Annotated in this window: 49 protein-coding genes, 4 pseudogenes and 1 riboswitch (2 of these 54 cut by a window edge); of the genes and pseudogenes, 20 read left to right on the top strand and 33 right to left on the bottom strand. The window is 68.0% G+C overall.

What is annotated here, in order from left to right:
- Window positions 1-392 carry the 3' portion of an EAL domain-containing protein gene (locus tag IPK27_09580; protein MBK8067860.1) on the top strand. 1141 nt of this gene lie to the left of the window's left edge, so 392 of the gene's 1533 nt are visible here — the last part of the coding sequence; its start codon lies beyond the left edge, outside the window; its stop codon occupies window positions 390-392.
- A 251-nt stretch (window positions 393-643) separates the two neighbouring features.
- Here the strand turns inward: IPK27_09580 and IPK27_09575 are convergent, their stop codons facing one another.
- The gene (locus tag IPK27_09575) at window positions 644-1351 is read right to left on the bottom strand and encodes an FKBP-type peptidyl-prolyl cis-trans isomerase (protein ID MBK8067859.1); all 708 of its coding nucleotides are present in this window, start codon (window positions 1349-1351) and stop codon (window positions 644-646) included.
- Between the two features lie 180 nt (window positions 1352-1531).
- Here IPK27_09575 and IPK27_09570 point away from each other — a divergent pair, with 180 nt between their 5' ends.
- The 6 genes from IPK27_09570 to IPK27_09545 all read left to right on the top strand — a co-directional run bounded on the left by IPK27_09570 (window position 1532) and on the right by IPK27_09545 (window position 11202).
- Window positions 1532-3427 carry an ATP-binding cassette domain-containing protein gene (locus IPK27_09570; GenBank protein MBK8067858.1) on the top strand — a complete coding sequence of 632 codons (1896 nt, stop codon included), beginning with the start codon at window positions 1532-1534 and terminating at the stop codon, window positions 3425-3427.
- A 424-nt stretch (window positions 3428-3851) separates the two neighbouring features.
- Window positions 3852-5318 carry an anthranilate synthase component I gene (locus IPK27_09565; protein ID MBK8067857.1) on the top strand — a complete coding sequence of 489 codons (1467 nt, stop codon included), beginning with the start codon at window positions 3852-3854 and terminating at the stop codon, window positions 5316-5318.
- A gap of 73 nt (window positions 5319-5391) precedes the next feature.
- Window positions 5392-8082, top strand: a complete 2691-nt coding sequence (locus IPK27_09560) for a CHAT domain-containing protein (protein MBK8067856.1) — start codon at window positions 5392-5394, stop codon at window positions 8080-8082.
- Between the two features lie 83 nt (window positions 8083-8165).
- Complete coding sequence (locus tag IPK27_09555) at window positions 8166-9131, top strand: endonuclease/exonuclease/phosphatase family protein (GenBank protein ID MBK8067855.1); 966 nt, start codon at window positions 8166-8168, stop codon at window positions 9129-9131.
- Window positions 9132-9391: 260 nt separating this feature from the next.
- Window positions 9392-10702, top strand: coding sequence for a SpoIIE family protein phosphatase (locus IPK27_09550; GenBank protein ID MBK8067854.1), 1311 nt, complete (start codon window positions 9392-9394; stop codon window positions 10700-10702).
- Window positions 10702-11202, top strand: coding sequence for an STAS domain-containing protein (locus IPK27_09545; protein MBK8067853.1), 501 nt, complete (start codon window positions 10702-10704; stop codon window positions 11200-11202). Before IPK27_09550 ends, IPK27_09545 begins: the two co-directional genes overlap by 1 nt.
- Here IPK27_09545 and IPK27_09540 read toward each other — a convergent pair whose 3' ends face one another.
- From IPK27_09540 to IPK27_09515, 6 genes and pseudogenes are all read right to left on the bottom strand, one after another.
- Window positions 11203-11865 carry a cytochrome b/b6 domain-containing protein gene (locus IPK27_09540; protein MBK8067852.1) on the bottom strand — a complete coding sequence of 221 codons (663 nt, stop codon included), beginning with the start codon at window positions 11863-11865 and terminating at the stop codon, window positions 11203-11205.
- Window positions 11862-13263: pseudogene (locus tag IPK27_09535) on the bottom strand (UDP-N-acetylmuramoyl-L-alanine--D-glutamate ligase). Before IPK27_09535 ends, IPK27_09540 begins: the two are co-directional and overlap by 4 nt.
- Window positions 13264-13574: 311 nt before the next feature.
- Entirely contained in the window at window positions 13575-14876 is a 1302-nt protein-coding gene (locus tag IPK27_09530) for a YeeE/YedE family protein (protein ID MBK8067851.1), read from the bottom strand.
- 289 nt (window positions 14877-15165) lie between these two features.
- On the bottom strand, window positions 15166-15705 hold the full coding sequence (locus IPK27_09525; protein ID MBK8067850.1) for a YeeE/YedE family protein: 540 nt from the start codon (window positions 15703-15705) through the stop codon (window positions 15166-15168).
- A 27-nt stretch (window positions 15706-15732) separates the two neighbouring features.
- The gene (locus tag IPK27_09520) at window positions 15733-18456 is read right to left on the bottom strand and encodes a cytochrome b/b6 domain-containing protein (protein MBK8067849.1); all 2724 of its coding nucleotides are present in this window, start codon (window positions 18454-18456) and stop codon (window positions 15733-15735) included.
- A complete protein-coding gene (locus IPK27_09515) occupies window positions 18453-19904 on the bottom strand; it encodes a tetrathionate reductase family octaheme c-type cytochrome (protein MBK8067848.1) in 1452 nt (483 codons plus the stop codon). Before IPK27_09515 ends, IPK27_09520 begins: the two co-directional genes overlap by 4 nt.
- A 193-nt stretch (window positions 19905-20097) precedes the next feature.
- Between IPK27_09515 and IPK27_09510 the strand changes: the two genes are divergently transcribed.
- On the top strand, window positions 20098-20541 hold the full coding sequence (locus IPK27_09510) for a DsrE family protein (GenBank protein ID MBK8067847.1): 444 nt from the start codon (window positions 20098-20100) through the stop codon (window positions 20539-20541).
- A gap of 90 nt (window positions 20542-20631) precedes the next feature.
- Here the strand turns inward: IPK27_09510 and IPK27_09505 are convergent.
- Window positions 20632-21955 (bottom strand): annotated as a pseudogene (locus IPK27_09505) (outer membrane protein transport protein).
- Window positions 21956-22267: 312 nt separating this feature from the next.
- Complete coding sequence (locus IPK27_09500) at window positions 22268-22681, bottom strand: YeeE/YedE family protein (GenBank protein MBK8067846.1); 414 nt, start codon at window positions 22679-22681, stop codon at window positions 22268-22270.
- A gap of 101 nt (window positions 22682-22782) precedes the next feature.
- Between IPK27_09500 and IPK27_09495 the strand changes: the two genes are divergently transcribed.
- Window positions 22783-23127, top strand: a complete 345-nt coding sequence (locus tag IPK27_09495) for a metal-sensitive transcriptional regulator (GenBank protein MBK8067845.1) — start codon at window positions 22783-22785, stop codon at window positions 23125-23127.
- A gap of 17 nt (window positions 23128-23144) precedes the next feature.
- Here the strand turns inward: IPK27_09495 and soxB are convergent.
- The 7 genes and pseudogenes from soxB to soxC all read right to left on the bottom strand — a co-directional run bounded on the left by soxB (window position 23145) and on the right by soxC (window position 29830).
- Window positions 23145-24861: pseudogene (soxB, locus tag IPK27_09490) on the bottom strand (thiosulfohydrolase SoxB).
- Between the two features lie 2 nt (window positions 24862-24863).
- Window positions 24864-25493 carry a sulfur oxidation c-type cytochrome SoxX gene (soxX, locus tag IPK27_09485; protein MBK8067844.1) on the bottom strand — a complete coding sequence of 210 codons (630 nt, stop codon included), beginning with the start codon at window positions 25491-25493 and terminating at the stop codon, window positions 24864-24866.
- Between the two features lie 8 nt (window positions 25494-25501).
- Window positions 25502-26300: pseudogene (gene soxA, locus IPK27_09480) on the bottom strand (sulfur oxidation c-type cytochrome SoxA).
- A 47-nt stretch (window positions 26301-26347) separates the two neighbouring features.
- Window positions 26348-26659, bottom strand: coding sequence for a thiosulfate oxidation carrier complex protein SoxZ (gene soxZ / locus IPK27_09475; GenBank protein MBK8067843.1), 312 nt, complete (start codon window positions 26657-26659; stop codon window positions 26348-26350).
- 186 nt (window positions 26660-26845) lie between these two features.
- The gene (gene soxY, locus IPK27_09470; GenBank protein ID MBK8067842.1) at window positions 26846-27307 is read right to left on the bottom strand and encodes a thiosulfate oxidation carrier protein SoxY; all 462 of its coding nucleotides are present in this window, start codon (window positions 27305-27307) and stop codon (window positions 26846-26848) included.
- Window positions 27308-27333: 26 nt separating this feature from the next.
- Window positions 27334-28398 carry a c-type cytochrome gene (locus tag IPK27_09465; protein MBK8067841.1) on the bottom strand — a complete coding sequence of 355 codons (1065 nt, stop codon included), beginning with the start codon at window positions 28396-28398 and terminating at the stop codon, window positions 27334-27336.
- 85 nt (window positions 28399-28483) lie between these two features.
- Window positions 28484-29830 carry a sulfite dehydrogenase gene (gene soxC, locus IPK27_09460; protein MBK8067840.1) on the bottom strand — a complete coding sequence of 449 codons (1347 nt, stop codon included), beginning with the start codon at window positions 29828-29830 and terminating at the stop codon, window positions 28484-28486.
- A 182-nt stretch (window positions 29831-30012) separates the two neighbouring features.
- Between soxC and IPK27_09455 the strand changes: the two genes are divergently transcribed.
- A complete protein-coding gene (locus IPK27_09455; GenBank protein MBK8067839.1) occupies window positions 30013-30990 on the top strand; it encodes an MBL fold metallo-hydrolase in 978 nt (325 codons plus the stop codon).
- Between the two features lie 33 nt (window positions 30991-31023).
- On the opposite strand, the gene IPK27_09450 is transcribed toward IPK27_09455, so the two are convergent.
- From IPK27_09450 to IPK27_09430, 5 genes are read right to left on the bottom strand one after another with little or no spacing between them, the layout of a single operon-like run.
- Window positions 31024-32001 carry a sulfurtransferase gene (locus IPK27_09450; protein ID MBK8067838.1) on the bottom strand — a complete coding sequence of 326 codons (978 nt, stop codon included), beginning with the start codon at window positions 31999-32001 and terminating at the stop codon, window positions 31024-31026.
- Entirely contained in the window at window positions 31998-32654 is a 657-nt protein-coding gene (locus IPK27_09445) for a hypothetical protein (protein MBK8067837.1), read from the bottom strand. Before IPK27_09445 ends, IPK27_09450 begins: the two co-directional genes overlap by 4 nt.
- 10 nt (window positions 32655-32664) lie before the next feature.
- Window positions 32665-32928 (bottom strand): hypothetical protein, encoded by a 264-nt coding sequence (locus IPK27_09440; protein ID MBK8067836.1) that lies wholly within the window; start codon window positions 32926-32928, stop codon window positions 32665-32667.
- 17 nt (window positions 32929-32945) lie between these two features.
- Window positions 32946-33506: a YeeE/YedE family protein gene (locus IPK27_09435; GenBank protein ID MBK8067835.1), complete on the bottom strand. Its 561-nt coding sequence runs from the start codon at window positions 33504-33506 to the stop codon at window positions 32946-32948.
- Window positions 33503-34015: a YeeE/YedE family protein gene (locus IPK27_09430; protein ID MBK8067834.1), complete on the bottom strand. Its 513-nt coding sequence runs from the start codon at window positions 34013-34015 to the stop codon at window positions 33503-33505. Before IPK27_09430 ends, IPK27_09435 begins: the two co-directional genes overlap by 4 nt.
- A 282-nt stretch (window positions 34016-34297) precedes the next feature.
- Between IPK27_09430 and IPK27_09425 the strand changes: the two genes are divergently transcribed.
- Entirely contained in the window at window positions 34298-35110 is an 813-nt protein-coding gene (locus IPK27_09425; GenBank protein ID MBK8067833.1) for a TlpA family protein disulfide reductase, read from the top strand.
- 10 nt (window positions 35111-35120) lie between these two features.
- On the opposite strand, the gene cysA is transcribed toward IPK27_09425, so the two are convergent.
- The 6 genes from cysA to IPK27_09395 form a co-directional block, all read right to left on the bottom strand.
- Window positions 35121-36170: a sulfate ABC transporter ATP-binding protein gene (gene cysA / locus IPK27_09420; protein MBK8067832.1), complete on the bottom strand. Its 1050-nt coding sequence runs from the start codon at window positions 36168-36170 to the stop codon at window positions 35121-35123.
- Window positions 36171-36180: 10 nt separating this feature from the next.
- On the bottom strand, window positions 36181-37170 hold the full coding sequence (gene cysW, locus IPK27_09415; GenBank protein MBK8067831.1) for a sulfate ABC transporter permease subunit CysW: 990 nt from the start codon (window positions 37168-37170) through the stop codon (window positions 36181-36183).
- 899 nt (window positions 37171-38069) lie between these two features.
- The gene (gene cysT, locus IPK27_09410; GenBank protein ID MBK8067830.1) at window positions 38070-38921 is read right to left on the bottom strand and encodes a sulfate ABC transporter permease subunit CysT; all 852 of its coding nucleotides are present in this window, start codon (window positions 38919-38921) and stop codon (window positions 38070-38072) included.
- Between the two features lie 16 nt (window positions 38922-38937).
- Entirely contained in the window at window positions 38938-39912 is a 975-nt protein-coding gene (locus tag IPK27_09405; GenBank protein MBK8067829.1) for a sulfate ABC transporter substrate-binding protein, read from the bottom strand.
- 184 nt (window positions 39913-40096) lie between these two features.
- Window positions 40097-40960 carry an MBL fold metallo-hydrolase gene (locus tag IPK27_09400; GenBank protein ID MBK8067828.1) on the bottom strand — a complete coding sequence of 288 codons (864 nt, stop codon included), beginning with the start codon at window positions 40958-40960 and terminating at the stop codon, window positions 40097-40099.
- A gap of 13 nt (window positions 40961-40973) precedes the next feature.
- Entirely contained in the window at window positions 40974-41735 is a 762-nt protein-coding gene (locus IPK27_09395) for a sulfite exporter TauE/SafE family protein (protein MBK8067827.1), read from the bottom strand.
- A gap of 265 nt (window positions 41736-42000) precedes the next feature.
- Here IPK27_09395 and IPK27_09390 point away from each other — a divergent pair, with 265 nt between their 5' ends.
- Together IPK27_09390 and IPK27_09385 are read left to right on the top strand one after the other, a co-directional pair.
- Window positions 42001-42474, top strand: a complete 474-nt coding sequence (locus tag IPK27_09390) for a hypothetical protein (GenBank protein MBK8067826.1) — start codon at window positions 42001-42003, stop codon at window positions 42472-42474.
- Entirely contained in the window at window positions 42408-42773 is a 366-nt protein-coding gene (locus tag IPK27_09385) for a rhodanese-like domain-containing protein (GenBank protein MBK8067825.1), read from the top strand. The genes IPK27_09390 and IPK27_09385 overlap by 67 nt, the downstream gene beginning before the upstream one ends.
- On the opposite strand, the gene IPK27_09380 is transcribed toward IPK27_09385, so the two are convergent.
- The 5 genes from IPK27_09380 to IPK27_09360 form a co-directional block, all read right to left on the bottom strand.
- Window positions 42774-43394, bottom strand: a complete 621-nt coding sequence (locus tag IPK27_09380) for a glutathione S-transferase family protein (GenBank protein ID MBK8067824.1) — start codon at window positions 43392-43394, stop codon at window positions 42774-42776. It lies immediately after the preceding gene.
- 58 nt (window positions 43395-43452) lie between these two features.
- On the bottom strand, window positions 43453-45333 hold the full coding sequence (gene thiC, locus IPK27_09375) for a phosphomethylpyrimidine synthase ThiC (protein MBK8067823.1): 1881 nt from the start codon (window positions 45331-45333) through the stop codon (window positions 43453-43455).
- Between the two features lie 50 nt (window positions 45334-45383).
- A riboswitch (TPP riboswitch) is annotated at window positions 45384-45481 on the bottom strand.
- Window positions 45482-45512: 31 nt separating this feature from the next.
- The gene (locus IPK27_09370) at window positions 45513-46706 is read right to left on the bottom strand and encodes an S-layer protein (protein MBK8067822.1); all 1194 of its coding nucleotides are present in this window, start codon (window positions 46704-46706) and stop codon (window positions 45513-45515) included.
- A 157-nt stretch (window positions 46707-46863) separates the two neighbouring features.
- The gene (locus tag IPK27_09365) at window positions 46864-47112 is read right to left on the bottom strand and encodes a hypothetical protein (GenBank protein MBK8067821.1); all 249 of its coding nucleotides are present in this window, start codon (window positions 47110-47112) and stop codon (window positions 46864-46866) included.
- A gap of 50 nt (window positions 47113-47162) precedes the next feature.
- Window positions 47163-49202 (bottom strand): S9 family peptidase, encoded by a 2040-nt coding sequence (locus IPK27_09360; GenBank protein ID MBK8067820.1) that lies wholly within the window; start codon window positions 49200-49202, stop codon window positions 47163-47165.
- 207 nt (window positions 49203-49409) lie between these two features.
- Between IPK27_09360 and IPK27_09355 the strand changes: the two genes are divergently transcribed.
- From IPK27_09355 to IPK27_09325, 7 genes are all read left to right on the top strand, one after another.
- Window positions 49410-50087, top strand: a complete 678-nt coding sequence (locus IPK27_09355) for a TetR/AcrR family transcriptional regulator (protein MBK8067819.1) — start codon at window positions 49410-49412, stop codon at window positions 50085-50087.
- Window positions 50084-51040: an HlyD family efflux transporter periplasmic adaptor subunit gene (locus IPK27_09350; protein MBK8067818.1), complete on the top strand. Its 957-nt coding sequence runs from the start codon at window positions 50084-50086 to the stop codon at window positions 51038-51040. Before IPK27_09355 ends, IPK27_09350 begins: the two co-directional genes overlap by 4 nt.
- 136 nt (window positions 51041-51176) lie before the next feature.
- Window positions 51177-52100: an ABC transporter ATP-binding protein gene (locus IPK27_09345; GenBank protein MBK8067817.1), complete on the top strand. Its 924-nt coding sequence runs from the start codon at window positions 51177-51179 to the stop codon at window positions 52098-52100.
- Complete coding sequence (locus IPK27_09340; protein ID MBK8067816.1) at window positions 52097-53230, top strand: ABC transporter permease; 1134 nt, start codon at window positions 52097-52099, stop codon at window positions 53228-53230. Before IPK27_09345 ends, IPK27_09340 begins: the two co-directional genes overlap by 4 nt.
- Window positions 53231-53574: 344 nt before the next feature.
- Window positions 53575-54237, top strand: coding sequence for a protein-L-isoaspartate O-methyltransferase (locus tag IPK27_09335; protein MBK8067815.1), 663 nt, complete (start codon window positions 53575-53577; stop codon window positions 54235-54237).
- Between the two features lie 218 nt (window positions 54238-54455).
- Complete coding sequence (locus tag IPK27_09330) at window positions 54456-55637, top strand: TolC family outer membrane protein (GenBank protein MBK8067814.1); 1182 nt, start codon at window positions 54456-54458, stop codon at window positions 55635-55637.
- Between the two features lie 113 nt (window positions 55638-55750).
- Window positions 55751-56245 carry a DUF1566 domain-containing protein gene (locus IPK27_09325; GenBank protein MBK8067813.1) on the top strand — a complete coding sequence of 165 codons (495 nt, stop codon included), beginning with the start codon at window positions 55751-55753 and terminating at the stop codon, window positions 56243-56245.
- On the opposite strand, the gene waaA is transcribed toward IPK27_09325, so the two are convergent.
- Window positions 56232-57040: the 3' portion of a lipid IV(A) 3-deoxy-D-manno-octulosonic acid transferase gene (waaA, locus tag IPK27_09320; protein MBK8067812.1), read on the bottom strand. It continues 490 nt past the right edge of the window; the window shows 809 of its 1299 coding nt (coding positions 491-1299); its start codon lies off the right edge, out of view; its stop codon occupies window positions 56232-56234. The genes IPK27_09325 and waaA overlap by 14 nt on opposite strands.

Here is a 57040-nt window from a genome sequence, read left to right as displayed (position 1 = left end):
TCACCGAAACCGTGCTGATGCACGATCACGACCAAGCGATCGACGTGATGCAGAGCCTGCGCACGCTCGGTATCGGCCTGACCGTCGACGACTTCGGCACCGGCTACTCGTCCCTCGCCTACCTCAAGCGATTCCCGGTGCAGAAGCTGAAGATCGACAAGTCCTTCGTCATCGGCGTCGCCCACGACAGCGAGTCCGCGACCATTTGCCGCTCGGTGATCGGCCTTGGCCACAACCTCGGGCTCAAGCTCGTCGCCGAAGGCGTCGAAGGCGAGGACGACCTCGACTTCGTGCGCGCCCAGGGCTGCGACTTCGTGCAGGGCTATCTGTTCGCGATGCCGATGCCGATGGCCAAGCTGCGGGAATGGATGACCGGGCGACGGCGCGCCTGAGGGGCCTTTTCGGGTTGTGGGTTGTGGGTTGTGGGCAGCAAAGGCCGAGGTGCCGGGACCCGGTGGGAGCGGCTTCAGCCGCGATCTCTTGCTGGCGGCAGGGAGAGATCGCCGACGGAGTCGGCGGTCCCACAGGCAGGCTTCGGCAAGAGCTTTTGCCGCCGAGAACCGCAACCACAACCGACAACCTGCGACCGCAAGAAGGCCGCCTCACGGCGGCCTTTTTCTCACCGAAACCATCGCCATCGCGATCAGTTCAGGATTTCCAGCAGCTCGACTTCGAAAATCAGCACTTCGTTCGGGCCGATGCCGCCCTGCGGCTGGCCCTGCTCGCCGTAGGCCAGGTTGCCGGGGATGAAGAACTTGTACTTGGAGCCGACGGTCATCAGCTGCAGGCCCTCGGTCCAGCCCGGGATCACGCCGTTCAGCGGGAAGGTGGCCGGCTGGCCGCGGTCGATGCTGGAGTCGAACTTGGTGCCGTTCAGCAGCGTGCCGACGTAGTGCACCTTGACCTGGTCAGTGGCCTTCGGCTTGTTGCCGCTGCCTTCCTTGATCACCGAATACTGCAGGCCGCTCTCGGTGGTCTTCACGCCCGCGGCGGTCTTGTTCTTGGCCAGGAACTCGTCGCCCTTGGTCTTGTTCTCGCTGGCCGCCTTGACCCGGGCCTCTTCACGCTTCTGCTGCACGATGGTGCGGAACTCGTTGCTGACCTGCTGCATTTCGGCTTCGGTCATCAGGGTCTTGCCGCCGGCCAGGGCCTCGGCCATGCCGCGCTTGATCATCTCGACGTCGACGTCGTCCTTGAAGTCCTTCAGCTGCATGCCGAAGGTCATGCCGATCATGTAGCTGTGCTTGTCCTTGTCGGTCTTGAGCGCAGGGTCCATCGCGTACACCGGGAGGGCGAACAGGGCCGAGCCCAGGGCGAGCGCAACGGCGCTCTTGGCGAGCAAAGATTTCATCAGAGGTTTCCTTTCAGAACGGAGGTCGGAACAGCGGCAGGCTTTCAGGACAGCGGCAGGCGCCGCGAGTTCCCCTGCGGCACATCCTTGTCGTCCCAAGCCCGCTATTCTGCGGTGCATGACTGAATTTCGGCAAACCACTGCGGCAATCGCCGCGTCATCCCCATCGGAGCGCCCGGCATGATCCGCGCCCAGGCCCTGACCCTGGCCCGCGGCAACCGCATGCTGATCCAGGGCGCCACCTTCGATATTCCACCCAGCGCGCGCGTGGGCGTGGTCGGTCGCAATGGCACCGGCAAGTCCTCGCTGTTCGCTGCGCTGTCGGGCGGCCTGGCGCCGGACGCCGGCACGCTCATCGTCCCCGGCCACTGGGTGCGCGCCGCAGTGGCCCAGCACATGCCGCAGAGCCAGGACAGCGCGCTTGGCTATGCGCTGGCGGGCGACGAGGAACTGGCCGTGCTGCGCCAGCGCTGGGCGCGCGCCGAGCAGATGCACGATGGCAACGAACTGGCGCGCCTGGGCGAGGCGCTGGACCACGCCGGCAACTGGGACGCCGAGGCCCGCACGGCGCAACTGCTGCGCGGCCTGGGGTTCGCCGACGGCGACCTGGCGCGCGCGGTGGACGAGTTTTCCGGAGGCTGGCGCATGCGCCTGGCGCTGGCGCGCACCCTGATGTGTCGCTCGGACCTGCTACTGCTGGACGAACCGACCAATCACCTCGACCTGGACACCGTGCTCTGGCTCGAAGGCTGGCTCAAGCGCTATCGCGGCACCCTGCTGGTGATCAGCCACGACCGCGATTTCCTCGACTCGGTGTGCACCCACACGCTGTACCTCGATGGCGAGAGTGCGCAGCTGTATGTCGGCGGCTTCTCGGCCTTCGCGCGCCAGCGCGCGGCGCACATCGAACAGGCGCGGCGCGAGGCCGCCCAGGTCGCCGCGCGGCGCGCGCAGTTGCAGCGCTTCGTCGACCGCTTCAAGGCCAAGGCGAGCAAGGCCAAGCAGGCGCAGAGCCGGGTCAAGGCACTCGAAAAGCTCACCGCGGCACCGGTGCCGGCGGAGGAATCCGAGGTCCATTGGGTGGTGCCGGCGCCCGCCAAGCTGCCGGACCCGCTGCTCAGCCTGCGCGGCGTCATCGCCGGCTATGGCGAGCGCCGCGTCCTGAACGGCGTGTCGCTGTTCCTCGAACCCGGCGACCGCGTCGGCCTGCTTGGGCGCAACGGTGCCGGCAAGTCGACCCTGATGAAACTGCTGGCCGGCGTGCTCGACCCCTTCGACGGCGAGCGCAAGCCGGCGCGCGACCTGGCGATCGGCTATTTCGCGCAGTCGCAGGTGGAGGAATTGCCAGCGGAAGCGACGCCACTCAAGCTGATGTTGGAGGGCACGAGGGCACGAGGGCACGAGGGCACGATGAGCCTGGGCTACTCGGAGCAACAGGCGCGCGATTACCTCGGCGGCTTCGGCTACGGCGGCGAAACGGCGACCATGCCGGTCGGCCCGCGCTCCGGCGGCGAGAAAGCGCGCCTCGCGCTGGCCCTGTTGCTGGTGCACAAGCCGAACCTGCTGCTGCTCGACGAACCCACCAACCACCTCGACATGGCCGCGCGCGCCGCGCTGGTCGAGGCGCTGCAGGATTATGCCGGCGCCGTGGTGCTGGTCAGCCATGACCGCGCCCTGCTGGAGAGCTGCTGCGAGCGCTACCTGCGCGTGCACGGCGGCGGCGTCAGCGACTTTGACGAAGACCTCGACAGCTACGCCCGCCTGCTGCGCGGCGAAGGCTCGCCCAGCGCCAGCGGTCCTGCTGCGCCCAGCGCGCCGGCGAAACCGACTGGCGGCATCGACCACAAGGAACGCCGCACCCTGGCCAACAAGCTCAAGCGCCTGGAGGAACAGGTCGAGAAACTCACCCAGGCCGAGCGCAAGGCCGAGCAGGCACTGGTCGACGCTGCCTCCCACCAGGGCAGCAACGCGCTGGAACTGGTCCGCCTGGAACAGGCTCGCAGCGAGGCCGCAGCGGCGCGCGAGCAGGCGGAGTTGGAGTGGCTGGACCTGGCCGAGAAGCTTGAGGCTGGCTAGCCGGGGACGCTTTCGCAGGTGGCGTGTTGGCTGGCTCCCCGAGTCCCGGTCGCGCCTGCCCGTGCGCTTGTTCGCGCATCGAACCGTGACTCTCGCAAGATCGCGGACTGTGTTCTTGGACGCAAGGGACGCAAAGAAGATCAAACGCAATACCGCGCGGGGATATTCCGGCACTTGCTGTCTTTGCGTCCCTTTTCGTCATTTGCGTGCTTCGCGTACTCCACAGGGCCGTCGTTCGGCACAGGCGAAAAGTGTTGTAAATTCAACACCTTGTCATATTTTCGCTGAGAGCGAGCAAGCGACAGCAGGCAGCGATCGCGCGGGCTTGCCCGAAACCCCGCGAGCGTTCGCGGATCGCAGCCACGCCCCGCGCCACACCACCCCGATCCGCGCACTATGATCAGGGCCATTGCCCCACCCATCGATCACCGACGTGACCCAGCCGACAACCCCCGAGTTCACCCGCCGCCCGGTCGTGCGCCATATCCGCGCCGACCTCGATACCCCGCTGTCGGCCTATCTCAAGCTGGTCGACGGCCCGGACGCCTATCTGCTGGAGTCGGTGGAGGGCAGCGAGACCTGGGGACGCTATTCGATCATCGGACTCCCGGCGCGCGAACGGATCGAGGTGCGCGGCAAGACCTGGCGCAGGTTGCTGGATGGCGTGGTTGCCGAGGAGCGCGAGGTGGCCGATCCGCTGGCCGAGGTGCAGGCGCTGATCCGCAGCGAGCGGGTGCCGACCGAGCCCGGGCTGCCGGCCTTCGCGGGCGGCTGGGTGGGCTATTTCGGCTTCGAGACGCTGGGCTACATCGAGCCCAAGCTGGCGCGCCCGGAGCGGGCGGACCAGATGGGAACGCCCGAGATCGTGCTGTTGCGCACCGAGGAACTGGCGGTGTTCGACAACCGCCGCGGGCGGCTGTCGTTGATCGTGCATGCCGCAGTGGATGAGCCGGGCGCGGTGCAGCGGGCGGAGCGGCGGCTGGACCAGCTGACGCACCGGCTGCGCGCGCCGGCGCCGGGGTACCCGGAGGTGCTCGATCCGAAGGCGCTGGACGAGGCGCACTTCGTCTCCGGTTTCACGCGCGAGGAATTCGAGGCCGCGGTGCGCCGCTGCCAAGAGTACATCCTGGCCGGCGACGCCTTCCAGATCGTGCTGTCGCAACGACTGTCGGTGCCCTTCCGCGCGCGGCCGATCGATGTCTACCGCGCGCTGCGCTCGCTCAATCCCTCGCCGTACATGTACTTCATGGACCTGGGCGATTTGCACGTGGTGGGTTCGTCGCCGGAGATCCTGGTGCGGCTCAAGGATGGCGAAGTGGTGGTGCGTCCGATTGCCGGCACGCTGCCGCGCGGCGCCAGCGCGGCGGAGGACGATGCGAACGCGCAGCGCCTGCTGGCGGACCCGAAGGAATGCGCCGAGCACCTGATGCTGATCGACCTCGGCCGCAACGACGTCGGCCGGGTGGCGCAGTCGGGCAGCGTGCGCCTGACCGACCAGATGGTGGTCGAGCGCTACTCGCATGTGATGCACATCGTCTCGCAGGTGGTCGGCAAGCTGCGCCCGGAACTCGACATCATCGACGTGCTGCGCGCGACCTTCCCGGCCGGCACCCTGTCTGGCGCACCGAAGATCCGCGCGGTCGAGATCATCCAGGAGTTGGAGCCGATCAAGCGCAACCTCTACGGCGGTGCGGTGGGCTACATCAACTGGCAGGGCGAGGCGGACCTGGCGATTGCCATCCGCACCGCGCTGATCAAGGACCACACCCTGCATGTGCAGGCCGGCGCCGGCATCGTTGCCGACTCCGACCCGGGCAAGGAGTGGGAGGAGACGATGAACAAGGGCCGCGCGGTGTTCCGCGCGGTGGCGGAGGCGGTGCGCGGGCTCTGATTGGCCCCGCCCGATACTCATCCCCGTGGATCCGCGCATTCAGGAGGCTCGGGTGCCGAGGCCAATGCGAAAGATGGATGCGAGGCTGCGCCGAGCGCGCGGCTGGATCGCTGCCTTGCTGCTCGCGCTGCCGTGGTCCGTGCTGGCGCAGGATGCGGCGGATCGCTGGTTGCAGGCGCAGCAGGCTGCCAATGCCGGGCGCACCGAGGAAGCGCTCGCGCTGATGCAGCAACTGGCGGATTCGCAGGAGCCGCTGGACCGCGCCCGCGGCCTGGTCGGGCTCACCGGTGTCGCGATCCGCACGGGCAAGGCGACCCAGCGCAAGCAGGAGATCGCCGAGGCGCTGGAACTGCTGCGCAAACTGCCGCAGGCGCGCGCGGACCTGGGGCTGGCGCTGATCTTCGCCGCCGAGGTGGCCGCCGCCAGCGACGACAACGCCGGGCGCCTGCGTCTGGGCGAGGAGGCCATCGCACTCTACGCGGGCACGCCGGGACGCGAGCGCGAGCTGATGGACGCGCTGCTGCGCACCTCGAATGCGGATGCGCGGCTTGGGCGCACGGCCGAGGGCGAGGCCAAGGTGACGCAGGCCGCGGAGATTGCGGAGCGGATCGGCGCCAGTCCCACGGAGCGCGTCCGCATCCTTGGCCGCCAGGCGGCCTTTGCCTATGGCCGCGGCGCGCTGGAGGAAGCGGCGCAGCGCTACGAGCAGATGCGCAGCCTGGCCGCCGCGCACATCCCTGAATCGCTGGAGCACGCCAGCGCGCTGGCGAATGGCGCGATGGTCGCCGCCGAACGCGGTCACCTGGCCGCCGCGCGGCGTGACTACGAGCGTGCCCTGGACCTGCGCCGCCGGGTGTCCGGCCGCTCGCAGATGATCGCGACCGACCTGATGACGCTGGCCGAGATCGAGAACCGCCTGGGCGACCTGGATGCCGCGCGCACCCATCTGGACGAAGCGCGCCAGCGCCTCGCGGAACTCGATTCGCGCTCCGAACTGCATGTGGGCGCGCTGGTGAAGCTGGCCCAGATCGACTACGACCGCGGCGACACCGAGGCCGCGCAAACGCTGTTTGAACAGGCCAGGGCGCTGGCCGAGGACCTGCCTTTCGAATGCGCGTGCAAGGCGCAGACGCTGATCTGGCTGTCCTGGTTCCAGTTGCGGGCGGGCCAGGCCGAGGCCGCGCTGGCGGGTTACCAGCGCGCCATCGACCGCTTCACCGCGGACGGCGGCGGCAATGTCAACCTGCCGCATGCGCAGGCTGGAAAGGCGGAGGCGCTGGTAGACCTCGGGCGCGCGGACGAGGCGCGCGCGGCACTGTCGGCAGCGATGCCCAAGCTGGTCGAGGCAGCGCCCGACTCGCCGGTCCACGCCCACCTGGAATGGCTGCAGGGGCGCGTCGCCGACGAACTGGGCGATGGCGCCGCCGCGCGCGAGCACTATTGCAGGGCGAGCCGGATCCTCGACCGTGCCAGCCTGGCCGGTGGTGGTGACGTCGGCCAGGCGCGTTTCCGCCGGCGCTACGTCGAGATTTATCGCGCCTGCATCGAAGCGGCGGCGCGCGACGAGGATGCGGCGGCGGTGTTCGACGGCCTGGAGCGCCTGCGGTTGCGGCGCGCTGCAGGTGAAGCAGCCACCGAGGCTCAAGTCGTGATCACGCTGGCCCAGGTGCAGCAGCGCATGCCGGCGCGTACCGCGCTGCTCGGGTTCCTGGCATCCGAAGATGCGCTGCGGGTTCTGGTGGTGGCATCCGGCCACCCGCCACGGCTGCTGCGGCTGCCGCTGCCGCGGGCGCGCCTCGCGGCGGAGGTCGCGGCCCTGCGTGCGCGCGTGCTGGCGCGCGTGGATGCCCGCGACCCAGCCCTGCAAAAGCAGGCACGCAAACTCTACGCAGCACTGCTGGCGCCCGTCGCCGAGGAACTGCGAGGTACGCGCCAGTTGCTGCTGGCGCCGGACGGACCACTGCATGAATTGCCCTGGGCAGCGCTGCACGATGGCCGCCGCTGGCTCATCGAGCGCCACGCGCTGGCGATCGTCGACACGCTCTCCGAAACCCCGCATGCCGCTGCGAAGGCTGGCGACCTGCTGCTCGGCGTGGCCGATGCGGGCGATGCCGCCCTGCCCGCAGCGGCGCTGCGCGCCGGTCCACTCGCCCCATTGCCCTACGCCCGGGTCGAGATCGCCGCCCTCGGGCGGGTCGAAGGCCGGCTAAGCACGCTGGTCGGCGAGGAAGCCACCGAAGCGGTGGTACGCGAGCGCCTGGCGCAGGCCGGCATCGCGCACTTCGCGGTGCACGCCTGGCTGAATGTCGAGCAGCCGCTGCAATCCGCCCTGATGCTGCGCCCTGGCGGCAGCGGCAGCGAAGATGGCCTGCTGCAGGCCTTCGAGATTGCCAGCCTGCGCACGCCTGCCCGCCTGGTGGTGCTGTCCGGTTGCGACACCGGGCGCGGCGCCGAGCTGGAGGGCGTCGGCCTGCTCGGCCTGGTGCGCGCCTTCCGCTCAGCCGGCGCGCAGCGCGTGATCGCCAGCCTGTGGCCGATCGGCGACCGCGGCACCGCGGAACTGTTCGAGCGCTACTACGCGGGCGGCGAAGCGGACCCGGCGCGCGCCTGGCAACAGGTGGCGCGGGACGCATTGCGCAGACCCGGATTCGATGCCGGCCAGGACCGCGAACGCGCGGTCGGCGGTGTGTCGCGCCAGGCGCCGGCCGACCGCCTGCTGCCCTACCACTGGGCCAGCCTGCAGGTGTACGGACAACCCTGGTGACAATGGTGACGGCAGGCGGCCGTGGGCTATGCGGCGCGCGAGTTGGATTGCGATGATCGTGCCCCCCGAACCGGGAGGTGCCGATGCTGCATCGATGGTTGCTCCTGCTGTTCATGCTGCTGCCGCCGGCACTGCCGGCGCAGGCGTCATGGCCGCGCGCGGAGGGCACCAGCCTGCGCGCCGTGGTGTGGAATGTCGGCCGCGAGCAGTTGTACACCGAGCTCGCCGGCTATTTCGCGGCACTGCGTGCGATCGATGCCGACCTGGTGATCCTCGATGAGATGAGCGGCACGCGCGACGCGCAGGACGTGATCGCGTTGCTGTCGCAGCTTGATGCGCCCGGCGACTCGCCCTGGCAGGTGGTCTATGGCACCAGCGGCGACAACCAGCGCGCGGTTTTCGCGCTGCGCGGCGAGGTGCACGCGATCCCGTCGTTCGCCCACCTGCCCTACCCGCCGCGCTTCCTGCGCTGGGCGCGCAAGCTGCGCATGAAGCCGGAGCAAAGGGCGCGGATGGACCAGAACCTCGCAGCCGGGATCGGCGCGGCGGCGGCTGAAGTGCGCATCGATGGACGCCGGCTGGTCGTGGTCGGGGTCGACCTGCAGTGTTGCGGCGACAGCGACGACTCCTGGGAGGAGCGCCGACGAATGATCGAAGTACGGGCGATCCGCTCCCTGCTCGCCCGCGAATGGTCCGAGCGCAAGCCCGACGCCGTGATCGTCGCCGGCGATTTCAACGCGGTCCGGGGCCTCAAGCCGGTGCGCGCGATGCAGGGCATCGTGGGCCATCCCACGCGCCGGCTGGCCATCGCCAATGCGGTGCATGCGAACGGCCAGGAACGCTGGACCTGGGACGGCCGCGGCACCCCTTTTCCGTCGCGCCCGATCGACTTCCTGCTGCACAGCCGCAAGCTCAGGCCGCTGCAGGCGCTGGTCTTCGACGCCGAAACCATGAGCCCCGATCAGCGCGCGTCGCTGGACCTCGGCCCGGACCACTTCCGCCGCTTGAGCGAACACCGTCCGGTGGTGGTGGATTTCGCGTGGCGCTGAGGGGCGCGCGGGACCGCTGGGCGCATTGACGTCCAGCGGCGGTGGTCAAACGTGAAACGTAAAACGTCAATGGGCCCAGCCCCCACGGACGGATTGACGTTTCACTTTTCACTTTTCACCGGCCTCAACTGCCCGTCGCGTTCACACGGCTTTCCCCGGCTCTTCAGTGGTATCCCGGACTTGATCTCCCGGCGCGGCGGGCGCAGGGTATGCATCAGGCCGGATCCACGTCGATCCACCGGAGTGTCGAGTAGCTTGCAATGAGCACCGCCGACGACGACAACGACGACAGCCCGCTGCTGCTGCTCGACGATGCGGACGAGGAACAGGCTCTCGTCTGGAAGATCCTGATCGTCGACGACGAGCCCGCGATCCACGAAGTCACCTCGCTGGTGCTCGGCGGCTTGCGCTTCCAGGACCGTCGCCTGGAGTTCCTGCACGCGCACAGCGGCCCCGAGGCGAAACGGGTGCTGGCCGCGCACGACGACATCGCGGTGGTGCTGCTCGATGTGGTCATGGAGAGCGACGACGCGGGCCTGCGGCTGGTGCACTACATCCGCGACGAGTTGCACAACGACCGCGTCCGCATCATCTTGCGCACCGGCCAGGCGGGCCAGGCGCCCGAACGCCAGGTGGTGCTGAACTACGACATCAACGACTACAAGGAAAAGACCGAGCTCACGGCGCAGAAGCTGTCCACCGCAGTGATCGCCGCGCTGCGCGGCTACACCGCGCTGCAGCAACTGGCTGACCTGAACCGCCAGCTCGAAGCCAAGGTGGCGCAGCGCACCGAGGAACTGCGCCGTGCGAATGCACGCTTGCAGCAGTCGCTGGCCTCGCTGGAACTGGGCGAGCGCGCCGGGCGCCGGGTGCAGTTCAAGCTGCTGCCGCCCTCGCCCTGGCGCCACGAGCGCCTGCAGTTCGCGCATGCGCTGATGCCCTCCGAGTTCATGAGCGGGGACTTCGTCGACTACTTCGCGATCGACGCCAACCGGGCGGGCTGCTACATCGCCGACGTTTCCGGCCACGGGGTCGCCTCGGCCTTCGTCACCGTGTGGCTCAAGCGCTTCATGGCGACGGCGCTGGAAGCCCAGCGCCTGGGCCAGCCCTCGGCCATCGGCAATCCGGCGCAACTGCTGGCGCTGCTCAACACCGAGTTGCTGCGCGAGCGCCTGGGCAAGCACATCGCGATCTGGTACGGCGTGTTCGACCTGGCGCGACAGACGCTGGTGTGCGCCAACGCCGGCGCGGTGCCTTATCCCGTGCTGGCGGATGCTTCGGGCACGCACTTCCTCGAAGCCAGGAGCACCCCGGCAGGTCTGTTCGACACCTCGGACTACTACAACCAGAGCGTGCCGCTGGCTGCGCAGTTCCGCCTGCTGTTGTGCTCGGATGGGGTTCTGGAGGTGATGCCGGAGATCGGCAGTGCCGAGCGCTACCGGCGGCTGCGCGAGTTGCTGACGCCGGACTGCGCCGGACTGGATGATCTGCTGGCCCGCCTGGGCATCCACGCCGACGATCCGCACCCGGACGACCTGACCCTGCTGCTGATTGGACGCGACGCGGCCTGATGGGCGAGCGCATCGGCTACGCCGTCGTCGACGGCATCGGCTACCTTAGGCTTGCGGGCGAGTTGCGCCATGACAACATCGGCGCGCTCGACGCGCTGCTGGAGCACTGGTTCGATGGCACGCGGCCTTCGCCGCAGGGCCTGGTGATCGACCTGAACGAGGTCAGCTTCATGGACAGCACGGCGATCGGCCTGCTCGCGGCCTTCGCGCGTGAGGCGCGCATGCACCAGTTGCCGCAGTCAACCCTGTTCGCCACCCACCCGGACATCCTCGACCTGCTGCGCAGCCTGCGCCTGGACGACGTCTATCGCGTGGCCGAGTGTGCAACCGACAGCCGTTGCAGCGCGCTGGCGCTGTCCGAGGTCGATCCCGGCGACAGCGCGGCGCACGCCTCGGCCACGGCGATCCTCAAGGCGCACGAGGCGCTGATCGAACTCAACGAGGCCAACCGCATCGCCTTCCAGCCGGTGGTCGACCTGCTGCGTGCGGACCTGCGCTGATCAGTAGGCTGCCGGCAGCGGCCCGTACACGGCCACGCCTGCCACCGCGCCGGCACACACCAGGAACAGCACCAGGGCCAGCCAGGGCGAGCGCCAGTGCGCATCGGCGCCCGCTTCAACCCGCTTGCGCCCGCTCAGCATCGGCGTCACCAGGTCCACCCGGCGCACCAGCTTGTAGCCGGCGATCGCCAGCAGGTGCACCACGACCAGCGCCAGCAGCAGCTTCTCCCCGAGGTGATGCCAGTCGGTCCAGTCGGCGCTGGCCGCCACCGAGATGCGCTCGGACAGCGGACCGAACCACTCGATCTCGTCGTTGCTGAACAGCCCGCTGACCGCCTGTGCCAGCAGCAGCGCCAGCATCGCCAGCACTGCCAGCGCCCCGAGCGGATTGTGGCCGAGGGTGCTTCCACCGCCCTGCAGGTAGGCCAGGATGGCGCGCGGCCCGCGCACGAAGTCGGCAAAACGCGCGTGCTCGCTGCCGACCAGGCCCCAGAGGATGCGGAACAGCACCAGCGCCAGCGCGCCGTAGCCGAACCAGAAATGCCACTGCATGGTCAGCCAGCCGAACTCGCCGGTGGCGTACAACCCGGCGACGCACAGCACCAGCGCCCAGTGCGTCAGGCGCACCGGCAGGTCCCACACGCGGATGCTGCGGGTACTCATAGGCCCAGACCCTCGATCTGCTGGTCGCGCACCGCGAAGCCGGCGGCGCGGGTGAACGCGCGGCCGCGCTCGGCGTAGTCGCGGAACTGGTCGAAACTGGGTGCGCCCGGCGACAGCAGCACCACCCCGCCGGGCTGCGCCCAGGCGCGCGCGGCAGCTGACCGCGTCATCCAGCGTCTCGACCAGCTTCAGCCGCGGCCGGCGATCCGGCGGCAGCGCGGCGACGGCTTCCTCGACCTGGGCGTGGATGCGCGGCCCGTTCTGGCCCATCGCAATCACCGCCGCCGGCGGCTCGGCGGCCACCTGGCGCGCGAATTCGCCCCAGTCCAGGCCGCGGTCGAAGCCGCCGACCAGCACCGCGGTCGGCCGCGGCGCGAGGCTGCGCAGCGCCGCCATGGTGGCCTCGGGCGTGGTCGCGATGCTGTCGTCGACATACACCGTGCCATCGCGTTCGCCGACGTGCGACAGCCGGTGCGGCAAAGGCTTGAACTCGCGCACCGCGCGCAGCACCGAGCGCGGATCGAGGCCGAAGGCTTCGACCATGGTGAAGGCCGCCGCCACATTGCTCGCATTGTGCGCGCCGGCGAGGTGGGTCTCGGCGAGGTCGATCACGTGCTCCTCGTCGTGCCAGACCTGGGCACCGCGCGCATGCCAGAAGCCGCGATGGTTGAACAGCGTCTTGCGCTCGATGCCCTCGGCATGCGCCATCAGACGCGCATCGGCGGCGTTGAGCACGGCCAAGTCCGCGGTGCCGCCGGTCACCACCTTGAGCTTGTCGCGATAGTAGGTTTCTTCGTCGCCATGCCAATCGAGGTGCTCGGGCGAGAGGTTGAGCACCGTGGCGATCGCCGGGTGGCCGCCGAAATCGGCCGCCTGATAGCTCGAGACCTCGATCACCCAGTATTCCGGCGCCGGATTCGGCTCCATCAGGTCCAGCAGCGGCACCCCGATATTGCCGGCCAGCGCGGTGCGCGCGCCGCTGGCGCGCAGCAGCGCGGCGGTGAGCGCACTGGTGGTGCTCTTGCCCTTGGTACCGGTGATGACGATCGTCTTGTCGTGGCGGTGCTGCGCGAACCACATCGAGGTGCCGGAAATGAAGCGCGTGCCGCGGAAATGCGCCCACTCCATGGCCCGCGTGTGGTGGTAAGGACTGATCCCCGGCGACTTGATCACGATCTGGTAGGGCCCGAAGGTGCCGGCCTGCACTTCCTCGGCCACCACCTCGATCTTCGGGTCGTGGCTGAAATCCCAGGACGCGGCCTCGGACGGCGTCAGGATCACGCCGATCTTCTTGTCCGGGAACAGGTTGCGCAAAAAGCGCAGCGCCGCCTGGCCTTCCTGGCCATATCCCCAGACCGCAACCTTGCGCAGGATGAAGGCTTCCAGGCTGATGTGCATGCGATGGCCGGCAGTGATGTCGACCGCCGATGATGCGGGCGGGCGCGTGAAGTTGCACTGGATGGTGGTTACGAGGGCACGAGGGCACGAGGGCACGAGGGCACGAGGGCACGAGGGCACGAAAAGGCTCGCGATCTCATGGTCCGTGGCAAGTAACTAACTGTGCGGCTTTTCCAATCACTCTCGCAGTGCAACGAGGCTGACTCTGGGATGAGGTCTTGGCGTGCTCTCGTGCCCTCGTGCCCTCGTGCGATCCAGCATCAACCCCATCAATCGAGGAGATCGCCGTGCACTCGACGAAGCCGCGCCCTTCAGCCGCAGCCGCCGCCCGACTTGTCGCGCTTGAGTTGCAGCACGATGCGCGCCGGGTATTCGAGCTTCTCGTGCTCGATCGGGCTCGGCGAGCAGGAGGCGTAGCGATTGCCGAGCGCGGCCGGGAAGGCATAGCGCAACTGGTCGTCGCCGGTGGTGGCGAGCGGCAGCAGCGTCGGATCGTCCTTGCCGAAATAGGCGATCCACCCGTTGATGCCACCGTCGAGGATGTAGACGTTCTGCACGCCCGAGGCGACCAGGGTCTTCCAGGCCTGGACCGCTGCGGTCTCGTCGTTGCTCATGGCGATGAACACGGTGTTGGCCGGCGGCTCCGCGAGCAGATCGGGGATCGCCTCGACCAGGCGCGCCAGCGGCAGATGGACGGCGTCGGCGATGTGGTAGAGGTTGAAGTCAGACTCCTGGCGCACATCGAGGTAGACCGGATTCATCGCCTGGTTGTAGCGCGCCTTGAAGGCCTCGGCGGGGGTCACGAACGCGAGGCGCTTTTCGAGCATCTGGTCGGCGCTGTAGGTGTGCGTGACCGTGACTGGCGCGGCATCCCCCTGTGCGACGGTCTCGGTGCGCTTGAAGCTGAGTTTCTGGTAGCGGTCTTCGAGCGAAGGACTGCCGATCGCCAGCACCGCGACGGCGCCCAGCAACAGGACACCGGCGCCTAGCTTGCGCAGGCGCGGCTCGCGGCTGAAGTCCTTGCGGCCGATAAGGCGCTCCAGTTGCTCGGCGCCCCAGAACATGAACAGCGCCATGCACACCACGCCGAGCACGACGACGCCAGCCGGCACACCGAACACCTGGTCCAGGGTCAGGCGGCCGTAGTAGCCGGCGTGGGTGTACCAGTCATCGAACTGGATCTGGGTCTCGCCGAACAGGAAGGCGCCCACGAAGCCGCCGAGCATGAAGAACATGCCATCGATCTTGCCGGTGGAGGCCGACGCCAGCGAAGTCGTCGGACAGAAGCCGCCGATGATGAAGCCGACGCCCATGATCAGGCCGCCGACCACGCCGGACGCGAGGTAGGTCGGGTTGACCCAGACCTGGCCAAAGTCCAGCACCCCCAGGCCCACCGCGCCGAAGGTCAGCACCAACGCCACCGCGATGGCGGTGAACATCACCTTGAGCACAGTCAGTTCGCGGAAATAGAACTGGCCGGCGAGCTTGGTCGAGTCTCCAAACCCGGCCGACTCCAGGGTGTATCCGAAGGCGAACCCGATCCCGCCGAACAGCAGGTAGGACCATGGATTGGCGGCACTGACCGCGGTGAAGGCTTCTAGCGGGAAGTTCATGAGCAATTCCTCTCAATGGGCTGTCGTTGCCATGGCCGGAAGCGATCGGCCATCACCCTCGGGCGCCCACCGCACTGACAAGCAGATCTTGTCCGCAAAGGACGCAAAGAACGCAAAGGAAAGCGATGCACGGACGATTCGGCGCCCAGACGGACGAACTGGAGGCAGGGACGCTTTGTTCCTGGCTCCCTTTGCGTCCTTTGCGTCCTTTGCGGACCAAAAAGCAATCGGCGAGATCGCGCGGAACCTGCTGCGCAGGCAAGCAAGGAAAGCGGGGCGCTGGGTACTTTCACAGCCACAACTTCCGCACGAAGTACGCCAGCGCATAGGCGCTGCCGAAGATCGCGAACATGATCACCCATGACCCGGCGGCCAGCGTGGCGCCACCGGACAGGGCCTGCCCGGAGGTGCAGCCGCGGGCGAGGCGCGCGCCGTAGAGGAAGATCACGCCGCCGGCGAAGGACATCAGCCAGCGCGTGCCGTTGCTGATGTTCGGGCCCTTGGTGGTGCGGAAACCGAGGCGCCCGTTGGCCGCGCCGGACGAGAAGCCGCCGAGCAGCGCGCCGAAGAACAACGGCACGATCCAGTCGTCGAGCGGGTTCTTGTCGCCACCAGCCATTTTCAGCAGGTAGGGCGTGTTGTCGACATGCGCCGGCGCGACGATGTCCACCAGCGCGGCGTCGATGCGGCTGGTCGCCCCGGAAGAGCCGAGGCCATTGCCGGTCAACAGGAAGGCCAGGAACAGCACCACGCCAAGGACGGTCCCTGCGAAATACGGGTGCAGGTACGGCTTTTCCGGGCGCTGGAAGATGGATCTGATGGCTTGCAGGAGCATGGACTCATCCCTCCGTAGTCGTCAGGCCTTGCGGTCCGGCGAATCGACTCTGGCTGCAGCGACGGGCGTATGCGCGTCGTGCGTCTCGACTTCCTCGTAGCCGGTGACCATGCCGCGGATCGCTTCCAGCGGCGTGGGACCGGTGGTGGTCAGGTAGACATGGCCGATGATGAAACTGGCGAACAGCCAGGCCACCAGCGCATGGACGCCGGCGAGGAACGGCAGGCCGCCGAGCGCCGCAGCGATTTCCGGCCAGCGCTGCGCACCCCAGATCAAGACGCCGCTCGCGATCTGCGCCGGCAGCAGCACGTTCAGGATGCCGAAGTAGGTCAGCTTCTGAATCGGGTTCATGCGGCTGTCCGGGCGCTTCTCGAAGGGATGCGGCTCGCCCTTGAAGATTCCCGAGATGTAGTACTTGGCCTGCAGGATCGAGTCGTCGAAGAAGCCGTAGAAGCGCGGCAGGTACTCGCGCATGCGTTCGGTGGCGACATGGTAGAAGAAGGACAGCGCCGCATTGACCACCAGGATCACGGCCAGGATGTTGTGCAGGGTCACCACGCCGCGGAAGGAGAACGCCGCGAACAGGTCCGGCCGGTGGATGATCAGTCCGGTCAGCAGCAGGGCGATGATCGAGGCCGCCTGCAGCCAGTGCCAGAAGCGGCGGTAGGCGTCGTACATGCGCACACGCCGGGTGGGCGCATTGCCGTGCGGACGCCGGCGCGAGGCGATGAAGCGCAGCGATCCGTGCCCGGCGACGCCGAACAGTGTGCCGGCCAGCGCGAACAGCCCGAGCTGGTCGATCCAGCCGACGCGACTGGAACCGAACACGTACATGCGGTCGTTGGTCGGCAGCGGCTGGTAGTCCAGCGCGCCATCGGCGGCGACGACCATCTGCCCGCTGCCGAGCACATTGTTGTCGGCGGCGAACACCGGCGTCACCGGCGCATGGTCGGCTAGGCGCAGCGCCTGGGTGATGCGCGAGGACTCGCTGTGGCAGGCGCGACAGTCGCTCAGCGCGTGCTCGCCGCGGGTCACGCCATGGTTGATGCTGTAGGGCTGCACCCGGCCCTCGATGCGCACCTCGGCCAGCCCGAGCGCGCCGAGGCGCTTGCGGACGACCTCTTCCTTTGCCTTCGTGTCGATCGAGAGTTCGCTGCGTTGGACGCGACCATCGGCGTTGGCGTCGAAGGCGGCGACGATCTCGGCGGCATGCCTGCCATCCTCGAAATAGGCAGCCTTGAGATCGGCCAGCCGCACCGGGCGCCGGTTGCCCGCGGCATCGCGGTAGACCCAATAGAAGGACGTGATCAGGTTATACGGCGCGAGGAGCAGCGCGCCATCGCTGTTGCGGCGGTTCAGCAGCACGGGTTCGAATCCGCTCACCAGCGAGCGGATGTCGCCGCGCGGTCCGTCGATGCCGCGACAGGTGTCGACCGGCAGGCCGCCGGCGTCGAGCACGCTCCAGTCGTAGCTCTGGATCGCCGGGGCGTGCATCTTCGGGATGTGGCAGCTCTCGCAGGCCACTGCGGCCATGTGCTGGTCGCTGTACGGCAACCAGTCGGCGTGGCTGATTTGCGCGTCATGGCAGTTCTCGCAACGGCGCATGCTGCCCTTGTACTCGGGCGCCAACTGATGTTGCGCGCTCTGGCCGCGGGCGAAGTTGTGGTCCGGGCGCTTGAGGTATTCGTTGATCTCGAGCGAGCGCGGGTCGTAGCGCAGGTGCGCCAGTTTCTTGTCCCTGGCCTCGCCGGCGTGCGCCGGGTTGTTCAGCGCGTAATGGCAGTCGGTGCACTGAAGCTGGCGCTCGGCGTGGATATCCCAGGACTGGGTCAGGTCGGCCTTGTTCGCGAGGTTCATGCCGGACTCGTTGACTCGCTGGCTGGCCACCACCTGGCCGGTGGTGGCGGTCTGCGGATAGTCGAGATCGCAGGCGCTGACCATCAGCGGCTCGTCGGTGGCCGGATGCACTTCGCCGTGGCAGGCCGCGCAGTTCGCATTGGTCGGGTCCTGGATGCCGACCACGCTGCTCTTCAGCTCGCCAGTGTCGGCAAAGGCCGCGCGATTCCAGGCCCACCCGCTGTCCGTACGCTCGACGATGCCGAGGCCCGTCAACGTCGCGGTGTTGGCATTGGCGAACTCCCCGGCACGGATCGCCGCGGCGCGCGCCGGCGCATTCGGCGATTCCAGGTGGCACAGGAAGCAATTCATCTCCAGGGTGCCGGAGGCTTGCCAGTCCCAGGCCGCCGGCGTGCCGTCCGCCGCCAGTGCCATGGTTTCCGGGTTGCCGGCCTCGGCTGCGAGTTCCGCCAGCGGCACGCCCGTTCGCGCGGTCACTGCCGGCCCGCCGCCGACCACGCGGGCTCCGACCAGTTTCAGCCAGTCCGCGGTACCGAGGTCGAAGCGCTCGTCGCCTGCCTGGGACAGGAAGCGGTAGCTCAGCGGGTCCCAGCGGCCGAACAGACCCGGGCTGGCGTCCCAGCCGTCCTTGCCAGGCTTGTAGTCGGACAATCCGAGGTCGGCATGAAAAGCGTGCGACGCGATGAAGCCGGTGTCGTGGCATTGGCCGCAGGTCCGCATCGTCGATACCGGCGCGCCGCTGTCGAGCACGTTCGCGCCGCTCGCATCGCGCAACACGAAATCAGGATGCAGCGGCGTGGCGCCATCGACCGGCGCCGCTGCCGGCGCGCCGGCAGCGAGCATGCACAGAGTCAGCGCCAGCAGCTTGAGCGAGGCCATGCGTTTCATCGCAGCTTCCTCCCGCCCCATTCGATCGGGTCGCCCGCATAGCCGAGCGCCTTCCAGTCCATGCGCCCGGGCTTGCCGGCCGCCGAGTGGCAGGCATCGCACTGCAGCGCGCGCGCAGCCGGCGCCACCATGTGCGTGCTCGCCCAGTACATGTGGGTCTCGGTGAAATCGTACTGGCCGCTGAAGGCCAGTCCGGTGATCGGCACCGCCATCTCGAACGAACGATTCCAGTCGAAGGTGGTCCAGAAGCCGCCTTCGCCCGAGGTCACCGGCTGCAACAAATGCCGGTGGACGGTGTCGTAGGGCTGGCGCGCGATGTGCACCTTGAACGGGAAGATCTTCGCCTTGGGATCCTGGATGTCGCCGGCCGGCTTGTTGATGTAGGTCGGCCCTTCGCTGGCGATCTTGTCGCCCAGCAAATAGCGATACTCGTTGTTGCCGTTGAACCAGGCGTAGGTGGGTGCGAAGTTCGCCTCGTAGGTGAACTCGCCCTTGATCTTCAGGTACTCGTAGTGGTCGTCCTCGCGACCGGCCTGGCCGGCCTTGGACCAGTCCCAGGTCAGCTTGGTTGGCTCCTCGCGGGCGATCGCCGGGATGTGGCAGGTCTGGCAGGCCACCGCCGCGAGGTGCGTCGCAATCCGCTGGTCGCTGTGGATCTTGCCCGTATGGCACTGCTCGCAAGAGACCTGCTCGGCCGGGTCGATGCGGTAGTTGTCGGCGAACAGGCGTCCCAGGATCTGGTGTTTGCGGGCGACGTGGCAGTCGCTGCACTGAAGGTTGTGCTTGCCGCCCATGTGCACGTCGAGCGCCTGGCGTGGGAAGTACAGGCTCTCGTCCAGGTCGCCGTGCTTGACGCCGTTGCCGCCGCCGCCATCGAAGTGGCACTTGCCGCAGTTCTCGCGGGTGGTGGCGCGCACGCTCCTGGCCGCCGCCAGCAGGTCGACCCCTTCCGCCGGATTGCCGTAGATACCCTTGCCGTACAGCCCGGGATCCGCGTGGCAGGCCAGGCAGTCCACGTTCTCCGGCTTGGCCTGCTGCGCTGCCCGCCCCTGCTCCCAGGCATAGCCGGCGTGGCAGGACATGCACTTGTTCTCGTTGCCCTGCGAACCGATGCAGAAGTTGTTGATCTGGTTGATCTTGCCGATGGTCACCGTGCCTTCGCGCCAGGGCACGTCGAAAGGCTTGGATTCCCAGGTCCAGTGGGTGGTCTGCATCAACTCAAAGGCCGCGTCCTTGTGGCATTCGAGGCAGGCGCGGGTGACGTCCTGACCGCTCTTGAATTCACCCTTGACGATGTCGGCGTGATCGACATGGACCGCCCGCTTCGGCAGCCCGGCGGATGGGTCGCTGTGCGCCTCGCGCTTCGGCTGCAGGTAGACGAACGGGACCACGATCAGCAAGGCAATGCCGATCAATCCGAGCACCCACGGCGGAAATCGAGGCTTCATCACGATGCTCCATTGCCGCGCGGCCACCGCGGCAAGCGCTACGATCCTCCATCCCGCGGCCCGGGCAGTTGATGTTGGTCAAACCCCCTGGGGTATTTTGACGCTCTCTGCATCCGCTTTCGTTGCCGCAACGCGCGGACCGGCCGGCGTAGTACAGTGGCATCCATACCCACGCCGGAGCGGAGACCTCGAGATGCCGATCACCCGAAGAATGGCGCTGCACGGCGCGCTGGCCTGCATCTGCCTGGCGGCGTTTCCGGCTGGCGCCGGACCCTCTGCTGCGGCGCGTGCCACGGTCATCTATCACATCGACGACCGCGAACGCGCAATCCCGATGATCCGCAGCATCGGCAACCATCGGCGCGCCGATGGCGACATCCGCATCATCGTGGTGGCGCTGGCTGGCGGGGTCGATTTCCTCGTCGATGGCGCGGCGGACGCGCGCGGCAACCGCTACGACGCACTGGTCGATCCGCTGATGCTGGAAGGGGTCGAGTTCCGCGTCTGCGGCAACACGCTGCAAGGCCGCGGCATCGATGCCGCGACCCTGCTGCCGGATGTGCAGGTGGTGCCGTCCGGGGTGGCCGAAATTGCACGGCTGCAGATCGAGGAAGGCGCGGCGTACATCAAGCCCTGAAACGGGGCACGGGGCACGGGGCACGAGGCACGGGAAACGTACCCCAACCGAGGGCAATCCCGATCCCCATGCGATGCGCGGCCTTACTGCCCGGAAGCGATAGCTGAACTCCAGATCGATCTGATCCATGCTGATTTCGATGGTCTGCGCCGGGTCCAGCGGGTTGATGCCGCGGACGCTTTCCGACGGGGCATACATCGCTGCCACAGTCCAGGCGTTGCCGCCCGCTGGTCTCGCGCGTGTAGCCCAGCGTGAAATGCTGTTCCACCACGCCCGGCGCGAGGATGTTGAACAGCACCTCGCTGGAATCGACCGGCTGGTCGCCGAAGCTGTAACCGAAGTGCCAGGTGCTCGTGGCATCGGCCTTCCACGCCGCGCCGAACTTGTAGACGGTCATGTCGTTCCAGCCGAAACCAGCGCCGTTGCCGGCACCCAGCGGCGCCTGCATCAGGTTGGGGAACATCGGGTTGGCGATCGAATCCACGCCGCCGTAGCCGATCCACTGCACGTCGAAGGCCAGCGTCAGCGTGTCGCTGGCGTCCAGCGCGATACCCACCGTGGCGGAAGCCGGGATGTCGAAATCGCCCTGGCCGGCGAACAGCCCGGCGTAATCGTCGAATTCGCCCATCGACATCTTGGTCTGGTACGACGCACCAAAGCGAGCGCGCTCGCCCAGCGGCGCCTGCACCCCGAGCTTAAGGCCGAAGCCGTAGGAGTTGTCGTGGCCGTTGTTGCTCAGCCGGGTTGGATCCGAGGAGAACGGCGCGAAGTTGCCGAGTCCACGGGCCTCGAACAGTTGCATCGCAAAGATCGCGGAAACGCCGATGCTGGCGCCGTTGTCGAAGCGCCTGGCCCAGGTCGGGGCGACAAATAGCTGCATCAGGTCGACCCCAGCGGTGCCGTCGCCGAAGGTCCCCGGCAGGGTGACACGCGTACCTGGCGGCACGCTGCCCATCGGCGCGCCGAAGGTCGCCGAGCCGCCGACATAGCGCGTGTTCATGCCGCCGTTGCCATAGACCGCCACGCCGATGGTGCTGTCATCGCCGAGCTTGCGCGCGATGCCGAAGTGCGGGATGACGAAGAAGTCCTTGTCGCTGCGGCGCGAATCCGGCCCCACGCCGAAGGTACACTGCTGCGGCGACAGGCAAGCGCCGGTCGCGGCGCCGGTGACCTCGTAGCCGCGATCGGGCGAGAACCAACTGGCGCCGACATCGATCTGTTCGTCAACCCCGGCCAGACCTGCGGGATTGGTTGCCGGCGCCAGCGTGTCCAGCGACTGCGCCACACCGGTGCCGGCCATCGCCTTGCTGCGGGTGCCATAGCCGTGCGCAAAGTAGCCGTTGGTGGCGGCCGCGGGGAAAGCCAGCGTGAGCGCGATGGCTCCCGCGAGCAGGCGCCGAGCCGAGACCGGCAATCGCCGGGCCAGGACACCAGCCACCGATGCCCCAACCGATGCCGAACAGGCCAGCGCCGAGCAGCAGGTCGCGGTCGATGCGGGTGCGTTCGGGAAGGAAGAACTGCTGGTCCAGCATGGGCCGCGGATGCCGGCGCAGCCACTGGAAAGCCGGCAGGGCCACGCCGAGCGCGCCGGCCATCACCAGCAGCAGTGCCGGATCCCAGTCGCCCAGCACGTCGAGGAATCCCAGCACGCGGGCAGGATCGGTCATGCCCGACAGTGCCAGGCCGCCGCCGAACAGGGTTCCGCAAACCAGCGCAACCAGCGGCTTCACGGCCACCACCCCGAATGGCGCACCAGCGCGGTGGTCAGCATGCCGGCGAAGATGAACACCAGCGTGGCGACGATCGAGCGGGGCGATAGCCTTGCAGTTCCGCAGATGCCGTGTCCGGAGGTGCAACCGCAGCCCATGCGCGTGCCGTAGCCAACCAGCAGCCCGGCGAGGGCGGCGCCCGCCCAGCCCACTTGCGACTGCACCGAGGTGTGCTCCGGGTGCAGTGCGCGGACGATCAGGTAGCCCAGGACGATGCCGCCGATGAACGCGCCGCGCCACCAGGCCTGGCCTGGCGTGCGGTCTAGGAAGAGATCACCGAAGATGCCGCTGACGCCGGCGATGCGCCCATTGAGCGCGAAGAAGAGCACGGCCGCGAGGCCGATCAGCACGCCACCGAGCAAGGCCGGCATCAGCGTGCTCACTCGCGCCACCCGCGGCGGGTTTGCCGTGGATCAAGGACACTGCTGGGTGTATGTTGGACCATGCAACCCCGGACTCCGGTGACATTCCCATGCCTCGCACAACCTCCAGCAGCAATAGCGCGAAGCGCCCAGCCTCCCGCTGCGCCGTCGCCGGCGACGCCGCCGCCGAACGCCGCCAGGAGCACCAGCGTGGCGTGGTGTTGCGGCTCAAGCGCGCCGAAGGCCAGATCCGCGGCGTGCTGCGGATGATCTCCGAGGGCGAGCCCTGCGACGACATTGCGCAGCAGCTCGCCGCCGCGCGCAACGCGCTGGACCGCGCCTTCTTCGAAATGATGGCGTGTACCCTGGAGTCGGAAATCGTCGGTGTGCCGGAGAGCGCGCAGCGCCAGGAGCGCGTCACCGAGGTGCTGCGCATCCTCAGCAAGTACGCCTGAGGCGACGCGATCGCGGTTCACGCGGCGATCCCGTCGTTGGCGCTGACGCCGATCAACCGCGGCTGCTGCACCGGGCGCGCCGATATTCGTTTCTGGTCGCGCAGCCAACTCGCCACCACATCCCAGATCGGCTCTCCCTGCGCGCCTGCGGCTACCGGCGCCCAGCCGGCCACCTTGTAGGTCTTCTCCGCGTCGATCGGCTTGCCAGCCAGTGTCATGTCGCGGATCCGATCGCCGGCGGGCGCGGCCGGATCGATGGCGTAGTCCATGCCGCCGACGCGCACCATGTCGCCGCCCTGCTGGTAGTAGGGATCGGCGTTGAACAGGTTGTCGGCGACGTCTTCGAGGATGGTCTTGACCATCGACCCCTTCATCTCCGTCAGCGTGCTGTGCGGATAGGTGATCGCGGTCTGGTCCATCAGCTGTTCCATGCGGATGGTGTCGCCCGGCAGCAGGCTGGTGCCCCAGCGGAAGCCCGGCGAGAACGCGATCTCGGCGTCCTTGACCGCCAGCAGCGCATCCAGGATCAGCTGGTCGAAGCTGCCGTTGAAGTTGCCGCGGCGATACAGCAGCTCGTCGGTGACGGCGAGCGGTTCGTCGAGTTGCGCCAGATAGGGCTTGCGCACGCGCTCGATCAGCGCGGCCATCTCAGCGTCCGGCGCCAGCGCATCGGCGAACACCGGCAGCAAACGATACTGGTGGCCGACCACCTTGCCACCGCGCACGTCGAAATCCAGCACGCCGAGGAATTTCCCATTGCTGCCGGCGTTGGTGACCAGCGTGCTGCCGCCGGCGTTCGCCACGGTGACCGGCGTCGGCACGCCGTCGTGGGTGTGGCCGCCGAGGATCGCGTCGAGCCCGCGCACGCGCGAGGCGAGCTTGAGGTCCACGTCCATGCCGTTGTGCGACAGCAGCACCACCACCTGGGCGCCCTCGCTGCGCGCCTGGTCGATCATCGACTGCAGGTGTTCCTCCTGGATGCCGAAGCTCCAGTCGGGGATGAAATGCGCCGGGTTGGCGATCGGCGTGTAGGGGAAGGCCTGGCCGATGATCGCCACCGGCACGCCGTTCTGCTCGCGCAGCGCGTAGGGCTTGAACACGCGGTCGCCGAAGTCGCGCGTCTCGACATTGTGGGCGACGAAATCGACCTTGCCGGCGAAGTCCTGCGCGACGATCTGCTGCACGCGCTCGGCGCCGTAGGTGAACTCCCAGTGCCCGGTCATCACATCGACCCCGAGCAGCTTGCAGGCATCCACCATGTCCTGGCCGCGGGTCCAGAGCGCGGTGGCGGAACCCTGCCAGGTATCGCCGCCGTCGAGCAGCAGTGCGCCAGGGCGCGCGGCGCGCAACTGCTTCACGAGCGTTGCCAGATGGGCAAAACCGCCGACGCGGCCATATCGGCGCGCGGCCTCGACGAAATCCAGCGAGGTGAAGGCATGCGCCGCGGCGCTGCCCGCCTGCAACCCGTAATGCCGCTGGAAGGCCTGGCCAACGAGGTGCGGCGGGCGGTTCAGCGCAACGCCCGATGCCGAGGTTCACCGAGGGCTCGCGGAAATGCACCGGCAGCAACTGCGCATGGCAATCGGTGAAATGCAGCAGATGCACGTTGCCGCTCGGCGGCGCGTCGTACAGACCGGCGAAGGGTTCGCCGGCCGGGCGGCGGGTGGCGCAGCCGGGCAGCGTCGAGGCGACTGCGGCCGCGGCCAGCACGCGCAGGAACTCGCGCCGGTGCAGGCTCATGGCTGTGCCGGCGCCGGCAGGTTGACCGGCGAGGCTGGATCGAACAGATAGGCCATCAGGTCCTTGAGCTGCTGCTCGGAAAGGATGCCGGCCTCGCCGAAGCGCGGCATGTGCGAGCACGGGTTGTAGGCGTGCGAATTCCACAGCCGGGTCCAGGTGTAGCGCAGGATCGGCTCGCTCTGCCCGCGCAGCTTGCCGTATTCGGCCAGCGTCGGCGCCAGCGTGCCGTAGGCGATTTCCTCGGCGGCCATCTGGTGGCAGGCGTAGCAGTTGCCGCCGTTGGGCAGCTTGGGATCGTCGCTGCTCTGCAGTCCGGTGCCGGTCTTGGCGATGGTCTCGCCGTTCTTCCAGTTGCCGAACCACTGGCCGTCGGCCGGGAAGCGCACCGCGGCGGTGGCCTGCGCGATGATCTCGGCGGCGAAGTCGTCCGGCACCGGCTTGCCTTCGTATTCGCTGCAGATCCGTTGCATCGCGTTCTGCTCCAGGCGATCCAGGCCGGCCTGGCCGCGCGGTTCGAAGGAGTCCGCAAGCGGCACTTCGGCCAGTGTGGCTGAAGGCTCGGGGGTAGCAGCGCAGCCGGCGAGCAGCGCCAGCGCGATGAGCATCGGGGTTCGCAAATTGCGCATGGCGGCTCCTAGCGCTTCAGCCCGGGGGCGGTCATCTCGGCGCCGTTCGCGAGCACGCCGAGGTAGGTAATCAGGTCGATGGCCGCCTTGGAGCCGTGCTTCAGCCCCGGCAGACGCTGTTGGCGCGCGCAGTCCGCCATGCGCCATTCGATCGTGCGCACGGTTCCCTGCGAGATGCGGTAGGCAGGCCAGGTGCCGAAACTGCTGCGTGCGCCCTCCGCAGTGTTGAGCTGCGGCAGCGCCTGCAGGCGGATGCGCTTGCCGGCATGGCTGTGGCAGGTGGCGCAGGAGAAATCGTGCGGGCCGGCGCGGAAGTTGAACAGCTTCGCGCCGTCGGCGAAGGCCTGCAGTTCCAGTGGATGCGATTGCGGCACCGCCACCGGCATCCCGCGCGACTGCGCCGCGATGTAGGCCGACAGGCTCTCCAGGTCCGTCTGCGGCTGGCCCTGTTCGGAGTACGGCTGCTGGCGGAGCGCTGGCGGTATCGATGCCCTGCAGCGTCTCCATGCAATGCAGCAGCCGCGTCTCCAGGTCCATGACCTTGCCGGTGTCGGCGAAATAGCGCGGCAACTGCGCGTAGGCGCCCGCCATGACGCCGGGACCGAGGCCAAGGTCGCAGGCGGCCAGTGAGGCCTGCTTCGGCCCGCGCACAGCGTTCCAGACTTCCTCGCCCTGCATCTCCACCAGTTCAGCCGGATTGTCGTCGCCGAACATCGCGCGGTACTCGGCGAAAATGTCCTCCTCGCCCGCCAGCGCCGGCGTGCCGCAGGCCATCGCGGCGGCGACCACCAGACCCATTCGCAGCATGTTCATCGCGGGTTTCCTCCGTTGCGACTGCGACCCGGCGCCTGGGATCAGGCCAGCACCACTTCATCGGTGCGGCTGTCGCCGGTGTTGTCGGTCCACTGGATGCTGAGCTTGTCGCCGGCCGCACCGCCGTTGAAGCGGAACTGCAGGAAGGGATTCTGCGACACCGCCGCACCCCATTCGGCCGCGAGCACGACCTTGTCGTTGTGCTTGGCGACGACCTGCTTGATGTGATGCGCCGGCACCGGATTGCCGGCGCTGTCCTTGCGCAGCCCGGTTTCCATCGGGTGCGACATCAGCGCCTTCACTTCGGTGACGCCGTTGGTGGTGGTTGCGCGGATGCGCATCGGGTTGCCCATGGCTTGCCTCCTGACTGTTCCTGTTACGCACCGGACCGTTCTGCGCGTCCGGTGCCATGATCTTTTGTCCGCAAAGGACGCAAAGGACGCAAAGAAAGGCAAGTGCCGATCATCGCTCGCAGCAAACCTGCTTTCCTTTGCGTCCTTCGCGTCCTTTGCGGACGAATGCTCTTCGCCTCCGCCGCCTCAGCCGCCGCAGCCGCCCAGGGTGACCTTGGTCTCGCGCGCGGTGCCGTACCACTTGCCGCCGGCGTAGACCGCGGCGTGCAGCTTGCAGGTCTGCGCGACCTTGACCCGGGTGGAAATGGTCGGCTCGGTGCCTTCGGGAATCATGAAGATGGCGGCAAGCGGATTCGGGTTCATCTCGACCAGGATCGCGATCTGCTCGGTGCCCGGGATCTTGCTGGTCACGCTGACCGGAACCACGGCGCCGTTCTCGGCGATCTCGGGCGTCATGAAGTTGATCTCGCTGCTCGGCTCGGGCGTGGCGCCGAGCGCGGCGAAGGTGGCGTCGAGCCCCTTGGCCTCGAAGGCCTTGTCCGGGCGCACCCACTCGGCGAGGGCGCGCAGCGGCCACAGCGCGGCGGTGGTGGCCAGCGCCACCATCGATGCGCCCATGGCGAGGAAGGAACGGCGTTGCGGATTCATGTTCGGCTCCGGGATGGCTGAGAGGGTCAGTGCGGCGCGCCGTCGGCGAGCCAGCGTGCGATGGTTTCGAGGTCGGGCTCGGACAGCTGCGGCATCGGCGGCATCTGCACATCGCCCCAGTTGCCGCTGCCACCGCTGCGGATGCGGCCCTTGAAGTACTCGACCGCGTCGGCGCGGTCCTTGTACTTCGCGGCGACATCGATGAAGCCGGGGCCGATGATCTTGCCCTCCATGCCGTGGCAACCGAGGCAGGCGTTGTTGGCGAGCAAATCGTGCGGCACCTTTGAGGCTGCGGTGGCTTCCGGTGCAGCGGTCTGCGGCAGCGGCGTGGTGCGCACGCCACGGATCGCGCCCCACTCGCGGTTCTGCTGCTCCAGTTCACCATGCGCGTCGCGCGCATGCTCGGGGAGGGACGACGTCACCGCGACCGTATCGGCGCAGTTCTTCATGCACGCCTTGTTCTTGGTGTCCGGCTTGCCGTCGATCTTCCACATGCCGTGGTCCAGCGTCATGCCGTTGCGGTTGGGCATGCGCGACTGCGCCCACGCGATGTTTTCGTGCGACAGCACATAGTCCGCCGGCACGACCTCGGCGAGGTTCAAGAGGTACGCGAGCACCGCGTAGACCTCGTCGTGCGACAGCGACTTCGGCTTGTCCCAGGGCATCGCGCGATGGATGAAATCCCACAGTGTGGAGACCGTGGAAACCTTCATGATCGTGGTGCGGGTACGCCCCGGATCCTTCAGCGCCGCCACCCGCCCGGTCTCGATGTCCGCGACCGTGGTGTTGCCGATCAGCGGCGGGAACACATGATTCGCGTCGCCGAAGTCGCCGTGGCAGGACGAGCACTTCTCGATCCACAACATCTCGCCGTCGGCCACGCTGCCCGAGCCCGGCGGCAATCCCGCGAAATCCGGCCGCACATCGATGTCCCAGGCCTTGAGCTCAGCTTCGGTCGCGGGGCGGCCGATGCCTTCGTATGGCGCCGAGTTGGCTGCGAACGACGCCCCCAGCAAGACCAGGGCGCTGACGAGGGCACGAGGGCACGAGGGCACGAGGGCACGAAAAAGCAGGAGCTGGCTTCGAGGCATGCTTGCGTGCCCTCGTGCCCTCGTGCTTTCGTGCCCTCGACCCGGCTCAAACGGGAACGTGCGTGGCACCAGGCCACCCGCCGCCTCACCCCACCTGGACATTGCTCACCTCGCCGCTCTCGGCCACCTGCCAGGACTGGATCGCGTTGTTGTGGTACACCGAGCGCGTACCGCGCACCGCGCGCAGCTGGGTGTAGGTGGGCTGCACGAAGCCGGTCTCGTCGATGCAGCGGCTCTGCAGGATCGCCGGCGCGCCATCCCACACCCAGCCGATGTTGAAGCGGGTCAGCGCCTTGGGCAGGATCGGCGTCTCCAGGCGCGCGGTCTGCCAGTTGCGCCCGCCGTCGGAGGACACGTCCACGCGCTTGATCCGTCCGCGCCCGGACCAGGCCAGCCCGGTGATGTTGTAGTAGCCCTTCTGCAGCAGCTTCTGTCCGCCCGAGGGCGAAGTGATCACGCTCTTGGCTTCCTGGATCGAGGTGTACTGGCGCTGCATGCCGTCAGGCATCAGGTCCGAGTAGCCGGAGTTCTCGTCCTTGGCCCCGTAGCGCTGGTCGCCGACCTCGATGCGCCGCAGCCACTTGACCCAGGACACGCCCTGCACGCCGGGCACCACCAGGCGCAGCGGATAGCCGTTCTCCGGACGGATCATCTCGCCGTTGGAACCGTAGGCCACCATCACGTCGTCGAGCGCGCGCTCCAGGTCGATGGTGCGCGTCATGCCCGAGCCGTCGGCGCCCTCGGCGAGAATGTATTTCGCCTTCTTGAGGTCGATGCCGCAGTCATCCAGCAAGGTGGACAGCAGCACGCCGGTGTATTCGTTGCCGCTCAGCATGCCGTGGGTGTACTGCACCGTCGGCACCGCCACATTGCCCCATTCCATCGCGCTGTTGGCGCCACATTCGATGAAATGGATGCGCGAGACCGATGGCATGCGCAGCAAATCATCCATCGTGTAGACCTTCGGTTGGCGCACCAGGCCGTTGAGCATCAGGCGGTGGCGCGCCGGGTCGATGTCGACCGATCCCGAGTGGTGCCGCTCGAAGTGCAGCCCCGAGGCCGTGATGATCCCGAACATGCCCTGCAGCGGCGTGAACGCCACCGAGGCCTGACGCACGCTGGCGAGGCCAGGGCTCTCGCGGCGCTGCAAATTGGCCTCGTACTTCGACGGCATGCCGTAGCCCTTGTTCGCCACCGGCAGGCCGAGCGAGGTAGACCACGGCGGCAGCTTCAGGATGTCCGGATCGCCCTCGGGCGCCGACGCGAGCGCGCTACCCGCAACTGTGGCCGCAGCAGCAGCAAACGCGCGCCGCATCCAGCCACGGCGCTCCTCGTTGAATCCCTCTTTGTTCACTTCCTTGACGAAGGCGCTGTCGAGGAAGGACTCCGGTGCCCGCAACAGGCGGCCGGGGGGCGTGCGCGCGTCGCTCATCGTGTTTCTCCCTGCGCAAGCGCCTGCCTCACCCCAGTCATGGATTGCTAGCGCCGCCGGAAACCCCGCGTGATTCGCGCTCTTCTTTGCGTCCTTTGCGTCCTTTGCGGACCAAAAATCAGGCGTCCCGCGCGCGAGTCCGTTTCCCCGCTACGATGCGCCCCCCGACAGGCAATTCCTCGATCCATCCGATGCGACTCCTGACTGCCTTCGCTGCCCTGCTGCTGTTCGGCCACGCCAACGCGGCCGCCTTGCCGCGCCTGACCGCCGAACGCGTCGCCGGCGACGTCTGGTACTTCCGCGGTGCCGCGGGACAGGCGAGCGCGGAGAACGCCGGCTACACCAGCAATGCCGGCTTCGTGGTCACGCGACGCGGCGTGCTGCTGTTCGATGCGCTCGGCACGCCGGTACTGGCGCGCGAGATGCTGCGTGCGATCGCCCGCGTGACCGACCAGCCGGTGCGCCGCGTGATCGTCAGCCACTACCACGCGGACCATGTCTATGGCCTGCAGGTGCTGCGCGCCGGCGGCGCGACCATCTGGGCGCGGCGCGAAGGCCAGGCCTACCTCGCTTCCGACCTGGCGCGCGAACGTCTCACCGAGCGCCGCCAGAACCTGGCGCCGTGGGTGGACCAGACCACCGAATTGCAGGCTGCGGACCGTTGGCTGGACCTGGCGCCGGGCGACGAACTGGCCTTCCGCTTCGGCGGCCAGCGCTTCCGCTTGATCTCGGCTGGACACGCACACGCGCCGGACGATTTGATGCTGCTGGCCGAGGCCGACCAGGTGCTGTTCGCCGGCGACCTGTACTTCAACGGCCGGCTGCCCTTCGTCGTCGATGGCAACACGCGCAACTGGCTGGCCGCGATCGCATCGATGCGCAAGCTGGCACCCCGCTGCATCGTCCCCGGCCACGGCGCGGCCTCCTGCGCTCCCGCGGCGGACCTGGCCACCACGGCCGGATACCTCAAGTTCGTGCGCGAGGCCATGGGGCGCGCCGTCGAGGACCTGCAGGACTTCGACAGCGCCTACGCGGCCACCGACTGGTCGCCGTTCGCCAGCCTGCCCACCTTCGACGTGGCCAACCGGCGCAACGCCTACAGCGTCTACCTGGAAATGCAGGCAGAGATGCTCGGCGCTGCGGCACTGCCGCAGCGCTGAATCCTCCGTGCGGGCGGTCCGGCGCTGCATCGCTCAGAAACCCACGCCGACGACCGGCCGGCCGAGCGTGGTCCATTCGTGCATCGAGCCGTCGTACAGGCGCACGCCCTCGATGCCCATGATCTCGCTGAGCACGAACCACGCGCCCGCCGCCATATGGCCGGTGTTGCAGTAGCTGATCGCACCCGGCTGCGGCTCAATGCCGACGGTCTTCAGCAGCGTCCGGTACTGCTCGGCCTGCATGAAGGTCTGCGCCAGGCCCACCTGGCGCGTCTGCAAATCGATCGGGAAGTTCACCGCGCCTTCGACATGGCCACCGGCGGTGACCGCCGGCTTCTTGTAGTAGATCCCGTGGTACTGCGGTGCCGGGCGCGCGTCGACCAGTTGCGGGGCGCCGCCGTCGGCGGGCTTGATGTCGTCGATCTCCGCCAGCCAGCGGCGGTCGAGCTCGCGCGCGGTCCAGTCGCCAGCGGCAACTTCGCCCATCGGCTCGGTCGATACCGGCTGACCCGCGGCGATCCAGGCCACGTTGCCGCCATCGAGCAGCGCCAGGTCGGTTTCGCCGTAGCTCTTCAGCGTCCAGTACAGGCGCGCCGCCATGTCGACCTCGTCGCTGGCCTCACCCACCGAGGTGATCACCAGCACATCGTCGTCGCCGACGCCGGCCGCGCGCACCAGTGCCTGGACCTCCGCGCGGCTCGGCAGCATCTTGTCGATCTTGACTTCGCCCACCATCCGCGCGACGCGGGTCTGGTTGAAGTCGATCAGTCGCGCACCGGCAATATGCCCGCCCGCTGCGACCAGCTTCTGCGCGCCGGTCTTCGCATCGGTCTCGTATTCGGGCGCGGCGGTGAAGGCATCCAGGTCGCTGCGCACATCGAGCACCACGACCGCATCGCGATGCTCGGCAAGCCACGCCGGGGAGACCACCGGACCGGGAAGATCGACTGCCCCGGCGGCACCGCTGGCACTGACGCACAGGACAAGAACGGAAACACGCAAGGCGCTCATCGGGCAACTCCGGAGGCAGGCGAATCGAGCCAGGCGAGCTGGCGGGCAAGGTCGATGCGGCACTCGGACAGCAACTGGGTGCGACGGTCTTCGAACAGATTCGGGCGTGCGACCAGGGCCTGCGCCACGCGACGATCGCGCTCCCCGAGCAGGCGCTCGAGCTGCGGCCGGAACAGCGCCAATGCTGCAGCCAGCCAGCGGTGCACCAGCGCCAGTCCCGCCGGCTGCTGCATGCGGAAACCGCGCAGCTTGCGCAGTACGCGCGTCGCCGGCGACCACACTTCGTTGGTGACCCAGCGGTTGGTGGTGAAGGCGCGCCGCGGCAGGCCGTCGGGCGCGACGGACAGTGCCACCAGGTGACAGTAACCGCCACGCACGGCGTCGAAGACATGGAAGTGGCCGTGTTCGCCGGCACCGCCGGGCAGCGGATGCGCGTGGTAGTACCAGCGGTAGCCGCTGACCAGGTCGAAGGCATCATCTTCAGGGTGGTGGTCCCACTGCTGCATGCGCCCAGCGGACGGCAGCATCTCGGTCACCACATTGCGGCCCTTGCGCTGCAGCGCCTCGATCACGTCCAGCAGTTCCGCGCCGGCACGCCGCAGCGCGCCGATCTCGCGGCGGCCTGGGATTTCGGGGCGGGTGCCGGCGGACATGGTGCTGGGTTCATTCGCAGGGATTACGCGGCTTCTTCTTCGGCTTCGGCGCGCAGGGGTTGGCTGGCGCAGCCTTGGTTTCCGCCGGCGCTGCCGCCGGATCGGCCGGCGTGGCGGGCGTCGCGGTGGTGGCCTCGGTCACGGGCGCCGGATCGACCTTGTCGGTGTCCGGCGTCTGCGCGTAGGCAGCCGCGGCGACCGCAAGCGTGGAGGCGACCAGCAACGCCGACAGGCGCTCGCTCAGGCGGGATGGGCGGGAGATACGCGGCTTCATCGACAGGCTCCTCAGGATCAGCGGGCGGGCGCGGGACGGGCGGTGAACCAGCCTACCGCGGCGGCGACTGCGGTCAGGCCGAGCAGGACCACGATGTCCGGCACATGCAGCAGTTGCGAGAGGGTCTGCGCGTCCGGCCCGGGCGCGGCCCTCAGCATCGGCTCGATCCAGTCATAGGCACCGGCAAACACCCAGGTACCGATGATGATGCCGGCGAAGAACACCAGACCATCGATCTTGCCGGACATGAAGCCGACCACCGAGGTGCCGGGGCAGTAGCCGCCGATCGCCATGCCGGCGCCGACGCCGACGCCGCCGAGCGCGGTGGCCCACAGATAAGTGGTCGGCACATAGACCTCGTCCATCGACAGCAGACCGGCCAATTGCAGGAAGTACATGCCGAAGGCGGCGACCAGGATCGCGGTGAACATCACGTTGAACACGGCCCAGTCGCGGAAGCGCAGCTGTGCGGTCAGCTTGCAGGCGCTGGCGAAGCCCGCGCGCTCGAGCGCGAAGCCGAAGACCAGCCCGCACAGCAGGCCGGACAGGATGCCGTCGTAGCCAAGCGGGAAACTCATGACCACAGCCTCCGCGTAAGCAACCCCAAGATCGCGCCGGAAATGAAGAAACCGCCGAGGAATACGAAGCCGGCGGTCGCCAGCGTGGCGGCCCCGGAGAGCCCGAGACCACTGGTGCAGCCGAGCGAAACCCGCGCGCCGAAGCCCGCGATGATCCCGCCGGCGAGTGCCATGCCCAGGCGCCCGGCCTTCTTCAGCCGCGTCGGCCCGTCCACGCTCCAGCGGAAGCGGCGCGCGGAAACCGCACCGATCAGGGCGCCGATCGCCACGCCGAGCACCTGCCAGGTGATCCAGGCATCGAGCGGGTTGTTGTCGTCGACCATCGGGCCGAGGTAGCTGTTCGCCGCCGTTGCCGCAGGCGCGACAGCATTCGCGCCGACTGCCGACAAGGCAGTGGTGAAGCCGCTGCCGCCCAGGCCATGCCCGGTCAGGATGAAGGTCATCAGCAGGCCCAGGCCCAGCAGCACGCCCGCAGCATGCGGCCGCCACAAGGGCTTCGCGTCATCCATCAGTGCCACCCTCCCGTAGCGCTGGCCTTGCGGCCGATGTCGGCGGTGGATATACCACCCCCTGTATGCGCCGGGAGTGTTGCCAAGCAAGACCCGTGTGTCAATCCTGCGGTGCAACATGGCCTCGGCGCGACTTCCCCGCGTCGGCCGACGCTATCGCCGTGGATTCAACGACTTGCGGTTACGCGACCGGTAATTTGGCAAAACCGCATGCCAATCAAGCTGGATTAGTTACATCTCAATTAGCATCTCGCCATACGCAACCCTGCCGCCAAGCCGCCCATGCACCTGCCACCGCTGACCCTCGGACCCCTGCTGCTGCCCGGCATGCTGTGGCTGTGCCTGTTGGCGCTGGGCGTCGCGACTGCGGTGCACGCACTCGTCCGCCGCAGTGACGGTGCCACGGGTGAGCGCGATCCCTGGCTGCCGCTCGCCGGTGTGGCCGCACTTGGAGCGCGCGCGGCGTTCGTCGCCAGCTACTGGAACGACTACCTCGCGGCGCCGTGGAGCATCCTGAACCTGCGCGACGGCGGCTGGCATGCGGGTGGCGGAATCGCCGCGCTGCTGCTGGGGCTGGCGATCCACGCCTGGCGGCGCCCGGCGCAGCGCCGGGCGCTCGCCGCCGCGACCGGCGCGGCGACCACCGCCTGCGGCGTGGCCCTGATGCTGGCGCTGGCGGCAGCGCCGCGTCCCGCCGAACGTTTGCCGCCACTGACCGCGCTGCGCGTCGACGGCAGCTCGCTGTCGCTGCCCGACGGTCAGGCCACCCTGCTCAACCTGTGGGCCAGCTGGTGCCCACCCTGCCGCCGCGAGATGCCGGTGCTGGTCGAGGCCGCGGGGCGTTACCCGCAGATTCGCTTCGTGTTGCTCAACCAGGGTGAAGACGCGGCCACGGCCACCGCCGCGCTGCGCGAACTGGGGATTCCGCCGGAGCTCGCGGCTCTGGATCCGGACGCGCAGGCAGCGACGATCCTCGACGTGCGCGGCTACCCGGCGACCCTGCTGATCGATGCCAACGGGCGCGTGGTGCGCCGCCACGTCGGCGAAGTCTCGCGCGCCAGCCTGGCGGCGATGCTGCGCGAACTCGAGCTCTGAGCGCCGCGGATCAGGCCGGATAGCAGAGCGCGCGCTGCGGGGCGATCTCCACCGGCGCGCCGCGCAGCGGCAGCGACGAGGGCTCACCGTTGTCGATATCGACTTCGACTACCAATGGCGCGTGGCTGAGCTCCACGTCCAGCGTGGTGCGGCCCGCCAGCGTGCGCATCTGCCGCACTTGGCCGGGCAAGCCCTGCCCTGGCGGGACCAGGCGCAGCTCGTGCGGGCGCACCGAGAGCACGCCGCGCCCCTGGACCGGGGTGTCGCCGGGGAGCGGCAGCCAGCGGTCGCTGCCCTCGGCGCGGAAAGCGCCGGCGTGCACCTGCCCGGCGATCTGCGCGCCGCGGCCGATGAAGTCGAATACGAAGGGCGATGCCGGCTGGCGATAAACCTCGTCCGGCGTGCCGACCTGCTCGATGCGTCCGCGGTTCAGCACCACCACGCGGTCGGCCAGCTCCATCGCCTCCTCCTGGTCGTGGGTGACGAACACGGTGGTGTAACCGGTGTCGTCGTGGATCTGGCGCAGCCAGCGGCGCAGTTCCACTCGCACCTTGGCGTCCAGGGCGCCGAAGGGCTCGTCGAGCAGCAGCACGGTGGGATCGATGGCCATGGCGCGGGCGAGCGCGACGCGCTGGCGCTGGCCGCCCGACAGCTGGTCGGGCAGGCGCTTTTCCAGTCCCGACAGCTGCACCTTCGCCAGCAGGCCCTGCACCCGGCGCACGATCTCCGCCTCGACCGGCCGTTCGCGCCGCGGCCGCGAGCGCAGGCCGAAGGCGATGTTCTCGAACACGTCGAGGTGCTTGAACAGCGCATAGTGCTGGAACACGAAGCCCACCTGGCGCTCGCGCAGCGACAGCGCGGTGGCATCGCGCGCGCCGAAATGGATGCTGCCCGAGTCCACCGGCAGCAGGCCCGCGATGGCACGCAACAAGGTGGTCTTGCCCGAGCCGGACGGCCCCAGCAACGCGATCAGCTCGCCGCTGCGGACGGTGAGGTCGATGCCATGCAGCGCCGGGAAGCCGGCGAACTGCTTGTGCAGGGATTGCAGGCGTAGTTCCATCGCAATGTCCTCAGTGACGTCCGCCGCGCGCGGCGAGCGCGTCGCCGTGACGGGATTCCAGCCAGAGCTTCAGCACCAGCGTCAGCAGCGCCAGCAGGGTCAGCAGCGAGGCCACCGCGAAGGCGGCGGCGAAGCTGAATTCGTTGTGCAGGATCTCGACATGCAGCGGCAGCGTGTTGGTCATGCCGCGGATGTGCCCGGACACCACCGACACTGCGCCGAACTCGCCCATCGCGCGGGCATTGCACAGCAGCACCCCGTACAGCAGCGCCCACTTGATGTTGGGCAGCGTCACCCGCCAGAACATCGTCCAGCCGCTGGCACCGAGCGAGGCCGCCGCCTCTTCCTCATCGCGCCCCTGCGACTGCATCAGCGGAATCAGCTCGCGCGCGACGAAGGGGAAGCTGATGAACACCGTCGCCAGCACGATGCCCGGCGTGGCGAAGATCACCTGGATATCGCGCTCCGCCAGCCATGGCCCGAACCAGCCCTGCGCCCCGAACAGCAGCACGAACACGAGGCCCGCAACCACCGGCGAAATCGCGAACGGCAGGTCGATCAGCGCCAGAAGGAGTCGCTTGCCGGCAAACTCGTACTTGGTCACCGCCCACGCCGCGGCGATGCCGAACACCGCGTTCAGCGGCACAATGATCGCTGCCACGACCAGCGTCAGGCGGATCGCTGCTTGCGTATCCGGGTCCGTGATCGCTTGAAGGTAGGCCTCCCAGCCCTGCGCCAGCGCCTCGACGATCACCACCGCGAGCGGCAGCGCGATCAGCGCCAGCATCACGGCAATGACGAATGCGATCAGCAGACGGCGCAGCCAGGCGGGTTCGCTCAGGGAGGGGTCGGTCGGGTGGTCAGTCAAGGGGTCGTGGCCTCTGGTTGCAGGCGCGCTGGGCGTGGCTGCCCACAAGGGTGTGGGGTTGGGCTGCGCCAGGCAACCTGTGGGAGCGGGCTCTGCCCGCGATCTGTGCTTGTCGCTTCTTGCTTGTCGCATCAAGAGCAAGAGCCAAAGCGTTTCGGCCTGTCGGCCGAGTGTCTTTTCTTTGTTTGGCCAAAGAAAAGTCACCAAAAGAAAGGCCACCCCACTTCCGCGCCCCGTGTGCATCGTGCACCCGGGGTTCCCTGCGGTGCTCGCGCCTTGCAGGCCGCTGCGCAACTCGCACATCCCTGTGCTCGAACATGCTCGCTTTCCCCTGCAAGTCGCTCCGCTCCTCGGCGCTCCACAGGGGACCCCATTTTCCTTCGACCCGGCTTCCTGCCTGGTCTTCGAGGCCAGCCTTCAGTTCGTGGTAGTCGGCCAGGATCGAGAGCGAAGCGTTAGCAGCAAAGCGAGCGCTTCTGGCTGTGGCTTCGCTTCTGGCTGTGGCTTCGCTTCTGGCTGTGGCTTTGCTTTCAAACTCTGGCTTCGCTTCGGGAACAGATCCGCAAGCCGGCAGACACACTTCCCCTCGAAATCCAGGCAGGAAGCCGGGTCGAAGGAACCCGGGGCCCCTCGGGAGCGCCGAGGAGCGGAGCGAAGCGCAGGGGAAAGCGAGCATGTCCGAGCACAGGGATGTGCGAGTTGCGCAGCGGCCTGCGCTTCGTGAGCACCGCAGGGAACCGGACGCGCACGACGCGCGGCCGGCGCGGACGCGGGGTGTCCTCTTTCTTGGTGACTTCTTTCTGGACAAGCAGAAAGAAGTTACTCGGCCGTCAGGCCGAAACGCTCTTGCTCTTGAAGCACCGAGCGACAAGCGACTAGCAACAAGCGACAAACAAAGATCGCGGGCAGAGCCCGCTCCCACAAAGGGCGCGGTGGCAACCGCGAAATCGCGGGCAAAGCCCGCTCCCACGGTTGCGCGTGCAACATCGCGAACGCGACCAGACGCCGGCGCAGCCCCACAGATTCGCGCGTCAGTGCCCACGCCCCACCCACCTCTGCACCCCACTGATCAACAACAACATCACGAAGCTGATCGCCAGCATCAGCACCGCGATGCCGGTCGCCCCGGCGTAGTCGAACTCCTCCAGCTTGATGACGATGAGCAGCGGCGCGATCTCGGAGACGAAGGGGATATTGCCGGCGATGAAGATCACCGAGCCGTACTCGCCCACGCCGCGCGCAAAGGCCAGGCTGAAGCCGGTGAGCAGCGCCGGCAGCAGCGGCGGCAGCACCACCCGGCGCAGGATGGTCGCGCGCGAGGCGCCCAGGGTGGCGGCGGCTTCCTCCAGCTCGCGGGTGGCGGTTTCCAGCAGCGGCTGCACCGTGCGCACGGCGAACGGCAGGCCGATGAAGATCAGCGCGATGACGATGCCGATCGGCGTCTGCGCGACCTGGATACCGGCAGCTTCCAGATGCCTCCCGAGCCAGCCGTGACCGGAGTAGAGCGCGGTCAGCGCGATGCCGGCGACGGCGGTGGGCAGCGCGAACGGCAGGTCGACCATCGCGTCGAGCAGTCGCCGGCCGGGAAAACGGTAGCGCACCAGCACCCAGGCGATCAGCGCGCCGAGCACCGTCGCCACGGTGGCCGCGAGCAGCGCGCTGCCGAAGCTGAGCCACAGCGCGCGCTGCACCCGGGTGTTGCCGATCAGCTCGATCCAGCCCTGCCAGCCGAGGTCGCTGGCGCGGATCACCAGCGCGGCCAGCGGCAGCAGCACGATCAACCCCAGCCAGACGAGGCTCCAGCCCAGGGTCAACCCGAACCCCGGCAGCGGATCACGCCAGCGGCGCGCCGGCGTGGCGGCCTCGGGCTTGGGCAGGGTCATCGCCTGGGTGGTCATGTCACGGCGCCGGCTGGAAGATCTGGTCGAACACGCCGCCGTCGGCGAAATGCTCGGCCTGGGCTTTCGGCCAGCCACCGAAATGCTGGATGTCGACCAGCTCCAGCGTCTGGAACTGTTTCAGGTCAGCGGCTTCGACCCGTTCCGGCTTCGAAGGACGGTAGTGGTGCTTCGCCGCCAGCCGCTGGCCGGTTTCGCTGTACAGGAACTCCAGGTAGGCCTGCGCCACGGCGCGTGTCCCCTTGGCATCGACATTGCGATCGACCAGCGCCACCGGCGGCTCGGCGAGCACGCTGAGCGACGGGGTGACGATCTCGAACTGGTCGCCGCCCGGGTTGCCGAGCACCAGGAAGGCCTCGTTCTCCCAGGCGACCAGCACGTCGCCGATGCGGCGCTGCGCGAAGGTGGTGGTCGATCCGCGCGCGCCGGTATCGAGGATCGGGGCGTTGCGGTAGAGCTTTCCGATGTAGTCGACGATCTGAGCCCGGTCGCCCGCGAAGGCGCGTTCGGCCCAGGCCCAGGCCGCCAGGTAGTTCCAGCGCGCGCCGCCGGAGGTCTTCGGGTTCGGCGTGACCACGCCGATGCCCGGCCGCGCCAAGTCGCCCCAGTCGCGGATCTGCTTGGGATTGCCCTTGCGCACCAGGAACACGATGGTCGAGTTGTAGGGCGAGCTGTTGTGCGGCAGGCGTGTCTGCCAGTCGGGCGCGATCAAGTGGCCGCGCTCGGCAATCGCATCGATGTCGGCGCCCAGCGCCAGGGTGACGACATCGGCGCGCAGCCCGTCGATCACCGAACGCGCCTGTTTGGCGGATCCGCCGTGGGAAGTCCGGGTCACCAGCGCCTGGCCGGTGGTGTCACGCCAGTGCGCCGCAAAGGCCGCGTCGAACTCGCGATAGAACTCGCGTGTCGGATCGAAGGAGACGTTCAACAGCGCGCGCTCGTTCGCCCCGCCGCCGCAGGATGCGAGCATGACCATGGCAACAAGCAGAGCAGCGATTGGCCTCAAGGCGGCGTCCGGTCGGGAAGCGGGGGCTCCCTGCCGCGCGCGAAGGAGCGGGCACGGGCTGCCTGGCAACCTTATAGGAATGCGCCGCGGCGCCCTACAACGGATCCTTTCTCATGTGCATAGTCGCGGCCGACATACCGGCCAGGGCCGCCACTCAGAACTGGTCCAGCGGCAACTTCAGGTAGCGCACGCCATTGGCCTCGGGTTCGGGCAACTCGCCGGCGCGGATGTTGATCTGGATTGACGGCAGGATCAGCGCGGGCATGTCCAGGGTGGCGTCGCGCGCCTCGCGGATGCGCACGAACTCGGCCTCGGGAATTTCCGTGCGCAAATGGATATTGCCGGCTTTCTGGTCGGCAATACTGGTCTGGCAGCGGAACTCGCGCCCGCCCGGACCGTAGTCGTGGCAGACGTAGACACGGGTGGTGTCGGGCAGGGCGTACAGGCGCTGGATCGACTGGTACAGGCGCGCGGCGCTGCCGCCCGGGAAATCGCAGCGCGCACTGCCGCCGTCGGGCATGAACAGGGTGTCGCCGACGAACAGCGCGTTGCCGATCAGGTAGCTGACGCTGTCATTGGTGTGGCCCGGCGTGGCGATCACGCGCACCGTCACGGCGCCGAGCATGAAGCTCTCGCCATCGGCGAACAGATGATCGAACTGGCGCCCGTCGGTGGCAAAGTCCTCGCCCAGGTTGAACACCGGCTTGAAGGTGCGCTGGACCTGGGTGATGCCCTGCCCGATCGCCAGCCGCGCCGACGGCCGCTGCGACTTCAGCCAGCGCCCTGCCGAGAGATGATCGGCATGCGCATGGGTCTCCAGGATCCACAGAAGGTCGAGTCCCTGCTGGTCGATCGCATCCAGCACGGCTTGCGCCGATGCGGTGCCGGTGCGCCCGGCCTTGGCCTCGAAATCGAGGCAGGGGTCGATGATCGCGGCGGCCTGCGATGCGGGATCGCGCACCAGGTAGGTCCAGGTGTTGCTCTGCGCGTGGAAGAAGGGGGAAACGACGGGATTCATGGCAACTCCAGGTTCATCCGGGCAGCAGCGCAGGCAGGCTGCGCCACAGCATGTAGGCACTCATCAGGATCAGCATTGCACCGAAGGCCCGGCGCAACTGCTGCTGCGGCAAGCGGCTGGCGACCTGCTGCCCGACCAGGCTGCCGCCCGCCCCCACCGCCGTGAGGATCCCGAGCAAACGCCAGTCGAGCACCGCGCCGGTGGCGGCGAGCGCGAGGTAATGCCGCACGAAGCCGCTCCAGGCATTCAGGCTGATGATCGACAGGCTGGTACCGATGGCGCGGTGCATCGCGAGGCCGCCGAGCAGCACCAGTGCGGGCAGGATCAGGAAGCCACCGCCCACCCCGACGATGCCGGTCAGGATGCCCACCCCAAAACCCTGCGCCGCCAGCCGCCGCTTGCGCGCGGGTGCGGGCGCCACCGCCGGCGCCGGGCGCAGCATGCGCGAGGCAGCGAGCAGCATGACCACCGCGAAGATCGTCAGTTGCAGCGCACCGGACAGGAAGGTGGACACACTCGCGCCGAGCACCGTGCCGAGCATGCCGGGCAGCCCGAACAGCAGCACCGCGCGGCCATCGACCTGACCCCGCAGCGCCCACGGGATCGCGCCGACGAAGGCCACCGTGCCGACGATCAGCAGCGAGCCGGCGATCGCCAGCTTCTCCGGCTGGTCGAGCAGGAACACCAGCACCGGCACGGTCAGGATCGAACCGCCGGAGCCGAGCAGGCCCAGCGACAGGCCGATCGCCAGTGCGCCGATCAGGGCGAGGTACATGGGGGCGGTTCCATGGCGCGCGCCTTTTCGGCGGCAATGGAGGGCACGAGGGCACGAGGGCACGAAGGCACGAAAGAGCGAAGGCCTGCTCCGGACCCGCCCTCACGTGCCCTCGTGCCCTCGTGCCCTCGTGCCCTCCCATCCAGGGCAGCCGCAACGTCCATACAGACCACTCCGTCCACGCCAGTTGCCCCGTCTCTGCGCTTACAGTAGCATCAACTTAATTAGATCACGCTCATGTGATCGCGCACAATGAGGTGGACGCATGAGTTACACGGCGCAGGACCTGGTCGCCGCCGCCCGCGCGGTTATCCAGGAGATCGGTCCGGTGGAATTGCTGGGGCTGCAGGCCGCGGGAACGCCGATCGTGGATGTGCGCGAACCTGCCGAGTATGCGGCCGGCCACATCTGCGGGGCGGTCAACATTCCGCGTGGCGTGCTGGAGTTCGAGGTGGACGGGCACCCGGCGGTCAATTGCACAACGGATCCTGCCTTGTCCCACCGCGAGCGCGCGATCGTGCTCTACTGCCGCACCGGCGGACGCAGCGCGCTGGCTGCCGAAGCGCTCAAGCGCCTGGGTTTCGCCGACGCTCGCTCGCTCGCGGGTGGCTTCAACGGCTGGGTGGCCGGCGGCCATCCCGCACAGTCCTGGCAACCGATCGGGGGAAATGCATGTTCGGCCTGTTCAAGTCTCAACCCGCACACCGCGACATCGGCCCGGTTGCGGCCCAGGAACTGATCGCCGCCGGTGCGCCGGCGGTCGACGTGCGCGAACCGGCGGAATTCGCCGCCGGCGCGATCCAGGGATCGATCAACGTGCCGCTCGGCGCAGTGCAGATGCAGGGCATCGCGGCGCTGCGCAACGCCGGCATCGATGTCGACGCCACCCATCTGGTGCTGATCTGCCGCAGCGGCAATCGAAGCGGGGTGGCCTGCGGAGTCCTGCGCGACGCCCTCGGCGAGCGCGCGCACAACCTCGCCGGCGGGGTCATCGCCTGGGCCCAGCAGGGCATGCCGCTGACGCCGGGCGGCGTTTGATCAGTCCTGGTTGCGCGCCATCGCCGGCGCAATCTGCGGCAACTCATCGGCCCGTTGTGCGATGGCGTACAGGCGCGGCGCATTCTGGGTGAACCATGGGCGCTTGGGGTCCCAGGTGCTCATCACCGCGATGTAGGCATCGACCATCGTAGGGCGTGGCCCGCAAAACCATGGCGCGAGCGCAGCCTCGTCCAGTTGCCGCCAGTATTCGCGCCGCCGCGATTTGGTGGCGGACACCAGCGCGCGCTGCGCAGACTCGTCAGCGAGGTAGCGCTGCGGGAAATCGCCGTAGCTGAAGGTCGGATACAGCGTGGTGTTGAGGTACAGCATCCAACGCAGGGCATGCACCCGTTCGACGCTGCCACGCGCCGGCAGCAGGCCGGCCTGCGGGTACTGCTCGTCCAGCCACAGCACGATGGCTGCGCTCTCGGTCAGCACCGTGCCATCGTCCAGTAGCAGCGTCGGCACCTGGTGCAGCGGGTTCGCCGCCAGCAGCCCCTCGTGCGAGCGCGCGCCGACCTGCTCGAAGGTCATCCACTCGGTCTCGTAGCGCACCCCGGCCCAATCGAGTGCAATCTCGACCAGCGCGGAGCCACAACCTTTGGCGGCGTAGAGCAACATCGAATCTCCTTGTCCCGATTCTCGTGCCAGTGTCCCGTGTCCCGTGTCCCGTGAAACGCTACTCCGGCCGATAGATCTCCGCCCCCTGCTCGCGGAACTGCGCGGCCTTCTCGGCCATGCCCTGCTCCAGCGCCGCGGCTTCGTCGGCCACGCCCTTCTCGGCGGCGTAATCGCGCACGTCCTGGGTGATCTTCATCGAGCAGAAGTGCGGGCCGCACATCGAGCAGAAGTGCGCGAGCTTGTGCGCTTCCTTCGGTAGGGTTTCGTCGTGGAATTCCTTGGCCTTCTCCGGATCCAGGCCGAGGTTGAACTGGTCTTCCCAGCGGAACTCGAAGCGCGCCTTGGAAAGCGCGTTATCGCGCACCTGCGCGGCCGGATGTCCCTTGGCCAGGTCCGCGGCGTGCGCGGCGATCTTGTAGGTGACGATGCCGTCGCGCACATCGTGCTTGTTCGGCAGGCCGAGGTGCTCCTTGGGCGTCACGTAGCAGAGCATCGCGGTGCCGTACCAGCCGATCATCGCCGCGCCGATCGCGGACGTGATGTGGTCGTAGCCCGGCGCGATGTCGGTGGTCAGCGGCCCGAGCGTGTAGAACGGCGCCTCGCCGCACTCGCGCAGCTGCTTGTCCATGTTTTCCTTGATCAGGTGCATCGGCACGTGGCCGGGGCCCTCGATCATGGTCTGCACATCGTGCTTCCACGCGATCTGGGTCAGCTCGCCGAGCGTCTCCAGTTCACCGAACTGGGCGGCGTCGTTGGCGTCGGCGATCGAACCCGGGCGCAGGCCGTCGCCGAGCGAGAAGGCCACGTCGTAGGCCTTCATGATTTCGCAGATCTCCTCGAAGCGCTCGTACAGGAAGCTCTCCTTGTGGTGCGCCAGGCACCACTTGGCCATGATCGAGCCGCCGCGGCTGACGATGCCGGTGACGCGCTTGGCGGTCAGCGGGATGTACTTCAGGCGCACGCCGGCGTGGATCGTGAAGTAGCTGACGCCCTGCTCGGCCTGCTCGATCAGGGTGTCGCGGAAGATCTCCCAGGTCAGTTCCTCGGCCTTGCCGTCGACCTTTTCCAGCGCCTGGTAGATCGGCACGGTGCCGATCGGCACCGGCGAGTTGCGGATGATCCACTCGCGGGTTTCGTGGATGTGCTTGCCGGTGGACAGGTCCATCACCGTGTCCGCGCCCCAGCGGATCGACCACACCATCTTCTCGACTTCCTCGGCGATGGAACTGGTGACCGCGGAGTTGCCGATGTTGGCGTTGATCTTCACCAGGAAGTTGCGGCCGATGATCATCGGCTCGAGTTCCGGGTGGTTGATGTTGCACGGGATGATCGCGCGGCCGCGGGCCACTTCATCGCGGACGAATTCGGGCGTGACGTACTTCGGCAGCGCGGCACCGAAGCTCTCGCCGGCGTGGTGGCGCAGCAGGTTCTGATCGCGCAGCTGGTCGATCAGCTGGTTCTCGCGGATCGCGATGTACTCCATCTCCGGCGTGATGATGCCGCGCCGTGCGTAGTGCATCTGGCTGACGTTGGCGCCGGCACGCGCGACCCGCGGCGGACGGATGTGGTCGAAGCGCAGGTGCGCGGTCGCGGCGTCGGCGTGGCGAGCCTGGCCGAAGCGGCTGGTCGGGCCGCTGAGCTGGACCGTGTCGCCGCGCTCCTCGATCCAGCGCTGGCGCATCGGGAACAGGCCCTGGCGCAAATCGATTTTCACCGAGGGATCGGTGTACGGGCCGCTGGTGTCGTAGACCGCGAGGCTGGGGTTGATCTCGGCGCCGAAGGACTTCGGCGTGCGCGCCTGCGCGATCTCGCGCATCGGCACGCGGAGGTCGTCGCGGCTGCCATGCGCGTAGATCTTGCGCGAGCCAGGGATCGGGCGGGTGAGGTCAGCCGAAAGCTCGTCGGCCTGGGTCTTCAGATCGGCAATCACCGCGTTCATCGTCGCTCCCCGGAATCGGTTGATGGACGAAGCGGTGGCGGCGGATGCGCGGCTGCGCACCCGAAGCTCCCTACACCGGTACTAGCCGGATCAGGTTCGAAGGGACTGTCTCAGCCTGGCGTCTCGCCCGGCACCCCCGCTTCAGGGCTGCGATTGTAGCGCAGCCGCCATCACCGGCATCACTCGAAAATCGCGGACAGGTCTTCGTCCGGAGTGGCGTACTCGGCGGCGTCCAGGCGCGCGTCTGCGTCGACCGAGGCGCGCAGGCCCCAGCGCTCGAAGAACTCGCGCAGATCGTGCCCGGTCAGGTCGCACAGCGCGAGGACGAAGGCATCGACGCGCTCCTCGTCCGACGCATCTTCCGGCAGGGGATGCGCCCGGAAGTGCTTGTGCAGGTCCTGGAACAGTTCCCAGCCATAGGCCTCCTTCAGCTGGTGGAACATCACCAGCTTGATGAAGAAGCCCTCGCCATCCTCATCGGGTTCGGCGGTGTAGTCCGGCGCGCCCTGTTCGAGGTAGACGCGGGCCTGTTCGAGCAGCGTCGGATCGCCTTCATCCGCAGTCGCGAGGGTGCTGGCCTGGCCGAAACGCTCCTGCACATACAGCGAGAACAGGTTGACGTTGACCTCGCCCAAGGCATCGAAGGTCCAGGAATTCTGCTGCTGGGTGTGGCCGGTTTCGTGCCAGATGCCCCATTGGGTGCTGAGGCGCGCGGGATCGGTGAGGTCCGCGGTATTGTTGTCCAGCATGCCGATGAACTGGTCGGTGGCGTACATGTAGAAGTTCTCGCGGTCCTGCGCGGAGACGCGGAAGTCGACCAGGTAATGCAGGCGCAGCCGGGTGGGCCGGTCGCGCGCGGTGCGCCCGTCGAAGCCGGCCAGCTCATCCTGCCACTGGATCATCTGGTCGAGCACCGCGAAGGTCTCAGCCGGATCGACGACCGGTTCGCGCGCGTGGACCTCTGCCGGCAAGGTGATGATCGCGCGCTCGCCGAGCAACTGAACGAAGGGCGCTTCGCCGTGCGCGGCGAGTTCCTGCTCCCAGTCCTGCGCGTCCATGCTGCCGTCGACATACAACGGCAGCGAGGCGCCGCCCTCGACCTGGACCAGCACCTCGGGCATCGCGGAATCCTGCCCGCGCGGCGTGTTGAAGCGGAAGAACAGCGGCCCGGATTGGTTCGCCCGCAGTCGGTTCACGCCCTCGACGAGGGGCTGGGATTGCTCCGTCTGCGCGACATTCCACATCGGCCGGAAACCAACCGTGGCCGCCAGTTTCGCGCCGGACTGCAAGCCATTGACGACGATGGAAATGGTCTCGCCCTTGCGCACATGGCGGCCGGCAGGTTGCTGGTCGCTGAGCTGCATGCGATCCATGCGCCGCGCTTCGCGCAGCGGGTCGGGCAGCGCCGTGAGGGTGTATTCGCCGGCCTCGTTGTCGAACTCGGACGCTGGCAGCGGGTTGGCGGGCAGCGCCAGCAGCAGCGTGGCAATCAGCGGCAGTCGCATCGGTGCTTTCCTCGGAAGGCTGGCGTCAGCCGCGCCCGCGCCAGCGGCGAAACGCCAGCGCAAGCACCACGATGGCCGCGGACAGGAGCAGCAGGTGCAGCCAGAGGGTCACCCAGAAACGGAACCCGCCGCTCACCTCGACGAGGCTGCCGTGGTCGTGCACCCAGAGCGTCCCGTGCAGCAGCAGCCAGCCGAGGTGGAAGCAGGTCCACGCCAGCACCAGCGGCGCCAGAGCGAGGTAGATCAGGCGATCTCGGCGGGTGGGCTCAGGCATTCGTCAGCCGGGCGGCGCGCAATGCGCGAGCATCGCACGCCGCCGGCAGGTCAACGCAACTCGCGCGCGAAGAAGGTCCAGGCGAGCGCGGTCATGAAGGCGCGCTGGGCATTGTTCGCGGCGCCGCCGTGGCCGCCCTCGATGTTCTCGTAGTAGAGAACGTCGTGTCCCTGTTGCTTCATCTTCGCCACCATCTTGCGCGCGTGGCCGGGGTGCACGCGGTCGTCGCGGGTGGAGGTGGTGAACAGCGTGCGCGGGTATTTCACGTCGGCCTCGACGTTGTGGTATGGCGAGAAGGTTTGGATGAACTCCCATTCCTTCGGGTCGTCCGGATTGCCGTATTCGCCCATCCACGAGGCACCGGCCAGCAGCGTGTGGTAGCGCTGCATGTCGAGCAGCGGCACCTGGCAGACGATCGCGCCCCAGAGGTCCGGGCGCAGGGTGAGCATGTTGCCCATCAGCAGGCCGCCGTTGGAGCCACCCAGCGTGCCGAGGTGTGGCGTGGAGGTGACCTTGCGCGCGATCAGGTCCTCGGCCACCGCGATGAAGTCCTCGTAGGCCTTGTGTCGGTTGGCCTTGAGCGCGGCCTGGTGCCACTTCGGCCCGAACTCGCCGCCGCCGCGGATGTTCGCGACCACATAGACGCCGCCCTTGTTGAGCCAGGAATCGCCGATGCTCGCGCTGTAACTCGGCGTCATCGACACCTCGAAGCCGCCGTAGCCGTAGAGCACTGTCGGGTTGCTGCCGTCCAGCTTGAGGTCCTTCTTCGCCACCTGGAAGTAGGGCACGCGGGTACCGTCGGCGCTGGTTGCCTGGTGCTGGCTGACGGCCAGGGCACTGGCATCGAAGAAGGCGGGCATCGACTTCAGCGTCTGGGGCGCGCCCTTGCCCACTTCGCCGTACATCAGGCTGGTCGGGGTCAGGAAATCGGTGACGGTGACGAAGTAGGCGTCGGACTCGGTCGCGTCGACCGCACCGGCACTGATCGTGCCGAACTCCGGCAGGCCCGGCAATGGCTCGCGCTTCCAGCCGTCGGCACCCGGCGTGAGCACGTAAAGCCGGTTCTTCACGTTGTCGAGTTCGTTGACGATGATGTGGTTGCGCGTCGGGGTGTAGCCGGCCAGCGAGGAGCGCTCGGTGGGGCTGAACAGCGCGGCGAAGTCGCGCTTGCCGGCCATGTACTCGTCGAGCTTGGTCGCCAGCAGCGCGCCGGCCGGCCAGGTCTTGCCGCCGACCGTCCAGTCCTCGCGCAGTTCGATCAGCAGCCACTCGCGGTGCAGGTTGGCATTCGCGCTGTCCTGCTTGTCGATCTTCACCAGCTTGCCGTCCTGCAGCAGGAAGGCCTCGTTGGTATAGAAGGTGATGCCGCGATAGACCCCCTGACGCTGGAAACCCGGCGTGGTGTCGGCAAAGGCATAGGCCCAGACGTCTTCCGGCTTGCCCTCGAACACGGTCTCGGCGGCGGCCAGCGGCGTGCCGCGCTTCCAGCGCTTGGCGATGCGCGCGTAGCCCGATGTGGTCATCGAGCCCGGACCGAAATCGGTGCCGACGAAGACGGTGTCCTGGTCGATCCAGGAGATGCCGCTCTTGGCTTCCTCCAACTGGAAGCCGCCCTCGACGAAGGACTTGCTGACCGTGTCGAACTCGCGCACGACGGTGGCGTCGGCACCGCCGATCGACAGCGACATCAGGCAACGGCGGTACTCGGGCTCCAGGCACTCGGCGCCCGAAAACACCCAGTTCTTGTCCTCGGACTTGGCCAGCGCGTCGAGGTCCAGCACAGTCTCCCAGGCTGGATCCGCCTTGCGGTACTCGTCCAGCGAGGTGCGCCGCCACAGGCCGCGCGGGTTCGCCGCATCGCGCCAGAAGTTGTAGTAATGCGGCCCCATCTTCTCGACGTAGGGAATGCGCGCGTCGGAATCGAGGATTTCCAGGGTGCGCGCCTCGATCCGCTTGAAGTCGCCCGAGCGCGACAGCTCATCGACACTGTCCTCGTTCTGCGCGCGCACCCAGGTCAGCGCCTTGTCGTCCTCCACGGCTTCCAGCCACTGGTTGGGATCGGCGGCAGCGGTTTCGGCTTGGACATTCATGGCGAGCATCAGGGACAGCAGGCAAGGAAACGAACGCACGGTGTTCTTCCGGGTGGACGCGGGGGCCGAACGTTATGCGCCTTCGCGCGCTTCGTCCATGGGTAGCTCGTCAAGGGCTGGCGCGATCGGTTGCGATGCAGGGAGCCCTTGCCGACCAGGCGTGAATCGATTAACTTACTGACCAGTCAGTTATTAACGTGTCTCTCAATGACCGCCGCCCCTGTCGAACCCGCTGCCGATGGCTCGCCGAAGCCGAACGCTCCGCGACGTCGCCGCAAGCAGGCGCGGCCCGGCGAAATCGTCGATGCCGCGCTGTCGCTGTTCGTGGAACGCGGCTTCGCGGCCACCCGGCTGGATGACGTGGCCGAACGCGCCGGTGTCAGCAAGGGCACGGTCTATCTTTACTTCGACAGCAAGGAGGCCTTGCTGGCGGAAGCCGTCCGGCGAGACGTCGGCCCGCTGCTCGGGGAGTTCGCGCAGCGGATCGACGACGCCTCGCTGTCGGCCAGCGCGCTGATCGAGTTGTTCATGCGCCGGTGGTGGTCGGTCCTGAGCGCTTCGAAACTGCAGGGCGTGCCCAAGCTGATGGTGTCCGAATCAGGAAACTTCCCCGCGCTGGCCGGGCAATTCGTCACCGGATTCGTGGCGCGGATGCAGGACGAGTTGTTGGCGGCGGTGCTGCGCAAGGGCGTCGCCTGCGGCGAGTTTGCACCGGTGGATGTGCCCTACGCGGTACGCGTGCTGATCCACGGCTTGGTGTTCATGCCGGTATGGATGCACTCGCTGGGCAAGGTCGACCCGCGCGAACTGGATCCGCAGCGTTACCTCGATTGCTGGCTGGACCTGACCCTGCGCGGCCTGCGCGCACCCGGAGCAACCCCGTGAAAAGCCCCGTCCTTCCGTCCCGGCTGGCCGTCGTCGCCGCGATGCTGCTGCTCGCCGCATGCCAGACCGAAAAGCCGGTCGACTACCAGGGCTACCTGGAAGCGGACTACGCGTACGTCGGTGCGCCCGTCGCCGGGCGGCTGGTGCAACTGGTAGTCCAGCGCGGCGCGGCGGTGGAGCCCGGTGCGCCACTGTTCGTGCTCGACGGCGAACTCGAACGGCGACAGCTGGCGGAGGCGGAAGGACGCCTGGCGCAGGCGCGCGCGCAGCGGGCGGACCTCGACCTCGGCCGGCGGCCGGACGAGGTGCGCGTAATCGCCGAGCGCGTCCGCGAGGCACGCTCCGCGCTGGCGCTGGCGGAAATCGAACTCAAGCGCGCACGCGACCTGCAACAGCGCGGACTGGCTCCCGACGAACAGCGCGACCGCGCCGCCGCGGCGCAGGCCCAGGCGCAGGCGCGGCTGCAGTCGGCGCTCGCGGAACAGCGCAGTGCCGAACTCGCCGGGCGTCCCGATGCGCAGGCGGCCGCCGACGCCGCCGTCGCGGCCGCGCAGGCAGTGGTGGACCAAGCCCAGTGGCGGGTGGACCAGACCCAGGTCGCAGCGATCGCCTCGGCGCGGGTCGACGACACGCTGTACCAGCCCGGCGAATGGGTGCCTGCCGGCGCACCGGTGGTCAAGCTGCTGCCGGCCCAGGGGCCCTTCGTGCGCTTTTTCGTGCCGTTGGCCGAAATCTCCCAATGGAAACCCGGCGTGGCGGTGGATATCACTTGCGACGGCTGCCCGCCCGGCCAGACCGCGCGCGTCGAGTTCATCGCCGCGGCACCCGAATACACCCCGCCGGTGATCTTCAGCGAATCGCGCAGCGAGGACCTGGTTTACCGGATCGAGGCGCGCCTCGACGCGCCGACCACACTGGCACCGGGGCTGCCGGTGCGGGCGCGGCGGCTGTGAGGCGGGTTGTGGGTTGTGGGTTCTGGGTTGTGGGCAGCAAGGCTCGCAATCTGACGGTCGGCTGCGGACGGGCAAGCTTCGGCTGCCCACAACCCAGAACCCACAACCCACAACTATCTCCTCTGCGTGCATGTCGATGACATCGCCCCCCATCCCTGCCATCAACGTCCGCGGCCTGACCAAGTCCTTCGGCGGCAAAAAGGTCGTGGATGGACTGGACCTCCGGGTGGAGCGCGGGGCGATCTACGGTTTCCTCGGGCCGAACGGCAGCGGCAAGACGACCTCGATCCGCATGCTCTGCGGCCTGCTGACCCCGGATGCGGGGGAAGGCACCTGCCTCGGGCTGGATGTGCGCCGCGACAGCGCGCGGATCAAGCAGCGGGTCGGCTACATGACGCAGAAGTTCACCTGGTGGGAGGACCTGACCATCGAGGAGAACCTGCGTTTCGCCGGGCGCATGCACGGGCTGTCGAATGTGCGCGCGGTTGTGAACGATGCGCTGGAGCGGCTGGGACTCACGACGCGGCGGCGGCAGCTGGCCGGCGAGCTGTCGGGCGGCTGGAAGCAGCGCCTCGCGCTGGCCGCCTGCCTGCTGCACCAGCCGCAACTGCTGCTGCTCGACGAGCCGACCGCAGGGGTGGACCCCAAGGCGCGGCGCGATTTCTGGGCCGAGATCCATGCGCTGGCCCGTGAAGGGCTGACGGTGCTGGTCTCCACCCACTACATGGACGAGGCCGAGCGCTGCCATCGCCTGGCCTACATCGCCGCCGGACGGCTGCTCGCCGAAGGCACGCCGGCGCAGATCCTGGCGCGCACCGGACTGGCGACTTTCGCCGTCGACGGCGCGCCGGCGTCGGCGCTGGCCGAGATCGGGCGCCTGCCCGGCGTCGAGCAGGTGGTTCCGTTCGGCCTGCGCCTGCATGTCTCCGGAACGCAGGCCGACACGCTGCAAATGAGCCTCGGCGAGTACGTGCGCCACCACCAGCTCGACTGGGAACCGGTGGACTCCTCGCTGGAAGACGCGTTCATCGCGCTGATGCGCGCCGGGAGCCCGCCGTGAACCGCTTCTCGTGGCGTCGCCTGCTGGCTGTGCTGGCCAAGGAATTCATCCAGATGCGGCGCGACCGGCTGACCTTCGCAATGATGGTCGGCATCCCGATCATGCAGCTCTGCCTGTTCGGCTACGCGATCAACACCGATCCCAAGCATTTGCCGACTGTGGTGGTCGCGGCCGAGTCGAACGAGTACACCCGGCGACTGCTGTCGGCGATGGAGCAGTCGGACTACTTCGACCTCATCGCCCAACCCGCGGACCTTGACCGCGGCCGCGCCATGCTGGCGCGCGGCCAGGCGCTCTTCCTGGTGCGCGTGCCGCCCGATTTCGGGCGCTCGCTGGTGCGCGGCGAGCGCCCGGCGCTGCTGGTGGAGATCGACGCCACCGACCCGGTCGCCGCCGGCAATGCGATCGCGGCGCTCGGCACGCTCGCGGACCAGGCGCTGACGAGCGAACTGCGCGGCCCGCTGACGGGGCTCAACGCGCGGCCGGGAGCCATCGATCTGCGCATCCATCGGCGCTTCAACCCCGAAGGCCTGACCGCCTACAACATCGTGCCCGGCCTGATGGGCGTGATCCTGACCATGACCTTGATCATGATGACGGGCCTGGCCATCGCCCGCGAGCGCGAGCGCGGCACCTTCGAGAACCTGCTGGCGATGCCGGTGCGGCCGATCGAGATCATGCTCGGCAAGCTGGTGCCCTACATCCTGGTCGCCTACATCCAGGTGATCGTCATCCTGGTCGCCGCACGCGCCCTGTTCGCGGTGCCGATCCTGGGCTCGCCCTGGCTGCTGTTCGGCTGCACCCTGGCTTTCATTGTCGCCAACCTGTCGGTCGGCCTGCTGTTTTCCACCCTCGCGAAGAACCAGATGCAGGCGATGCAGATGACTTTCTTCTTTTTCCTGCCGTCGATGCTGCTGTCCGGCTTCATGTTCCCCTTCCGCGGCATGCCCGGCTGGGCCCAGGCCATCGGCGAACTGCTGCCGCTGACCCATTTCCTGCGCATCGTCCGCGGCATCCTGCTGAAAGCCAACACGGCCAGCGACGTCTGGCCCAACCTGTGGCCACTGCTGGCTTTCACCCTGGTCGTGGTAGCGCTGGGCGCGAAGCGGTTCCGGCGGACGCTGGATTGAGGGTTGGGGTTTGGGTGGTGTGGCCCCCGGCGGACCCCTTGAGCTATGGCTTTGGCTTTGGGTTCTGGGTTCTTGGTTGTGGGCAGCAAACCCGGCGATCGATTGCCTTTCGCCTTGGCATTGGCTTCTGCCGCCCACAACCCACAACCCAGAACCCACAACCGGCCGCAACCCTGTCGACCGGCTGAGCGACGGGACGCGCCGGGCATCACACCGCCCACGCCCTGACCAATGGCACTTATCCGACAATGGTCGCCCACAGGAGTCTGCGACCTTGAGCAATCGGGGCGTCGACCGCTACCCTTGACGTCTTCTCTTCACTGCCCGGGATTCAGGTAGCCGCCATGGCCGGAACGCTCAATTTCGAACGCGCTCGCTTCAATATGGTCGAGCAGCAGGTGCGCCCCTGGGAGGTGCTGGATGCTCGCGTGCTGGATGTGCTCGGCGAGGTGAAGCGCGAGGACTTCGTGCCGGCGCGCCACCGCAAGCTGGCCTTTGCCGATCTGTCGATCCCGCTGGAGCACGGCGAGTCCATGATGAAGCCGGTGGTCGAGGGCCGGGTGCTCCAGGCGCTGGCGCTCACCGGCGACGAGGATGTACTCGAGGTCGGCACCGGCAGCGGTTTCATGGCTGCCTGTCTCTCGCGCCTGGCGCGCCAGGTGGTCTCGATCGAAATCCACAGCGACCTGGCCGAGCGCGCCCGCGGGCGCATCGGCGCCAGCGGCATCCGCAATTGCCAGGTGCACGCCGCGGACGCCTTCGGCTACCAGCCACCGCACGCGTTCGATTCGATTGCCGTTACCGGCGCCGTGGCGAGCGTGCCCGAGTCGTTCACCCGCTGGCTGAAGCCCGGCGGCCGCATGTTCATCGTCCGCGGCGCCTCGCCGGCGATGGAAGCCGTGCTGATGACGCGCCAGGGCGCGGACTACATCGAGACCCGCAGCCTGTTCGAGACCGATTTGCCCTATCTCCAGGGAGCGCAGCCTGCGCCCCGCTTCGAATTCTGACGATCACCCCACGAGGTTCCCCATGCGTCGCCAACGTCTCACCCTTGCCCTGATCGCCTCGCTGTCGGCCTTTGCCGCCGGCGCGCCGGCCGCCGATCTCGCCGAAATCTACGAGATGGCGCGCGCCAGCGATCCGCAGCTTGCGGCGGCGGAATCGGCGATGTTCGCCGCCGGCGAAGGCGTGGTCCAGGCGCGCGCGGCGCTGCTGCCGCGGCTGGTTGGCAGCGCGTCGATCAGCGACTCGAACAGCGCGAGTTCCTCTCAGAGACCAAGTTCAACTGCCGGACGGCACGCTGACCTTTGGCCGCGCGATCAATTCGGGCGAGTCGACCTCGCGCAGCTATCGCCTGGATCTCACCCAGTCGATCTATAACCACTCGAACTACACGCGCCTGCGCGGCGCGCGTGCCGGCCAGTCGCGCTTCGCCGCGAGCTACGATGCGGCGCTGGACAATTTGATCGTGCGAGTGGCCACCGCCTATTTCGGCGCCTTGACCGCTACTACCAACCTCGAAGCGGTGCAGGCGGAGGAAACGGCGGTCAAGCGTCAGCTGGAGCAGGCCGAGCAGCGCTTCGAAGTCGGCCTGTCTGCGATCACCGACGTGCATGAGGCCCGCGCCCGTTACGATGGCGCGCGTGCCGCGGCAATTCAGGCGCAGAACCAGCTGGACGATGCCTACGAGGGACTCGCCGAACTGACGGGAAAGCCGGTCGGGGAAGTGCGGCCGCTGGCCGAGGACATCAAGCTCAACCGCCCCGCTCCGGACGACTCCGAAGAGTGGGTGCAGACCGCAGAAGCAGAAAGCCCGGCGTTGGCGATTCGCCGCTTCGAACTGGAGCAGGCTGAACAGTCGGTCGAAACCGCCAAGGCCGGCCATCTGCCAACGCTCGGTGCCAGTTACGGCTGGACCAACAACGCCTCCTGGGGCTCAAGCACCTTGAATGGCGAAACTCAGCCCGGCGATTCCGATTTCCGCGACCACGGTTTCGGCATCAGCCTCAACGTCCCGATCTTTGAAGGCTTGGCCACCCAGTCCTCGGTGCGCCAGCAGACCTTCAACCGCGATGCAGCGCAGGATCAGTACGAGCAAGAGCAGCGTGCCGTCGTTCGCGCAACGCGCAATGCCTTCCGCGCCGTAGCGGCGGGCATCAGCGAGGTCGAAGCGCGCAAACAGGCGCTGGTTTCGGCGCAGAGTGCGCTGGATGCCACGCAGGCCGGTTTCGAGGTGGGCACGCGCACCATCGTCGACGTGCTCTTCAGCCAGCAGGTGCTGTTCCAGGCGCAGCGCGACTACGCCCGGGCGCGCCATGACTACTTGTTGAATTCGCTGCGCCTGAAGCAGGCCGCCGGCACCATCACCGTGGCCGATTTGCAGGCGGTCAACGCGCTGCTGCGCTGATTCGCCGGAAGTTCCGCACTGCGGCCCATCGTGGGCCGCAGCGCCTTGCCGAGCGTCCGCATTTGTGCACTAGACTAGGGACATCGGTCTGGCCACACACGGGGAATACGATCGTGCAACCGCATCGCTCCATTCACGCAATCGCCACGGCACTGCTGCTCGCCGCCAGCCCCATCCTGATGGCCGCTCCGCAGGATACCGCGCCGACCTCACAGGAACCTTCTGCGCCGCGTTTCGAACTGCTGGTCGACGGTACGGTCCGCGACACCCAGACCGGTCTGGTGTGGCCGGGCACCGACAACAGTGGTGATATCGACTGGGCAACTGCCAAGGCCTACTGCCAGACCCTCGGAACCGGCTGGCAGTTGCCGACCGTCGCCGAACTCCTGACCTTGTTCGAGACTGGCAGCAGCGACAACCAGCCGTGCACCGGCCAACTGACGTGCAAGGTGACGCCGCTGATCAAGGTGACCGGCCTGACGCCGTGGAGCAATGAAGCCAACGGCGAGACGGAGGCCTGGTACATCTACTTCACCGACGGCAAGCAGTACTCCTACCACCAGACCGACAAGCCGGGCAAACGCGCGCTCTGCGTCAAGCGTCCCTGACCGCGGCCTGCGGCCTGAGGATTTCCTCGATGGCCGACAGCGTGCGCGGCACCGCACCGCGTTCGCGCTCGACCACCGCCAGCGCCGCCTCGCCCATCGCCGCGGCGCGCCGCGGATCGCTCAGGATGCGCACGACCTCGGCGCCGAGCTTGGCGCCGTTGGCCACGCGGACCGCGGCATCCTCGGCAATCAAGGTGTCGGTGATCTCGGCGAAATTGAAAGTGTGCGGGCCGATCAGGATCGGCTTGCGCAGCGCGGCTGGCTCCAGCACATTGTGTCCGCCGATGCGATCCAGCGATCCGCCGACGAAGCAGGCATCGGCGCAGGCGTAGAACTTCAGCAACTCGCCCATGGTGTCGACCACGAAGCACTGCGAATCCAGCGAAGCCACCGAGTCCTCGCTGCGGCAGCTGGTGCGGAAGCCGTAGGAGCGGCATAGCGAGATCGCCGCGCGAAAGCGCTCGGGATGGCGCGGCACCAGGATCAGCAGCGCATCCGGGAAGCGGCCGAGGATGCGCGCATGCGCCTGCAGCACGGCCGCCTCCTCGCCTTCATGCGTGCTCGCGGCGATCCACACGGGGCGCAGCGCCCCCCAGTGCTCGCGCCATTCGCGCGCCACCGCGTCCAGGCCGCCGGGCACCGCCATGTCGAACTTGATGTTGCCGACCACGCGCATGCGCTCGGGCGACGCCCCCAACTGCAGAAAGCGCTCGCCGTCGACCTTGGACTGGGCGGCGACGAAGGTGGCGCAACGCACCGCCTCGCCGATCAGGCCGAGTGCCGGGCCGTAGCCCT

This window comes from Rhodanobacteraceae bacterium (assembly GCA_016713135.1).
Taxonomy (GTDB): domain Bacteria; phylum Pseudomonadota; class Gammaproteobacteria; order Xanthomonadales; family SZUA-5; genus JADKFD01.
This window is presented reverse-complemented; position numbering and strand designations above follow the sequence as displayed.

Excerpts from the sequence above, each read along its gene's own strand:
- IPK27_09575 (MBK8067859.1), bottom strand. The coding sequence starts at position 1,351 with ATGAAATCTTTGCTCGCCAAGAGCGCCGTTGCGCTCGCCCTGGGCTCG.
- IPK27_09570 (MBK8067858.1), top strand. The coding sequence starts at position 1,532 with ATGATCCGCGCCCAGGCCCTGACCCTGGCCCGCGGCAACCGCATGCTG.
- IPK27_09560 (MBK8067856.1), top strand. The coding sequence starts at position 5,392 with ATGGATGCGAGGCTGCGCCGAGCGCGCGGCTGGATCGCTGCCTTGCTG.
- IPK27_09555 (MBK8067855.1), top strand. The coding sequence starts at position 8,166 with ATGCTGCATCGATGGTTGCTCCTGCTGTTCATGCTGCTGCCGCCGGCA.
- IPK27_09550 (MBK8067854.1), top strand. The coding sequence starts at position 9,392 with ATGAGCACCGCCGACGACGACAACGACGACAGCCCGCTGCTGCTGCTC.
- IPK27_09545 (MBK8067853.1), top strand. The coding sequence starts at position 10,702 with ATGGGCGAGCGCATCGGCTACGCCGTCGTCGACGGCATCGGCTACCTT.
- IPK27_09540 (MBK8067852.1), bottom strand. The coding sequence starts at position 11,865 with ATGAGTACCCGCAGCATCCGCGTGTGGGACCTGCCGGTGCGCCTGACG.
- IPK27_09530 (MBK8067851.1), bottom strand. The coding sequence starts at position 14,876 with ATGAACTTCCCGCTAGAAGCCTTCACCGCGGTCAGTGCCGCCAATCCA.
- IPK27_09520 (MBK8067849.1), bottom strand. The coding sequence starts at position 18,456 with ATGAAACGCATGGCCTCGCTCAAGCTGCTGGCGCTGACTCTGTGCATG.
- IPK27_09515 (MBK8067848.1), bottom strand. The coding sequence starts at position 19,904 with ATGAAGCCTCGATTTCCGCCGTGGGTGCTCGGATTGATCGGCATTGCC.
- IPK27_09510 (MBK8067847.1), top strand. The coding sequence starts at position 20,098 with ATGCCGATCACCCGAAGAATGGCGCTGCACGGCGCGCTGGCCTGCATC.
- IPK27_09500 (MBK8067846.1), bottom strand. The coding sequence starts at position 22,681 with ATGCCGGCCTTGCTCGGTGGCGTGCTGATCGGCCTCGCGGCCGTGCTC.
- IPK27_09495 (MBK8067845.1), top strand. The coding sequence starts at position 22,783 with ATGCCTCGCACAACCTCCAGCAGCAATAGCGCGAAGCGCCCAGCCTCC.
- soxX (MBK8067844.1), bottom strand. The coding sequence starts at position 25,493 with ATGCGCAATTTGCGAACCCCGATGCTCATCGCGCTGGCGCTGCTCGCC.
- soxZ (MBK8067843.1), bottom strand. The coding sequence starts at position 26,659 with ATGGGCAACCCGATGCGCATCCGCGCAACCACCACCAACGGCGTCACC.
- soxY (MBK8067842.1), bottom strand. The coding sequence starts at position 27,307 with ATGAATCCGCAACGCCGTTCCTTCCTCGCCATGGGCGCATCGATGGTG.
- IPK27_09465 (MBK8067841.1), bottom strand. The coding sequence starts at position 28,398 with ATGCCTCGAAGCCAGCTCCTGCTTTTTCGTGCCCTCGTGCCCTCGTGC.
- soxC (MBK8067840.1), bottom strand. The coding sequence starts at position 29,830 with ATGAGCGACGCGCGCACGCCCCCCGGCCGCCTGTTGCGGGCACCGGAG.
- IPK27_09450 (MBK8067838.1), bottom strand. The coding sequence starts at position 32,001 with ATGAGCGCCTTGCGTGTTTCCGTTCTTGTCCTGTGCGTCAGTGCCAGC.
- IPK27_09445 (MBK8067837.1), bottom strand. The coding sequence starts at position 32,654 with ATGTCCGCCGGCACCCGCCCCGAAATCCCAGGCCGCCGCGAGATCGGC.
- IPK27_09440 (MBK8067836.1), bottom strand. The coding sequence starts at position 32,928 with ATGAAGCCGCGTATCTCCCGCCCATCCCGCCTGAGCGAGCGCCTGTCG.
- IPK27_09435 (MBK8067835.1), bottom strand. The coding sequence starts at position 33,506 with ATGAGTTTCCCGCTTGGCTACGACGGCATCCTGTCCGGCCTGCTGTGC.
- IPK27_09430 (MBK8067834.1), bottom strand. The coding sequence starts at position 34,015 with ATGGATGACGCGAAGCCCTTGTGGCGGCCGCATGCTGCGGGCGTGCTG.
- IPK27_09425 (MBK8067833.1), top strand. The coding sequence starts at position 34,298 with ATGCACCTGCCACCGCTGACCCTCGGACCCCTGCTGCTGCCCGGCATG.
- cysA (MBK8067832.1), bottom strand. The coding sequence starts at position 36,170 with ATGGAACTACGCCTGCAATCCCTGCACAAGCAGTTCGCCGGCTTCCCG.
- cysW (MBK8067831.1), bottom strand. The coding sequence starts at position 37,170 with ATGCGACAAGCAAGAAGCGACAAGCACAGATCGCGGGCAGAGCCCGCT.
- cysT (MBK8067830.1), bottom strand. The coding sequence starts at position 38,921 with ATGACCCTGCCCAAGCCCGAGGCCGCCACGCCGGCGCGCCGCTGGCGT.
- IPK27_09405 (MBK8067829.1), bottom strand. The coding sequence starts at position 39,912 with ATGGTCATGCTCGCATCCTGCGGCGGCGGGGCGAACGAGCGCGCGCTG.
- IPK27_09400 (MBK8067828.1), bottom strand. The coding sequence starts at position 40,960 with ATGAATCCCGTCGTTTCCCCCTTCTTCCACGCGCAGAGCAACACCTGG.
- IPK27_09395 (MBK8067827.1), bottom strand. The coding sequence starts at position 41,735 with ATGTACCTCGCCCTGATCGGCGCACTGGCGATCGGCCTGTCGCTGGGC.
- IPK27_09390 (MBK8067826.1), top strand. The coding sequence starts at position 42,001 with ATGAGTTACACGGCGCAGGACCTGGTCGCCGCCGCCCGCGCGGTTATC.
- IPK27_09385 (MBK8067825.1), top strand. The coding sequence starts at position 42,408 with ATGTTCGGCCTGTTCAAGTCTCAACCCGCACACCGCGACATCGGCCCG.
- IPK27_09380 (MBK8067824.1), bottom strand. The coding sequence starts at position 43,394 with ATGTTGCTCTACGCCGCCAAAGGTTGTGGCTCCGCGCTGGTCGAGATT.
- thiC (MBK8067823.1), bottom strand. The coding sequence starts at position 45,333 with ATGAACGCGGTGATTGCCGATCTGAAGACCCAGGCCGACGAGCTTTCG.
- IPK27_09370 (MBK8067822.1), bottom strand. The coding sequence starts at position 46,706 with ATGGATCGCATGCAGCTCAGCGACCAGCAACCTGCCGGCCGCCATGTG.
- IPK27_09365 (MBK8067821.1), bottom strand. The coding sequence starts at position 47,112 with ATGCCTGAGCCCACCCGCCGAGATCGCCTGATCTACCTCGCTCTGGCG.
- IPK27_09360 (MBK8067820.1), bottom strand. The coding sequence starts at position 49,202 with ATGAATGTCCAAGCCGAAACCGCTGCCGCCGATCCCAACCAGTGGCTG.
- IPK27_09355 (MBK8067819.1), top strand. The coding sequence starts at position 49,410 with ATGACCGCCGCCCCTGTCGAACCCGCTGCCGATGGCTCGCCGAAGCCG.
- IPK27_09345 (MBK8067817.1), top strand. The coding sequence starts at position 51,177 with ATGACATCGCCCCCCATCCCTGCCATCAACGTCCGCGGCCTGACCAAG.
- IPK27_09335 (MBK8067815.1), top strand. The coding sequence starts at position 53,575 with ATGGCCGGAACGCTCAATTTCGAACGCGCTCGCTTCAATATGGTCGAG.